49 protein-coding genes and 1 pseudogene are annotated in these 52,015 nt (G+C 73.5%); 28 read left to right on the top strand and 22 right to left on the bottom strand.

Translation table 11 applies throughout. The annotated features are described in order from the left end of the window. A partial coding sequence (locus ABZ815_RS47935; RefSeq protein ID WP_357708750.1) for a response regulator occupies positions 1 to 2,324 on the top strand: 2,324 nt, incomplete at its 5' end. A 19-nt stretch (positions 2,325 to 2,343) separates the two neighbouring features. Continuing rightward, a complete protein-coding gene (locus ABZ815_RS47930; RefSeq protein ID WP_357708748.1) occupies positions 2,344 to 4,602 on the top strand; it encodes a SpoIIE family protein phosphatase in 2,259 nt (752 codons plus the stop codon). Between the two features lie 82 nt (positions 4,603 to 4,684). Here ABZ815_RS47930 and ABZ815_RS47925 read toward each other — a convergent pair whose 3' ends face one another. Beyond that, a complete protein-coding gene (locus ABZ815_RS47925; RefSeq protein ID WP_357708746.1) occupies positions 4,685 to 5,278 on the bottom strand; it encodes a helix-turn-helix domain-containing protein in 594 nt (197 codons plus the stop codon). A 78-nt stretch (positions 5,279 to 5,356) separates the two neighbouring features. Here ABZ815_RS47925 and ABZ815_RS47920 point away from each other — a divergent pair, with 78 nt between their 5' ends. After that, positions 5,357 to 6,310, top strand: coding sequence for a zinc-binding dehydrogenase (locus tag ABZ815_RS47920; RefSeq protein WP_357708744.1), 954 nt, complete (start codon positions 5,357 to 5,359; stop codon positions 6,308 to 6,310). Between the two features lie 3 nt (positions 6,311 to 6,313). On the opposite strand, the gene ABZ815_RS47915 is transcribed toward ABZ815_RS47920, so the two are convergent. Then, positions 6,314 to 7,489: an acyltransferase gene (locus ABZ815_RS47915; protein WP_357708741.1), complete on the bottom strand. Its 1,176-nt coding sequence runs from the start codon at positions 7,487 to 7,489 to the stop codon at positions 6,314 to 6,316. 118 nt (positions 7,490 to 7,607) lie between these two features. Then, the gene (locus tag ABZ815_RS47910) at positions 7,608 to 8,453 is read right to left on the bottom strand and encodes a class I SAM-dependent methyltransferase (protein WP_357708739.1); all 846 of its coding nucleotides are present in this window, start codon (positions 8,451 to 8,453) and stop codon (positions 7,608 to 7,610) included. 47 nt (positions 8,454 to 8,500) lie between these two features. Between ABZ815_RS47910 and ABZ815_RS47905 the strand changes: the two genes are divergently transcribed. Further along, positions 8,501 to 9,070, top strand: coding sequence for a helix-turn-helix transcriptional regulator (locus tag ABZ815_RS47905; RefSeq protein WP_357708737.1), 570 nt, complete (start codon positions 8,501 to 8,503; stop codon positions 9,068 to 9,070). Positions 9,071 to 9,158: 88 nt separating this feature from the next. Here ABZ815_RS47905 and ABZ815_RS47900 read toward each other — a convergent pair whose 3' ends face one another. Beyond that, positions 9,159 to 9,503, bottom strand: a complete 345-nt coding sequence (locus ABZ815_RS47900; protein ID WP_357708735.1) for a hypothetical protein — start codon at positions 9,501 to 9,503, stop codon at positions 9,159 to 9,161. A 187-nt stretch (positions 9,504 to 9,690) separates the two neighbouring features. Here ABZ815_RS47900 and ABZ815_RS47895 point away from each other — a divergent pair, with 187 nt between their 5' ends. From ABZ815_RS47895 to ABZ815_RS47885, 3 genes are all read left to right on the top strand, one after another. Beyond that, positions 9,691 to 10,119, top strand: a complete 429-nt coding sequence (locus tag ABZ815_RS47895; RefSeq protein WP_357708733.1) for an ATP-binding protein — start codon at positions 9,691 to 9,693, stop codon at positions 10,117 to 10,119. A gap of 101 nt (positions 10,120 to 10,220) precedes the next feature. Then, positions 10,221 to 10,556, top strand: coding sequence for a YciI family protein (locus ABZ815_RS47890; RefSeq protein WP_357708731.1), 336 nt, complete (start codon positions 10,221 to 10,223; stop codon positions 10,554 to 10,556). Then, on the top strand, positions 10,553 to 11,764 hold the full coding sequence (locus tag ABZ815_RS47885; protein ID WP_357708729.1) for a sigma-70 family RNA polymerase sigma factor: 1,212 nt from the start codon (positions 10,553 to 10,555) through the stop codon (positions 11,762 to 11,764). The genes ABZ815_RS47890 and ABZ815_RS47885 overlap by 4 nt, the downstream gene beginning before the upstream one ends. 69 nt (positions 11,765 to 11,833) lie before the next feature. Here ABZ815_RS47885 and ABZ815_RS47880 read toward each other — a convergent pair whose 3' ends face one another. Further along, positions 11,834 to 12,565: an ankyrin repeat domain-containing protein gene (locus ABZ815_RS47880; RefSeq protein ID WP_357708726.1), complete on the bottom strand. Its 732-nt coding sequence runs from the start codon at positions 12,563 to 12,565 to the stop codon at positions 11,834 to 11,836. Between the two features lie 614 nt (positions 12,566 to 13,179). On the opposite strand from ABZ815_RS47880, the gene ABZ815_RS47875 reads away from it, so the two are divergent. Further along, positions 13,180 to 13,521 carry an Lsr2 family protein gene (locus ABZ815_RS47875; protein ID WP_357708723.1) on the top strand — a complete coding sequence of 114 codons (342 nt, stop codon included), beginning with the start codon at positions 13,180 to 13,182 and terminating at the stop codon, positions 13,519 to 13,521. Here ABZ815_RS47875 and ABZ815_RS47870 read toward each other — a convergent pair. Both ABZ815_RS47870 and ABZ815_RS47865 read right to left on the bottom strand, forming a co-directional pair. After that, positions 13,518 to 13,964 (bottom strand): hypothetical protein, encoded by a 447-nt coding sequence (locus ABZ815_RS47870; RefSeq protein WP_357708721.1) that lies wholly within the window; start codon positions 13,962 to 13,964, stop codon positions 13,518 to 13,520. The genes ABZ815_RS47875 and ABZ815_RS47870 overlap by 4 nt on opposite strands. Positions 13,965 to 14,134: 170 nt before the next feature. Beyond that, on the bottom strand, positions 14,135 to 17,395 hold the full coding sequence (locus tag ABZ815_RS47865; protein ID WP_357708758.1) for a S8 family serine peptidase: 3,261 nt from the start codon (positions 17,393 to 17,395) through the stop codon (positions 14,135 to 14,137). A 465-nt stretch (positions 17,396 to 17,860) separates the two neighbouring features. On the opposite strand from ABZ815_RS47865, the gene ABZ815_RS47860 reads away from it, so the two are divergent. Continuing rightward, positions 17,861 to 19,984, top strand: coding sequence for a SpoIIE family protein phosphatase (locus ABZ815_RS47860; RefSeq protein WP_357708719.1), 2,124 nt, complete (start codon positions 17,861 to 17,863; stop codon positions 19,982 to 19,984). 7 nt (positions 19,985 to 19,991) lie between these two features. On the opposite strand, the gene ABZ815_RS47855 is transcribed toward ABZ815_RS47860, so the two are convergent. Then, entirely contained in the window at positions 19,992 to 20,141 is a 150-nt protein-coding gene (locus ABZ815_RS47855) for a hypothetical protein (protein ID WP_357708716.1), read from the bottom strand. A 76-nt stretch (positions 20,142 to 20,217) separates the two neighbouring features. Here ABZ815_RS47855 and ABZ815_RS47850 point away from each other — a divergent pair, with 76 nt between their 5' ends. From ABZ815_RS47850 to ABZ815_RS47840, 3 genes are all read left to right on the top strand, one after another. Next, positions 20,218 to 21,087 carry a LysR family transcriptional regulator gene (locus ABZ815_RS47850; RefSeq protein WP_357708714.1) on the top strand — a complete coding sequence of 290 codons (870 nt, stop codon included), beginning with the start codon at positions 20,218 to 20,220 and terminating at the stop codon, positions 21,085 to 21,087. A gap of 49 nt (positions 21,088 to 21,136) precedes the next feature. Further along, positions 21,137 to 21,886, top strand: coding sequence for a methyltransferase domain-containing protein (locus ABZ815_RS47845; protein ID WP_357708711.1), 750 nt, complete (start codon positions 21,137 to 21,139; stop codon positions 21,884 to 21,886). Between the two features lie 142 nt (positions 21,887 to 22,028). Continuing rightward, on the top strand, positions 22,029 to 22,529 hold the full coding sequence (locus tag ABZ815_RS47840) for an anthrone oxygenase family protein (protein WP_357708709.1): 501 nt from the start codon (positions 22,029 to 22,031) through the stop codon (positions 22,527 to 22,529). Here ABZ815_RS47840 and ABZ815_RS47835 read toward each other — a convergent pair. Continuing rightward, positions 22,507 to 23,061 (bottom strand): AAA family ATPase, encoded by a 555-nt coding sequence (locus ABZ815_RS47835; protein ID WP_357708707.1) that lies wholly within the window; start codon positions 23,059 to 23,061, stop codon positions 22,507 to 22,509. The genes ABZ815_RS47840 and ABZ815_RS47835 overlap by 23 nt on opposite strands. A gap of 172 nt (positions 23,062 to 23,233) precedes the next feature. On the opposite strand from ABZ815_RS47835, the gene ABZ815_RS47830 reads away from it, so the two are divergent. The 7 genes from ABZ815_RS47830 (at position 23,234) to ABZ815_RS47800 (ending at position 30,557) form a co-directional block, all read left to right on the top strand. Then, positions 23,234 to 24,040, top strand: a complete 807-nt coding sequence (locus ABZ815_RS47830; protein WP_357708705.1) for a hypothetical protein — start codon at positions 23,234 to 23,236, stop codon at positions 24,038 to 24,040. Continuing rightward, positions 24,040 to 25,749 (top strand): peptidoglycan-binding protein, encoded by a 1,710-nt coding sequence (locus tag ABZ815_RS47825; RefSeq protein ID WP_357708703.1) that lies wholly within the window; start codon positions 24,040 to 24,042, stop codon positions 25,747 to 25,749. The genes ABZ815_RS47830 and ABZ815_RS47825 overlap by 1 nt, the downstream gene beginning before the upstream one ends. Then, on the top strand, positions 25,742 to 26,416 hold the full coding sequence (locus ABZ815_RS47820; RefSeq protein ID WP_357708701.1) for an ABC transporter ATP-binding protein: 675 nt from the start codon (positions 25,742 to 25,744) through the stop codon (positions 26,414 to 26,416). The genes ABZ815_RS47825 and ABZ815_RS47820 overlap by 8 nt, the downstream gene beginning before the upstream one ends. A gap of 2 nt (positions 26,417 to 26,418) precedes the next feature. After that, entirely contained in the window at positions 26,419 to 27,594 is a 1,176-nt protein-coding gene (locus ABZ815_RS47815; protein WP_357708699.1) for an ABC transporter permease, read from the top strand. 15 nt (positions 27,595 to 27,609) lie between these two features. Beyond that, positions 27,610 to 28,296 carry a two-component system response regulator CseB gene (gene cseB, locus ABZ815_RS47810; protein ID WP_357708697.1) on the top strand — a complete coding sequence of 229 codons (687 nt, stop codon included), beginning with the start codon at positions 27,610 to 27,612 and terminating at the stop codon, positions 28,294 to 28,296. Further along, on the top strand, positions 28,293 to 29,492 hold the full coding sequence (locus tag ABZ815_RS47805) for a HAMP domain-containing sensor histidine kinase (protein WP_357708695.1): 1,200 nt from the start codon (positions 28,293 to 28,295) through the stop codon (positions 29,490 to 29,492). The genes cseB and ABZ815_RS47805 overlap by 4 nt, the downstream gene beginning before the upstream one ends. A 153-nt stretch (positions 29,493 to 29,645) precedes the next feature. After that, on the top strand, positions 29,646 to 30,557 hold the full coding sequence (locus ABZ815_RS47800; protein WP_357708693.1) for a serine hydrolase: 912 nt from the start codon (positions 29,646 to 29,648) through the stop codon (positions 30,555 to 30,557). On the opposite strand, the gene ABZ815_RS47795 is transcribed toward ABZ815_RS47800, so the two are convergent. Next, the gene (locus tag ABZ815_RS47795) at positions 30,526 to 31,134 is read right to left on the bottom strand and encodes a TetR/AcrR family transcriptional regulator (RefSeq protein WP_357708690.1); all 609 of its coding nucleotides are present in this window, start codon (positions 31,132 to 31,134) and stop codon (positions 30,526 to 30,528) included. The genes ABZ815_RS47800 and ABZ815_RS47795 overlap by 32 nt on opposite strands. A 73-nt stretch (positions 31,135 to 31,207) precedes the next feature. Here ABZ815_RS47795 and ABZ815_RS47790 point away from each other — a divergent pair, with 73 nt between their 5' ends. Then, positions 31,208 to 32,395 (top strand): cytochrome P450, encoded by a 1,188-nt coding sequence (locus ABZ815_RS47790; RefSeq protein WP_357708687.1) that lies wholly within the window; start codon positions 31,208 to 31,210, stop codon positions 32,393 to 32,395. Between the two features lie 75 nt (positions 32,396 to 32,470). After that, a complete protein-coding gene (locus ABZ815_RS47785) occupies positions 32,471 to 32,908 on the top strand; it encodes a VOC family protein (RefSeq protein ID WP_357708685.1) in 438 nt (145 codons plus the stop codon). A 17-nt stretch (positions 32,909 to 32,925) separates the two neighbouring features. Here the strand turns inward: ABZ815_RS47785 and ABZ815_RS47780 are convergent, their stop codons facing one another. From ABZ815_RS47780 to ABZ815_RS47755, 6 genes are all read right to left on the bottom strand, one after another. Then, positions 32,926 to 34,149, bottom strand: a complete 1,224-nt coding sequence (locus ABZ815_RS47780; protein ID WP_357708682.1) for a beta-ketoacyl-[acyl-carrier-protein] synthase family protein — start codon at positions 34,147 to 34,149, stop codon at positions 32,926 to 32,928. Beyond that, positions 34,149 to 34,400: an acyl carrier protein gene (locus tag ABZ815_RS47775; RefSeq protein WP_357708679.1), complete on the bottom strand. Its 252-nt coding sequence runs from the start codon at positions 34,398 to 34,400 to the stop codon at positions 34,149 to 34,151. The genes ABZ815_RS47780 and ABZ815_RS47775 overlap by 1 nt, the downstream gene beginning before the upstream one ends. 90 nt (positions 34,401 to 34,490) lie before the next feature. After that, a complete protein-coding gene (locus ABZ815_RS47770; RefSeq protein WP_357708676.1) occupies positions 34,491 to 35,345 on the bottom strand; it encodes a lysophospholipid acyltransferase family protein in 855 nt (284 codons plus the stop codon). Further along, positions 35,345 to 37,672 (bottom strand): MMPL family transporter, encoded by a 2,328-nt coding sequence (locus tag ABZ815_RS47765; protein WP_357708674.1) that lies wholly within the window; start codon positions 37,670 to 37,672, stop codon positions 35,345 to 35,347. Before ABZ815_RS47765 ends, ABZ815_RS47770 begins: the two co-directional genes overlap by 1 nt. Positions 37,673 to 37,749: 77 nt before the next feature. Further along, positions 37,750 to 38,721 (bottom strand): lysophospholipid acyltransferase family protein, encoded by a 972-nt coding sequence (locus ABZ815_RS47760; protein ID WP_357708672.1) that lies wholly within the window; start codon positions 38,719 to 38,721, stop codon positions 37,750 to 37,752. A 42-nt stretch (positions 38,722 to 38,763) separates the two neighbouring features. Then, the gene (locus ABZ815_RS47755; protein WP_357708670.1) at positions 38,764 to 39,057 is read right to left on the bottom strand and encodes a hypothetical protein; all 294 of its coding nucleotides are present in this window, start codon (positions 39,055 to 39,057) and stop codon (positions 38,764 to 38,766) included. Between the two features lie 190 nt (positions 39,058 to 39,247). Between ABZ815_RS47755 and ABZ815_RS47750 the strand changes: the two genes are divergently transcribed. Continuing rightward, positions 39,248 to 40,135, top strand: coding sequence for a phosphotransferase (locus ABZ815_RS47750; RefSeq protein WP_357708668.1), 888 nt, complete (start codon positions 39,248 to 39,250; stop codon positions 40,133 to 40,135). 46 nt (positions 40,136 to 40,181) lie between these two features. Here ABZ815_RS47750 and ABZ815_RS47745 read toward each other — a convergent pair whose 3' ends face one another. Both ABZ815_RS47745 and ABZ815_RS47740 read right to left on the bottom strand, forming a co-directional pair. Continuing rightward, positions 40,182 to 41,465 carry an ArsB/NhaD family transporter gene (locus ABZ815_RS47745; protein ID WP_357708665.1) on the bottom strand — a complete coding sequence of 428 codons (1,284 nt, stop codon included), beginning with the start codon at positions 41,463 to 41,465 and terminating at the stop codon, positions 40,182 to 40,184. Between the two features lie 5 nt (positions 41,466 to 41,470). Then, a complete protein-coding gene (locus tag ABZ815_RS47740; RefSeq protein WP_357708663.1) occupies positions 41,471 to 41,929 on the bottom strand; it encodes a CBS domain-containing protein in 459 nt (152 codons plus the stop codon). A 440-nt stretch (positions 41,930 to 42,369) separates the two neighbouring features. Between ABZ815_RS47740 and ABZ815_RS47735 the strand changes: the two genes are divergently transcribed. From ABZ815_RS47735 to ABZ815_RS47725, 3 genes are all read left to right on the top strand, one after another. Then, positions 42,370 to 43,374, top strand: coding sequence for a histidine kinase (locus ABZ815_RS47735; protein ID WP_357708660.1), 1,005 nt, complete (start codon positions 42,370 to 42,372; stop codon positions 43,372 to 43,374). Continuing rightward, positions 43,371 to 44,015, top strand: coding sequence for a response regulator transcription factor (locus ABZ815_RS47730; RefSeq protein WP_357708658.1), 645 nt, complete (start codon positions 43,371 to 43,373; stop codon positions 44,013 to 44,015). Before ABZ815_RS47735 ends, ABZ815_RS47730 begins: the two co-directional genes overlap by 4 nt. Positions 44,016 to 44,220: 205 nt before the next feature. After that, positions 44,221 to 45,141 (top strand): hypothetical protein, encoded by a 921-nt coding sequence (locus tag ABZ815_RS47725; protein ID WP_357708655.1) that lies wholly within the window; start codon positions 44,221 to 44,223, stop codon positions 45,139 to 45,141. A 54-nt stretch (positions 45,142 to 45,195) separates the two neighbouring features. Here the strand turns inward: ABZ815_RS47725 and cydB are convergent, their stop codons facing one another. Both cydB and ABZ815_RS47715 read right to left on the bottom strand, forming a co-directional pair. Beyond that, on the bottom strand, positions 45,196 to 46,161 hold the full coding sequence (gene cydB / locus ABZ815_RS47720; RefSeq protein WP_357708652.1) for a cytochrome d ubiquinol oxidase subunit II: 966 nt from the start codon (positions 46,159 to 46,161) through the stop codon (positions 45,196 to 45,198). Between the two features lie 7 nt (positions 46,162 to 46,168). Then, on the bottom strand, positions 46,169 to 47,542 hold the full coding sequence (locus tag ABZ815_RS47715; protein ID WP_357708650.1) for a cytochrome ubiquinol oxidase subunit I: 1,374 nt from the start codon (positions 47,540 to 47,542) through the stop codon (positions 46,169 to 46,171). A 72-nt stretch (positions 47,543 to 47,614) separates the two neighbouring features. Between ABZ815_RS47715 and ABZ815_RS47710 the strand changes: the two genes are divergently transcribed. Further along, positions 47,615 to 48,346 carry a pyridoxamine 5'-phosphate oxidase family protein gene (locus ABZ815_RS47710; RefSeq protein WP_357708756.1) on the top strand — a complete coding sequence of 244 codons (732 nt, stop codon included), beginning with the start codon at positions 47,615 to 47,617 and terminating at the stop codon, positions 48,344 to 48,346. A gap of 2 nt (positions 48,347 to 48,348) precedes the next feature. On the opposite strand, the gene ABZ815_RS47705 is transcribed toward ABZ815_RS47710, so the two are convergent. Beyond that, a complete protein-coding gene (locus tag ABZ815_RS47705; protein ID WP_357708753.1) occupies positions 48,349 to 48,564 on the bottom strand; it encodes a respiratory nitrate reductase subunit gamma in 216 nt (71 codons plus the stop codon). Between the two features lie 55 nt (positions 48,565 to 48,619). Next, positions 48,620 to 50,584 (bottom strand): annotated as a pseudogene (locus ABZ815_RS47700) (molybdopterin-dependent oxidoreductase); the annotation flags it as partial. Positions 50,585 to 50,754: 170 nt separating this feature from the next. On the opposite strand from ABZ815_RS47700, the gene ABZ815_RS47695 reads away from it, so the two are divergent. Next, positions 50,755 to 51,396: a response regulator transcription factor gene (locus tag ABZ815_RS47695; protein ID WP_357708648.1), complete on the top strand. Its 642-nt coding sequence runs from the start codon at positions 50,755 to 50,757 to the stop codon at positions 51,394 to 51,396. Positions 51,397 to 51,461: 65 nt separating this feature from the next. Beyond that, the gene (locus tag ABZ815_RS47690) at positions 51,462 to 51,869 is read left to right on the top strand and encodes a pyridoxamine 5'-phosphate oxidase family protein (protein ID WP_357708645.1); all 408 of its coding nucleotides are present in this window, start codon (positions 51,462 to 51,464) and stop codon (positions 51,867 to 51,869) included. Positions 51,870 to 52,015: the final 146 nt, after the last annotated feature.

Raw genomic sequence — 52,015 nt, 5'->3', positions numbered from 1 at the left:
AGTCCAACCTCGCCCGTATGTCCGGCCTCATGCAGGGACACCGCGACCTGGCGGCCGTGGCCGAGCTGGTGATGAACGAGCTGGCCCCGCTGGTCGGCGCCCAGTACGGCGCGTTCTTCTCGGCCGAGGAGAACGAGCTCCAGCTCATCAGCGCCTACGGCTACCCGGCCGACCCCGGCAGGCCCACGAGGTTCCGGCTCGGCGAGGCGCTGGTCGGCCAGGCCGCCCGCAGCCGCAGGACGATCACCATGGCCGACGTCCCGCCCGGATACATCACGATCTCCTCGGGGCTCGGCCGGACCGACCCCAGTTCGGTGATCGTGCTGCCGATCGTGGTCGAGGAGCAGGTGCTCGGCGTGATCGAGCTGGCCTCGGTGCAGGCGTTCACGCCGGTCCACCGGGCCTTCCTCGACCAGCTCATGGAGACGATCGGCGTCAACCTCAACACGATCGTGGCCAACGCCCGCACCGACGAGCTGCTCAAGGAGTCGCAGCGGCTGGCCGTCGAGCTGCAGGCCCGGTCGGAGGAGCTGCAGCAGCAGCAGGAGGAGCTCCAGCGCTCGAACGCCGAGCTGGAGGAGAAGGCCACGCTGCTGGCCCGCCAGAACCAGGACATCGAGACCAAGAACCTGGAGATCGAGCAGGCCCGGCAGGAGCTGGAGGACCGCGCCCACCAGCTCACGCTGGCCTCGACGTACAAGAGCGAGTTCCTGGCGAACATGAGCCACGAGCTGCGCACCCCGCTCAACTCACTGCTCATCCTGGCCCAGCTCCTGGCCCAGAACCACACGCGCAACCTGACCCCCAAGCAGGTCGAGTACGCCGAGATCATCCACTCCGCGGGCTCGGACCTGCTCCAGCTGATCAACGACATCCTCGACCTGTCCAAGGTCGAGGCGGGCAAGATGGACATCAACCCCGAACGGGTGCCGCTGCGCCAGCTCCTCGACTACGTCGAGGCCACGTTCCGGCCGATGACCTCGCAGAAGAACCTCGGCTTCCGGATCACCACGGCGCCGGGCGTGCCCGCCGACCTGCTCACCGACGACTCGCGGCTGCGCCAGGTGCTGCGCAACCTGCTGTCGAACGCGGTCAAGTTCACCGAGACCGGAGGCGTCGACCTGCGCATCGAACCGGCCGCGCACGGCGAGCTGCCCGCCGCGGTACGCCCGCACGCCCCCGCCATCGCGCTGCGCGTCATGGACACCGGCGTCGGCATCCCCGAACAGCAGCTCGAAGCCATCTTCGGCGCGTTCCAGCAGGCCGACGGCACCACCAGCCGCAAGTACGGCGGCACCGGCCTCGGCCTGTCCATCAGCCGGGAGATCGCCTACCTGCTCGGCGGCGCGATCACCGTCCAGAGCACGCCCGGCCGGGGCAGCGTCTTCACCCTCTACCTGCCGGTCGCCCAGCCCGGCGCCGAGGGGCACGCGACGGGCGGCGCGCCCGCCGGGGCCGTCGCCCCGCCGGTGGCCGGTCAGCCGCGGCGGCTGCTGGTGATCGAGGGACGCCCGCACGGGCTGTTGTCGCTGGTGGCCGAGAGCGTGGTGAACGGCCTGGCCGGGTCGCCCGACCCGCTCGGCGGGACCGTCCAGGTGGTCGAGGCGGCGGGCGCGGAGGAGGCGGCGAGCCTGCTGGCCGCCGAGCCGTGCCACTGCGTCGTGCTCGACCTCGACCTGCCCGACCTGGCCGCCTACAGCCTGCTGGAGGCCATGGACGGCGATCCTGGGCTGCACGGCGTGCCGGTGCTGGCGTACAACAACTGGCGCTCCAGCCCCTTGCAGGAGGCGCGGATCGGCGACCGGCCGCTGGAGCTGCTGTCCAGCCTCGACGAGCTGCGCGAGCGCATCGCCCTGCACCTGACCGCCGACCAGCCCGGCGACGTGCTGCCGCTGGCCAGGTCCAGGTCGGTGGGGGCGGCGTCGGGCCGGGAGATCGACGACACGCTGTCCGGGCGCACGGTCCTGGTGGTGGACGACGACGCGCGCAACCTGTTCGCGCTGACCAGCATGCTGGAGATCCACGGCATCGACGTGCTGCACGCCGACAACGGCCGTAAGGGCATCGACACGCTCGTCGCCCACCCGGAGACGGACCTGATCCTGATGGACGTGATGATGCCCGAGATGGATGGCTACACGGCGATCGAGACGATCCGCGGGATGCCCGGCTACGCCGACCTGCCGATCATCGCGGTCACGGCCAAGGCCATGCCGGGCGATCAGGAGAAGTCGCTGGCGGCCGGGGCCAGCGACTACGTGACCAAACCGGTCGACGCCGACCAACTGATCGAACGCATCCAGCACTGGATGGATCCGGCCTGACCCGGTGAGGAGTCGCGCCATGGGGAGTTCAGCCGAGGAGACGGGCCTGGCCAAGCTGGCCGCGACCGTCGAACGCCTGCGCGCCGAGCTGCACGAGGTCCGCCGCGCGGCCGACGACCGCGCGCTGGTCGAGCTGGCGAAGGGCATCCTGGTCGAGCGCCTGCGCTGCGCCCCGGCGCAGGCCGCCGACCAGCTCGCCACGCTCGCGGCCCGGACCGGGCGGTCGCCGGCCGAGCTGGCGGCCGACGTCGTCAACCGGGCCGCCGGCGACCCCATCGCCGACGTCTCGCTGACCGGCGCCGACGAGCTCGACGGCGCTCCGGAGCCGCCCGCCGGGCAGGCGGGGGCGGCCGTGCGGCTGCGGACGGCCGAGAGCGCCGCGCTGGGCGCCACGGACGCGCAGGCGGCGGCCCACGCCGTGCTGGAGACGGCCCTGCTGCCGATCGGCGCGACGGCGGTCGCGGTGTGGGCGGCCGGGCCGGACAGCTCGCTCACGCTGGCCGGGCAGGCCGGTTTCAGCGCCGAAGAGGCCGGGCTCTGGCGGCAGGTCCCGCCGGGGCTGATCACGCCCGCCACCAGCACGCTGGTCGAGCGCCGCACGCTGTGGCACACCACGCCAGGGCCGGCGTCGATCGGCCGTCACCAGCTCACCGGCGGCCGCGTCACCGCCGTGGCCCGGCTGGGCGGGCGGGTGCTCGGCGTCCTGGAGATCTGCTGGCCGGACGATCCTCCGCAGGCCACGCCCAGGATGGAACGCCAGATCGAGGCGCTGGCCGACCTGTGCGCCCTCACCCTCAACTCCCCCGGCCCGACGGTGCGCGCCGGGGCCGAGCTGGCCGAGCTGGCCGCCCTGGCCGACTCCCTGTCCGACCCGGCGCTCGTCCTCCTGCCGCAGCTCGACCCGCAGGGCCACGTCGCCGACTTCCGCGTCCATCACGCCAACGAGCCGTCGGCGGTGCGGGCGGGCGGGTTGCTGCTGGAGGCGTACCCGTTCGCGGCCGGGGAGCTGCTGGCCAGGATCGAGCACGTGCACGCCACCGGCGAGCCGTTCCGCGCCGCCGACGTGCCCTTCACCGCGACCTCCACGGCCGAGGTGAGCATCACCCGCCACGGCGCGAGCGTGCTGCTCGTCCGGCGCGACCACGACCAGGCCCGCCTGCTGGAGCACGCCCAGCGCCTGGGCCGCATCGGCGGCTTCGAGGAGAACGCCCTCACCGGCGAGATCATGTGGAACGCCCAGATGTTCTCCCTGTACGGCCTGCCGCCGGACGCCCGGCCGGTCCCGCTGGAACGCCTGCGCGATCACGTGCACCGCGACGACGAGGTGGCCGTGGGCCTCTTCCTGCGCACGGTGCTGCATCACCGGCGTCCGGCCGCGACGGCGTTCCGGCTCGAACGCCCCGACGGGGTGGCCCGACATCTGCGCGTGGTGGCCGAGCCGGTGTTCGCCCCGGACGGCCGGCTGACGGCGCTGCGGGGGGCCTACCAGGACGTCTCGCCGCAACACTGGACGGAGGTCGCGCTGGCCGTGACCCGCGACAGGCTGGCCCGCACCGAACGCCAGTCCGCCGCCCGCAACCGGCTGGCCCTGCAGCTCCAGCACGCCATCATGCCGCCCTCGCACGGCCGCATGGACTCCTTCGGGCTGCGCATCGCGGTGCGCTACCGTCCGGCGCAGAAGGAGGACCTGGTCGGCGGCGACTGGTACGACGCGGTCGTCCTGCCGTCCGGGTGCATCCTGCTGTCGGTGGGCGACGTGGCCGGGCACGGCGTCGAGGCCGCCACGGGGATGGTGGTGCTGCGCAACGCCCTGCGCGGCCTGGCCACCACCGGCGCGGGCCCGGCCCGGCTGCTGAGCTGGCTCAACCTGGTCGCCCGCCACCTCGCCGACCGCATGACCGCGACCGCGATCTGCGGCCTGTACGACCCCGCCACCCGCGTCCTGCGCTGGGGCCGGGCCGGGCACCTGCCGCCGATCCTGCTGCGCGGTTCGCGGGGCACCGAGCTGCCGATGGTCAAGGGCCCGCTGCTGGGCGCGTTCGCCGACGCCGCCTACGAGGAGGGGCGGCTCCAGCTGGAGGCCGACGACACGCTGCTGCTCTACACCGACGGCCTGATCGAGCGCCGCGACCACAACCTGCGCCACGCCCAGGACCGGCTGCTGGCCGTCGCCTCGCGTACGGCCACGACCCTCGACCACCGGCTCGACGACCTGCTCACCCACTGCAACTCCGACACCGACGACGACACCTGCCTGATCGGCGTGCACGTGCACTGAGCGGGGCACTGAGCGGGGCTCTGAACGGGGCCCGGCGCCAGGGTCGGGGGCCGGGTCAGGGGGTGCGGGCTCAGGCGGCAGGTCAGGCGGTGGGTGGGAGGAGGCCGAGGCGGTCGAAGGCCGCGGCCACGCTCGGGGTCAGCGCCGCCGGGTCGTCGCCGGCGACCGCGCGGCCGGCGGTGTAGCAGGCCAGCGCGAGCTGCGGGGCCAGGGCCGCCGTCTCGGCGGAGGCGCCGTGCTCGCGCAGGATCTCGGCCATCGTCTCGGCGAAGCGGCGCTGCTTGCGCGCCGTACGGTCGCCGAGCTCGGGGTGGTCGGCGATCAGCCGTTCGCGCAGGACGTGGCGGCCGGGGTCGAGGGTGGCCCTGGCGCACAGGGCGAGGGTCAGCTCGCGCACCTGGGCGAGCGCCTCGGGCAGGCCGGGCGGGCCGTCGCCGCGCAGGTCGCGGTGGTGGGCGGCCAGGTCGTCGAGCCAGTCCTGTTCCCCCGCGAAGAGGACCTCCTGCTTGTCGCCGAAGTAGCGGAAGAACGTGGTGCGGCCCACCTCGGCGCGCTCGGCGATGTCGGCGACCGTCACCTCGTCGTAGCCGCGCTCGGCGAAGAGCCGGTAGGCGGCCTCGATGATCTCGTCACGGGCTCGCTGTCGCTTGCGGGCGCGCAGGGAGGGCTGGGTCACGCGCCCAGTCTAGCGCTTCTGGACTCCGTCCCTTATGGTACCGAGTACCAATTGGAACCAGATGCCATAGGAGTTGTCATGCGAGCCGTGCAGATCACCGAGTTCGGCGGTCCCGAGGTCGTGCGCGTCCGTGAGGTGGAGGAGCCGCGGCCCGGCCCGGGCCAGGTCGTCGTGGACGTCTCGCGCTGCGGCGTGAACTTCGCCGACACGCTGATGCGCGAGAACGCCTACCTGGCCGCGACCACGCTGCCGGTGATCCCGGGCGGCGAGGTCGTCGGCAGGACCGCCGACGGCCGCCGCCTGGCCGCCCTGGTGCAGCGGGGCGGGTACGCCGAGAGGGCGGCGATCCCGGAGGCGAGCGCCTTCACGGTGCCTGAGGATCTCGACGACGTCGCGGCGGTGGCCCTGCTGGCCCAGGGGCTGACCGCGTGGTGGCTGGTCCGTCACACCGGTCGCGTCCAGGCCGGGGAGAGCGTGGTCGTGCACGCGGCGGCGGGCGGCGTCGGCTCGCTGGCGGTGCAGCTCGCCAAGGCGGCGGGGGCCGGCCGGGTGATCGCCACGGCGAGCACGCCCGCCAAGCGGGAGCTGGCCCTGTCGCTGGGCGCGGACGCCGCCGTCGATCCGGCCGCCGACGACCTCACCGCGGAGCTGCGCGCGGCCAACGGCGGCGAGCCCGTGGACGTGGTCCTGGAGATGACCGGCGGCCGGGTCACCGACCAGAGCCTGGCGGCGCTGGCGCCGTTCGGCCGGCTCGCCTTCTACGGGATGGCGGGCGGTGTCGAGCCTCAGCCGGTCTCGCCGCGCGCCCTCCAGCCCCGCTCGGCGACCGTCAGCGGCTTCTGGCTGCTCAACGCCTTCGACCGGTTCGACGTCCTGGCCGGGGCGTACGCGGAGCTGGCGGCGCGGGTGACCGCGGGCGAGCTGCGGGTGGTCTCCGGCGGGGACCGTCCGATGTCGGAGGTGCGGCAGGTGCACGCGGAGCTGCGGGAGCGGCGCACGACCGGCAAGCTCGTCCTGGACCCGCGCCGGTAGGGCCTATTGAGCGGTCAGGCGGCGGCCGAGCCGCTGCATCGGGCGTTCGAGGAAGCGGTAGGTCAGCCGGCTGCCCGGCAGCACGACGGCCAGGAAGAGCACGCTGACGCCGATCTGGAGGGGGAGCGGCGACCAGCGCATCTCCCCCGCCACCTCCATCAGCACGATGAGCACCGGCAGGTGCACCAGGTAGAGGGAGTAGCTCATCAGCCCGAGCCAGGTGAGCACGGCGGGCACCCGACGGCCCCGCCAGGCCAGACCGGCCGCGAACGTGAGCCCCGCCAGGGCGAGGGTCGTGCCCCACACGTCCGGCTGCACCCACCACCATCCGGCGCTGAGCGCCCAGAAGGGGGCGACCGTCACCAGCGACCCGGCCAGGGCCACCGGCCACAGGGAGCCCTGGCCGCCTTCCCAGCGGCGGATCGCCGTGCCGGTGAACATGACCGCGAGGATCGCCGCCCCGAACCAGGGGACGCGGCTGCTCAGCAGCAGCAGGACCAGGGCCATGACGCCGAGCGCGCACGCCGCCGTGTTGCGCAGCCGTCCGGAGAGGAGACACGCCAGCCCGGCGGCGAACACCGCGAACGACACCCAAGCCAGCCAGCCGCCGGTCAGCGGCGCCGCGCTCAGCGCCAGGCCGGCCACGACCGCGGTCACGCCGAAGGCGACGGCGACCAGGCCGCGCCGGTCGCGTACGCCGGTCACGAACAGGGCGGTGACCATCAGGTAGAAGACCATCTCGTAGGAGAGCGTCCACATCGTGTTCATGACCCCGGCGACGCCGACGACGTCCAGCAGCATCGTGGCGTGCGCCGCGGCCGAGGAGGCGTCCCTGGGCACTTCCGCGCGTACCGGGATCCACCAGGACAGGGCCAGGACCACGGCGATGACGGCGAGGTAGAGCGGGTAGAGGCGGAAGGCGCGGCCGATCCAGAAGGCGCGCACGTCGCCGTGCCGTTCCAGTGACGACGGGATGATGTAGCCGCTGACCAGGAAGAACACCAGGACGCCGTACACGCCCAGGTTGAAGAAGGTCGGGCGCAGCCAGGGCATCGCCCAGGTCGTCAGGTGTTCGCCGACGACGGCGAGCGCGCCGATGCCGCGCAGGGCGTCCAGCCAGGCGAGCCTGGACGCCCCCGAACGAACGACCTGGGGGGTGCCAAACGGAACAGTCGTCACGCACCCCAACGTATCGGCCTGACGGGCAGGACCTGGGCACCTCACCCTCATTCGGGCGGGGCGGCGGCTCAGAAGGGCGGCCGTCGGATCAGGGCCCGCGGGCCAGGTGGGCGGTGGGTCAGGGGCGGCGGGCGGCCCAGGCGGTCCGGGTGCCGCGTACGACGAGGTCGCGGCGCCCGAGGGACTCCGGGGAGTCGGCGGAGAGCAGCCGGTCGAGGGCCGCGAGGTCGGCGGCGGCCAGCTCCCCGTCGAGCCGCGACCGGTAACCGCCCAGCACGGCCTGCGCGTAGCGGACGGCGTTCGGCGGCGCCGGACTCACCTCGATCGGGAAGTCACGCCGCGCGGCCACCTCGAACCCGGCCTCCTCCAGGAACGGCCCCCAGTCGGGGTACGGGTCCGGGCCCGTGGCCGCCACCGCCGCCCGGCAGCGCGCCTCCAGCGCCGCCCCGGCCTCGTCGGGCAGGAAGCGCGGCATGCCGTCCATCTCGACGACCGCCAGCGTCCCGCCGGGGTCCAGCGCGGCGTGGATCTCGCCGAGCAGCCGCGCCGGGTCCTTGACGTGGTGCAGCGACGCGGCCGCCCACACCAGGTCGGCCGCGCCGATCGGGGGCAGGGCCTCGTCCAGGTCGGCCCGGACGAGGCGCACCCGCTCCCCCAGCCCCTGGCCGAGCGCCGCCGAGCGCAGCCGGTCGAGCATCACCGGCGACTGGTCGACCGCGACGATCTCGGCGTCGGGGAACCGGCGGGCGAGGGCCAGCGTGCCGGTGCCGGTGCCGGCGCCCAGGTCGGCGACCGTCCGCGGCGTCCGTACGGCCTGTTCGGCGATCCAGGCGGTCAGCTCGTCCAGGTACGTCCCGAGCACGTCGGCGTCCAGGTCGAGCAGGTCCGCCAGCCGGGACTCGTCGCCGAGATGAGGTCCGTGGTGATGGTGTCCATGGTGAGAGTGGTGGGAGTGTCCTTGCATGCCTTCACCGTAAGGCTCTCCTGCGCATGAGACATACACTCTTGCTCATGACGCAAGAAGTCGACCTGGACGCCGTGGTCCGCCGGCGCATCCGCGGCCTGCGGCTGGCCCGCGGCTGGTCCCTCGACGCCCTGGCCGCGCGGTGCCGGCTGAGCCCGTCCAACCTGAGCCGCATCGAGACCGGCCACCGCCGGATCGCCCTCGACCAGCTCGTCCCCATCGCGCGGGCCCTCGGCACGACGCTCGACCAGCTCGTCGAGTCCACCGAGGACGAGGACGTGGTGATCCGGCCGCTCCCCTGCGACCATCCGGGGATGACCGTGTGGCTGCTGTCCCGGGAGCGTTCGCTGCACGGTGTCACGGTCGCCAAGATGCGCATCACCCCCGACCGTCCGCTCGACCTCCAGGTGCATCCGGGGCGCGAGTGGTTCACCGTCCTGTCCGGGACGGCCCGCCTGCTGCTGGGCGAGCGGACCGTCCTGGTGCCGGCGGGCGACGCGGCCGAGTTCTCGACCATGACCCCGCACGCCATCGGCGCCCACGAGGGGCCGGTGGAGCTCCTCACCATCTTCGACCACGACGGCGAGCGCTCCCACCTGCACGCGGGCCAGGCGTAGCCGCAGCTGACGCGCTCCAGGCGATCGCCGAGACCGCCCGCCGCACCGCGGCCGCCCCCGGGGAGCCGGGATGACCCGGGCCGCTGGGTCAGCCGCCGCCGGTGCCGGCCGGGCCCATGCGGCCGCCGGGCCATGAGGTCTCCGGATGGGCCTGGCGCCAGGTCAGGAGTTGCCGGTCCAGCCGCTCCCGGTCGGTGAGGCGCGGCCTGGCGGGGCGCACGCCCGTACGTTCGAGCAGCTCGTGCGCGGCCTCCGCCAGCCGCAGCCGGGCCGGTGTGAACCGGCGTCGCAGCAGGTCGGCGGTCACCGCCGCGGTCAGCACCGAGGCCGGCCACAGCGCGGCCCTGCCCAGGCCGCCCCCGCTTCCCGTGATCTGCCCGTTCCCCTTGCGAAGGTCGATACCCGTGCTCTGGTCGCCGTCGCCATGCCGCATTCGTCAGCCTCCGGGTTCGTCTCGGGACCGTGGGCGTGCCGGAAGATTCTGCACTTATGGCGCTACCCGGTCCTGCGTCCGTCATGCCGCCGACTTGCGAACCGCGACGGTACACGTTTGAGTGACCGCCGACGGGAAAGCTGGAGGAAGGCCCGCCACCCCACCCGACCCCGTACACGAGACGATCATGACCCTTCAGTTCGAGTTGCAGTGCCCCATCAGCACTGACCTTGCCCTCATCAGGGATCTGATCCGCGCGCACGGCCACCACTGCGGACTGTCCGGCGACCGGCTCGAAGACCTGGTGGTGGCGGTCAACGAGGCCGTCACCAACGTGCTGGACCACGGCGGCAGCACGGGCATGGTGACCTCCCGCGCCGGCGCCGACGGCATGATCGTCGAGGTCCTCGACCTCGCCGGCCGGCTCACCCACGAGCACCTGGCCGCGGCCCGCCTCGACCCGACCGCCTCCCACGGGTACGGCCTGTGGGTCATCCAGCAGCTCTGCGACGAGGTCGTCCTGGAGCAGACCGCGCTCGGCTCGCTGCTGACCCTGGACCTGCGCAGCCACCCCCGTCCCGCTTTCCAGGACGCGCGCCGCGTCATGTCCGCCTGACGCTTCTCCCGCCGCCCGGAAAGAATTTCCCGGGACGTTGTCCGGTTCCGTCGGTCCCGTTCGTCACCATGGTGAAACGCCGTCCGACCGAGGAGCGCAAGATGAAGTACATGATGTTCGTCTGCACCGACACCGAGCCCGACACCGACCAGGAGAACCTGCCCGACGTCGAGGCGTGGGTGGCCGAGAACGACGCCCGCGGGCGGCGGGTGCGCGGCGCGGTGCTGGCGCCGCAGTCGGCCGCGACCACCGTGCGCGTGCGGCGCGGCGAGCTGGTCCTGTCCGACGGGCCGTTCGCCGAGACCAAAGAGGTGATCGTGGGCTTCGACCTGCTCGAATGCGCCGACCTGGACGAGGCCGTCGAGGTCGCCCGCACCCACCCGATGGCCAGGCACGGACGGCTGGAGCTGCGGCCGTTCGCCGATTTCGAGCAGTGAGGCGACACCTGGAGGAGGCGGCGGCGGAGGCGTACCCGCGGATCGTCGCCGCCCTGATCCGGGTCACCGGCGACTGGACGCTGGCCGAGGACTGCGCGCAGGAGGCGCTGGCGCTGGCCGTGCGGCGGTGGCCGCAGGAAGGGGTGCCGTCCAACCCGGGCGGCTGGCTCATGACGGTGGCGCGCAACCGCGCCGTCGACGCGCTGCGCCGCGTCTCGGTGGAGCGCCGCAAGCTGGCCGAGCTGGCGGCGCTCGCCCTGACCGTCCAGGACGGGCCCGGCGACGGGCGGGAGGAGGAGGTCGTGGACGACCGGCTGCGGCTCGTCTTCACGTGCTGCCATCCGGCGCTGGCGCTGGAGTCGCGGGTGGCGCTGACCCTGCGGACGATCTGCGGGGTGCCGACCGCCGATCTCGCCCGCGCCTTCCTGGTCACCGAGTCGGCGATGACCCGGCGGCTGACCAGGGCCAAGCGGAAGATCGCCGAGGCGGGCATCCCGTACCGGGTGCCGCGGGGGCCGGCGCTGGCCGAGCGGCTGCCGGGGGTGCTGGCCGTGCTCTACGTGCTGTTCACACAGGGGTACGACGCCGGCGGCGAGCCCGCGTTCGCCGAGGAGGCGATCCGGCTGGCGCGGCTGCTCCGGCGGCTCATGCCGGAGCAGGAGGAGGTGACGGCGCTGCTGGCGCTGTTCCTCCTGCAGCACTCCCGCCGGGACGCCCGCCGCGACGCCGCCGGCGACCTGGTCCCCCTCGACCGGCAGGACCGCTCCCGCTGGGACCGGGCCGCGATCGGCGAAGGGCTCGCCCTGCTGGCCGCGATCGAGGGCGACGGCCCGTACGGGCTCCAGGCCCGCATCGCCGCCTGCCACGCCACGGCGTCCTCGCTGCCCGGCACGGACTGGTCGCGGATCGCCCGCTGCTACGACGAGCTGGCCCGGCTCCACCCCACACCGGTGGTGGAGCTGAACCGAGCGGTCGCGCACGGGTACGCCCACGGGCCGCGGGCCGGGCTCGCGCTGCTGGAGCGCTCCCGCGCCGAGCTCGACGGCCATCCGCTGGCCCTGGCCGCCGAGGCCGACCTCGTCGCCCGTGACGGCGACCGGGCCCGCGCGGCGGCGCTGTTCCGCCAGGCCGCCGCCGTCGCCCACAGCGCCCCGGAACGCCGCGCCCTCCTCACCCGCGCCACCGAAACCGCCGCCGACGACGCCTAGGCCGTCACTCGGGCACCCCACTGGAGACCGTGAACCGGACTGGGGCGCGGCGCGGGGGCCCGCGCGAAATCAGTCGGCGGGGTGGCGGGGGCCGGGTTTGGCGCCGCGGGACGTGAGCCAGGATGCCAACTCGTCGGCTCCGGCGCGGCGGGCGGCGTCCAGCGGGGTGAGATCGTCGTAGCCCACCCAGGTGAGGTCGCCGCCGCGCTCCAGGAGGAACGCGGCGGCCTCCGGCTGCCCGCCGTGGCAGGCCGCCCACAACCCCTGCGTCACCTCCGCGCGTGACGGCGTCCCGGCCGCGAACGCCGCCGCGACCCGGTCCATCAGCCCGAGGACGGCGGCCTCCCACAGTTCGGCGGACGCGCCGCGCTCGACGAGGCGGCGGGCGGCGTGCCATTGGGCGAACGCGCACGCGTCCGACAGCGCCGTGCCGCCGCCGATCACCGCGCCGGTGGCCTCGACGTCGGCTCCGGCGTCCAGCAGGGCGTCGAGCACGGGGACGTCGTCGCAGCTCGCGGCCCACATCAGCGGCGTCTCGGCGTGCGGGCCGGCGAAGCGGGCGTCCACCTCGGCCCCGGCCGCCACCATCTCGCGTACGAGCGCCGGACCGCTCGGCACATGACCGGGCCAGTCGGTGAGGACGTGCAGCAGGGTGCGGGACACCCCGCCCGCCTCGCCCAGCCGTACGCGGGCCAGCTCGGGATGCCCGGCCAGCAGACGCCGTACGCCGTCGAGGTCGCCGAGCCGCACGGCCTCCGCCGCGCGCACCGCCAGCGGGTCCGCCGCGTCGAGGTAGTCCATCGGCTCATTGTCGCGGGACCCGGTCGGTCCCGCCAGGAACTCCCGGCGGGTCGCCGGAGTGGTTCGGCCGCCGCCGCCGATAAATCCGCCGGAAATAAAGGGACAGAACGCGGCGGGGCCCGTCCCATTCGCACTTGCACTTCTGCGGCCCGCCCGGAGTTGACGCCATAGGGCCCGGCCGGACCACTGCTGCCGTGGCGCCGGAAAACCGTGTGCCGCCGCCGGGAAGCGACGGCGGCGCGCACCCGGGACCCGCGCGCACACATTGAAGCACACCTTTGAATTCATCTTCGATAAGATGTGCGCCGCCGCGGCGTCCGCCTTCCCGCCCCTCCCCCGTCCGCGTGCGCACGCCCGGCGGCACGCCGCGCACCCTGCCCGTCCGCCCGTGCCGCGACCAGGAACGTGACATGGTCATTCCCAGGTGAGAAACGCAAGGCGGCCTCCGTGACAGCCCGGGCACACGCGGTGCGGGCCGCGTTTGAAATGCCTTTGACAGTCGGTGCGCCCGGCGAGTTCTCCTCGTTCACCGGCGCCGGGCCGAGGTAAGTTGCCCGCACGCTACTGAAGAGCGCTACAGTACGCAACAACCGTATCGAGCATGGAGTGCCACCATGGCTAAGCAGATTCAAGAGATTCTCATCGACGATGTAGACGGTGGGGAGGCTCATGAGACCGTCGTCTTTGCACTCGATGGCAGCAGCTACGAGATTGACCTTCATGAGGAGAAGGCGGACTCGCTGCGGAAAGCACTGGCGCCCTTCATCGTGAAGGCGCGTCCTGTTCGCGTGGATCGCGGTGGGCGCGGGCGCCGGGCGGCCGTCGGCGGCAGCCGCGCGTTGAGCCGGGAGAAGTCTTCGGAGATCCGGCAGTGGGCCAAGTCCAACGGTCTGCCGGTCAGCGAGCGCGGCCGGATCGCGGCCTCCGTGGTCGAGAAGTACGAGGCGGCCCACTAGGAGTGACGTGAGGCGCGCGCGGGCCGGCGGAGCAGTCCGGCGAGCCTGAGCGCCGCCATGACGGCCACCGCGAGGTGCGCCGAGACCAGGGCGATCTGGTAGATCCGCTGCCCGGCCGTGAGCTCGGCGGCGTAACCGCCGTCGTAGAACCCCGACACGAAGGCCAGCACCCCCGCGACCGCCAGCAGCACGGCGGACGGGACCGCGACGCCACGGCGGCTCCGGGTCGCCCCCACAGCCAGCACGACCTGCGCGACCATCATCGGGATCGGCGCGGACAACCGCGCCTGGGGGCCGAGGGCGTCCAGGAACGTCGGGTTCAGCCCGGCGGCGACCGCCATGAGGGCGCCGATCACGTCCATGGCGAGCAGTACGCCGACCCCGCCGAGCAGCGCCGAGTTGAGCGCCCGGCCGGCGGGGACCGCGGTGGTGGATGACGACATGTCCGTCTCCTGTCAGAGTCGTCCGAGATCGGGTGGTGTCTTCGATACTCGGCGAACGCCCTTGGCGACGACCTGGGAACGACTTGGCGCCGACCTGGACCACCGCGGCCGTCCCGCGGTGAGGCCCCTGTGGCCGCGGATGACCTACGCCCCCCGCGGCCACCGGCGGATCACTGGACGGTGATCTTGTCCACTTCGACGGTGATGCCCTTCACCTGCGGGGTCGAGGTGGCGGTCGTGATCCTGCCGACCCCCGCGCTGACCCCCTTGACCTTCATCGAGTACGTCAGGCTGCCGCCGGGCGCCCCCGGCGTGCTGCTGACGACCAGGTCCTGGGTGGGGGGCCCGGAGATCTGGGCGCCCGCGGTGCCCTCGGCGTTCTCGGCGCCGACCGTCAGGCCGTAGACGGCGGGCGGCGCGCCGGGCAGGTTGCCCGGGTCATAGGCGTAGCTGATGTCCTCCACGCCGTTGAGGCCGATCCACTGCTGGAACACCTTCAGGTCGGTGGTGCCGTAGAGGTTCAGCCGCCACTCCACCACCAGCCAGTCGTTGACCCCGTCGGTGAGGATCGTGGCCAGGACGCCCGGCGCGGCGGTGCCGTCGAGGTCGGTCCAGTAGGGGGCGAGCACGCCGTTGGGCCGAGCCGGGTCGGGCAGCGTCTGCGGCGTCGGTGAGACGTCGCCCCCGGTGGCCCCGCCCGCGACGCTGTAGCCGTCGGAGGTCACGCCGAGCCTGGTGTAGGCGCGTCCGGCGAACTGGAAGGCGGGCACGGTGAAGTTGAGCGCCTGCTCGTCGCCGATCGGGGTGGGCGTGACGCCGAAGGCGTCCAGCGGGATGTAGCCGGCCGGTCCGGCGCCGGGCGCGATCGCCGGGCGGGCGGGCTGGGTGGCGGCCAGCGTCGCCTTGGTGGTGGCGATCTGGGTGCCGACCTTGGTCGCGCCCGTGACGCTGTTCAGGCGCAGGCGGGCGTCGAGGGTGCTGAGCGCGGTGACCTCGGCGTCCTCGAAGGTGGTGTTGCGTACGGTGACCGTGCAGGTGGACTCGCCGGTGTTCCTGGCGATCGTGTCCGGGGCGCAGGTCTGGTCGACCGGCACCGAGCCCTGCTTGCGGTAGAAGGCCACCGGCAGGTGCAGCGCGCGGGAGCCGCCGGCCTGCTTCAGGTCGACCTGGCCGAAGTACTGGCCCTCGGGCAGTTCCGGCGCGGTGATGACGATGCTCAGCTTGACGCTCTTGCCGGCCGCGACGGTGAACACCGGCGGCAGCACGGTGACACTGGCCCCGTTCACGGTCGTGCCGGAGGCGGTGAAGGTGAGCGACGAGCCGGTGGTGTTGGTGACGGTGCGCTTGGCGGTGATGACGCCGGGCATGGTGGGCGCGTTCACCGAGGGCAGGTTGAGGTCGAGCCGGTTGAGCGGGTCGGTGGCCGAGGCGACGAAGCCGGCGGCGTCCTGGTCCAGGGTCAGTCCGGGGTCACCGGCCTTGGTCAGGTCGATGCGCCCGCCGCCCATGTCGAACGGGTCGGCCTGGGTGGTCCTGTCCTGCTTGGTGACCGCGGTCTTGGCCGTGGTCTCCAGGGCCGACTTGACCTGGCCGGGCGTCCAGGTGGGGTGCAGGGCGAAGACCAGCGCGGCCGAGCCCGTCACGTGCGGCGCCGACATCGAGGTGCCGGAGATGACCTGGTAGAGGTTGCCGGGCGGGCCTTCCAGCGGCGACTCGGGGGTCGGCGTCATGCCCGCCAGGATGTGCTGGCCGGGTGCGGTGACGTCCGGCTTGAGGAAGTCGCCGCCGGGGCCGCGCGAGGAGAAGTGCGCCATCGCGTCGCCCTGCCAGGTGGACTTGGCGCCCTGCGTGAAGGAGGCGGTGGCGCCGGGGTGGGCGGCGACGAAGGCCAGCAGGGTGTCGGCCTCGGGCTTGTCGACGTGCACGGACGGCAGCCAGTGGGCGTCGGTGAAGACGTCGAACGGGACGGTGTTGTAGAGGATCATCCCGGCCGCGCCGCCCTGCCGGACGTTGAAGCTCTTCAGCACGCGGTTGGGGGTGCGCTCACAGGCGACGATCTTCCCGGTGAAGATCCCGGGAGGCGCCGGGACGTCGCACGCGGCGCGCGAGTACGGCGGCGCCGAGGCCAGGACGACGGGCAGCGGCGAGGCCAGGCCCGCGGTGATGGAGGCGCCCTTGATCGTCGCCGTGGCGCCGCCGCCGGACAGCGTGACTGTGGACTGGTAGGTCCGGGACTGCGAGGAGGCGGCCACGGTGGTCACCCAGGGGCCGCGGTGGTCGGTGGTGCCGGCGCCGGGCCCGGAGTTGCCGGCCGAGGCCGAGACCAGCACGCCGGCGGCGTAGGCGTCGAGGAAGGCCAGCTCGACCGGGTCGCTGTAGGGGTCGCTGCCGCCGGAGACGGAGAAGTTGATCACGCGTACGCCGTCCAGGACGGCCCGCGCCACGGCCTGCGCCGAGTCGGAGGGGAAGCAGCCCTGCGCGCCGCACACCTTGTAGACCGAGACCTCGGCGGCCGGGGCGATGCCGTGGATGGGGCCGCGGCTGATGCCCAGCGGGTCGGCGTCGGCGACCGGGCCGCCGGCGGAGGTGCCGGCGGTGTGGGTGCCGTGGCCGTTGGAGTCGCGGGCGCTGTCGCCGTAGACCTCGCCGCCGTAGACGGCGTTGTAGGTCTCCATGAACGGCTGCCCGCCGATCAGCTTGTTGTTGCAGGCGAACGGGTCGCTGGCCGGGGTCAGCGGGTTGTCGCCGAAGTTGCACACGCGGGGCGTGCCGTCCTTGGTGGGCCCGGGGGCGGGCAGGCCGGGAGCGGCGGCGAAGGAGGGGTGCTCGGGCCAGGCGCCGGTGTCGAGCACGCCGACGATCACGCCCTTGCCCGAGGAGGAGCTGCCGCCGAGCTTGCCGTAGATCGTGTCGGCGCCGATGAACGCGGGACTGGAGTCGGTCAGCAGCTGCTGCGGCTTGTCCTCCTGGACGGCGACCGCGCCGGGCAGCCGCAGCACGTCGGCCACCTGGTCACCCGGGACGCGCAGCGCGATGCCCCCGTAGACGGTCCGGACGCGCTGGCCGACGACGGCTCCGGGGACCTTCTTGGCCAGCTCGCCCAGGAAGGCGTTCTCGACGTCCTGGATGTGGGTGCCGTACTTCTTGGCCTCGGCGCTTCTGGTGTCGAGGGACTTGCCGGTGACGGCGGGGCTGGTGGCCGGGAGCCCGGTCAGCCCGCCCTGGTAGGCGGCCAGGGAGTCGTAGTCCAGTTTGACCATGATGTTGACGGGCGCCGGCGAGGTGACCTTCAGCAGCGCCGCGTCGCTCTTGGCGAGCTTGCCTGTGGGGGACTTGGCGCCCTCGACCACCTCGGCGCCGGTGAGCGGCACGGACCGCCATTTCGCGGGCGGGGTCGGCGTGGCCTTCGCCATGGCCGGGCTCAGGGCCATCACGACACCGAGCCCGACGGCTACCGATGTCAACCGGCGTAAACGGGATGAGAACGAACGGGACAACACAAGACCTCCTGGCCGCTGAGCTGCACGAACCCGCCAGACCGGCCGAAGACGTCATGTCACCCCCACGCGCGCATGCCGGAGAGATCAATGACCCTCCCCGGTGGGTGACGAGCTGGACGCCTCCCCTCCCCGACGGCGGGGCGGCTTGGCATCCGAACCGGAGTGTAGACAGCGATCAACGGACCGAGAACCCCGCCGCTTTGTCACAATCCGGCCATCTGCCTCAGCGGCACCGCCGCCCGCATCCGGCCGTCGCAAAGCTCATATTCCTCCCACCACTTCGCCAGAATCCAGCAACGGTGACCTTCACCCCCAATACGGATATCTACAGTTGTCCCTATGGGCGATCAACGGGACACGGCGCCGACGTCAGCGCGGGACGGAGCGAGGTAGTCCGTGGGGGGCCACGCCGACGAGGGGACCCTGCCGTACATCTCGGCGCTGGACGAGGAGCTCGCCCAGGCCGCCCGTGACACCGGCGCGCACATCGGCGCGCTGTACCTGCTGACGGGCTCCCCGCAGGTCCTGGTGATGGAGGCGGAGATCGGGCTGCCCACGCAGCTCGTCAAGCCGTGGACCACCGTCAGGCTGGACGCCGGGGCGCCCGTGGCCGCGGCCGTGCGGCAGGGGCGGCTGGTCTGGGTGCCGACCGCGCAGGAGCTGGCCGGCCGCTTCCCGGGCACGGCCCTGGCCTTCCCGTACGTCTTCGCCTCGGCCTCCGCGCCTTTGCACAGCGACTCGCGCATGTGGGGCTCGTGGATCCTGCTCTGGCCGGAGGGGCGGCCGTCCGAGCTGAGCGGGCCGGAGCTGGAGGTGATCGAGGCCACGAGCGAACGCATGACCGCCGTCCTGGAGCAGGCCGCCGACAGCGGGTACCCGGTGTGTCCGGGGGGCGAGCCGCGCGTGCTGACCCCGGTGCCGCCGCCGATGCCCGACCCGTACGAGGCCGTGGCCGCGGCCGGCTACCTGGAGCGGCTGCGTGACGGCTCCGTCGCGCTCGACCTGGACGGCGTCGTCACCTTCGCCAGCCCCGCCGCCGCCGACCTGCTCGGCACCACCGTCTCCGAGCTGCTGGGCACGCCGCTGTGGGAGACGGCGACGTGGCTGAAGGACCCGGCGTTCCAGGACCGCTGCCGCGCGGCGGTGGTGGGCCAGCAGGTCGCCTCCTGCACCGCGCGCCGGCCGGACGGGCACGAGCTGGAGTTCGTCCTGCACCCGGACCCGACCGGCCTGAGCCTGCGCATCACGCCCTCGGAGGCCGACCTGCCCGCGCGGCGGCCCTCGCGCGCCAGGGCGCCGGGCCAGTCCGGGCTGCCGAGGACCGACGTCTTCTACAACTTCCTGCACATGGCCTCGGCGATGACCCGGGCCCTGAACGTCCGGGAGGTCGTCGATCTCATCGCCGACCACGTCATGCCGGTGTTCAAGGCGCGGGCGATGACGATCATGAGGGCGGAGAGCGGCCGGATGAGGATCGTCGGCTCGCACGGCTACGTCCCGGAGATCCTGGACCGGTTCGACGGTCAGACGCTGGCCGCGCCCAGCCCTGCCGAGCAGGTCGTCCGCACGGGCGAGCCGGCCTTCTTCGCCGACCGGGCCGAGCTGCGCCGGGCCTTTCCCGACACCGCCCAGGACGACGGCATGTCCGCCTGGGCCTTCCTGCCGCTGACCGTCGCCGACGACACCTTCGGCGTCTGCCTGCTGGCCTTCGACCATCCGCGGCCGTTCACCGACGAGCAGCGCGCGACGCTGACCACGCTGGCCGGGCTGATGGGCCAGGCCCTGGACCGCGCGCTCCTCTACGACACCAAGGACCGGCTGGCCCACAGCCTGCAGACCTCGCTGCTGCCCGGCAGCCTGCCCGACATGCCGGGCCTGGAGGTGGCCGCCCGGTACGTGCCCGCCACCCGCGGCGTCGGCATCGGGGGCGACTTCTACGACCTGATCCGCCTCAACGAGACCACCGCCGCCGCCGTCATCGGGGACGTCCAGGGACACAACATGACGGCCGCCGCGCTCATGGGCCAGGTGCGCACCGCCATCCACGCCCACGCCGCCGTCGGCGCCAGCCCCGGCGACGTCCTCCAGCACACCAACCGGCTGCTCATGGACCTGGACACCGACCTGTTCACGAGCTGCCTGCTCATCTACTTCGACCTGCGCCTGCGCACGCTGCGCGCGGCCAACGCCGGGCATCCCCTGCCGCTGCTGCGCCCGCCCAACATGCCGGCCGAGATCATCGACATCCCCGCGGGCCTGCTGCTCGGCATCGACGCCGACGCCGAGTACGCCACGGTGGAGGTGCCGTTCCCGCCGGGCGCCGTCCTGGCCCTCTACACCGACGGGCTGGTCGAGGCGCCGGGCGTGGACCTGGACGAGGCCATCGGGGGGCTGGCGGCGTACCTGACCAGCGCCCCGCGCGAGCAGCTCCAGCAGGTCGCCGGGACCCTGCTCGACCACGCCCCGCACACCGACGACATCGCGCTGCTCCTCCTGCGGCACCGCGAGAACGCGGGCTGACGGCCCGTCAGTGCGAGACGAACGTCCGGTGGTCGGCCAGGGCGAGCATCCGGACGAAGTCGAGCACCTTCAGCAGCCCGAGCCCCGCGAGCCGGACCGGGACGGGCCGGCGCGAGCCATAGGCGGCCGACCACAGGGCGGGTACGTGTCGTTCCATGCCGACCAGGATGTCCCCGCGCGCACCGATCCATCCAACACATCGTCTCGCTGGCTGCCATCGCTAATGTAGATGGATGGAACTGCGCCAGCTCCGCCACTTCGTCGCCGTCACCACGCACGGCAGCTTCACCGCCGCCGCCAGGGCCGAGCTGATCGTCCAGTCGGCGCTCAGCACGTCCGTCCGCAAGCTCGAACGCGAGCTCGGCGCCGACCTGTTCGAGCGCACCGGGCGGCGGCCGGTCCTCACCCCGGCCGGTCACGCCTTCCTGCCGGCCGCGCGGGCGCTGCTGGCCGACGCCGCGGCGGCCACCGACGCCGTGTCCGCCGTGTCCGGGCTGACCACCGGCCGGGTGGCGATCGGCACCATCCAGACGCTCACCAGCGTCGACCTGCCCGCCGAGCTGGCCGCCTTCCACCGCCTGTGGCCCGGCATCCAGATCTCGGTCCGCGACGCCCCGGTGGCCGGGCTGCTCGACGCCCTGCTCGCCCGCGAGCTCGACCTCGCCTATCTGGCGCTCGACGGCGCCGACCTGCCGGCGGGCCTGGCCGTGTTCTCCTCCTGGGAGGAGGAGCTGGTGCTGATGACCTCGCCCGGCCACCGGCTGGCCGGGGCCGAGCGGGCGCTGCTGTCGGAGCTGACGGAGGAGCCGTTCGTCGACTTCAAGGCCGGCACCGGGCTGGAGACCGCGGTGCGCCGGCTGGCCGCCGGGTGCGGGCTGCACCGGCAGATCACCTGCGAGGTCACCCAGATCCGGATGCTGGTCGACCTGGTGCGCGCCGGGATCGGCGTGGCGATCGTCCCGCGGCGGGTGGCCGAAGGGGAGGGGCTGCCCACCGTGCGGATCCGCCAGCCCGATCCGGCCAGGACGGTCGTGCTGGCCGGCCGCGCCCCCGTCCCCGCCAACCCGGCCGCTGGAGCCCTGCTGTCGCACCTCACCAGGTGACGCAATAACCGGTTGAACGGGTGGAGCCTTCGTGGTGGGATGACCCGCTGTGTCAGCGATCCAGGACCTCGTACGTCCCGACGTCTATCCGCTCTCCTCGAAGTACGACCCGGAATGGGTGCTCGGGCTGGACATGGGCCCCCATCCGCTGTGGCTGCTGGAGGACCTCGCCCGCGACCTCGACCTGAGACCCGGCATGCGGGTGCTCGACCTGGGCTCGGGCCTGGGCGCCACCTCGGTCTTCCTGGCCCGCGAGTTCGGGGTGGAGGTCGTGGCCGCCGACCTGTGGGTCGCGCCCGAGCGGGCGGCGGCCGTCTTCGCCGAGGCGGGCGTCGCCGGCCGCGTCCGGGCCGTACGGGCGGAGGCGCACGCGCTGCCGTTCGAGAAGGAGTCCTTCGACGCGATCGTGAGCGTGGACGCCTTCGAGTACTTCGGCACCGCCGACTCCTACCTGCCCTACCTCGTCCGGTTCGTGAAGCCCGGCGGGCAGCTCGGCGTCGCCACGCCCGGCATGACCCGCGAGGTCCGCGACCTCGGGCACATCCCCGCCCACGTCAAGGCCCTGGTCGGCTGGGAGGCGATCGCCTGGCACACCGCCGAGTGGTGGCGCTTCCAGTGGGAGGTCACCGAGCTGGTCACGGTGACGTCCGCGCGCCTGCAGGACGGCGGCTGGCACGACTGGCTGCTGTGGGCGCGCGCCCGGCGGGAGACGGCGACGATCGCCATGCTGGAGGCCGATCAGGGCGCGTATCTGTCCTTCGCTATGATCACCGCGCGCCGGAATGCGTCCGCGTCGTGACCGCGCGCCCGCGCCCGGGACGGCCTGGATCCTGGCGTATGGGCGGGAGAGTCTCGGCCATGGCCGCGCTCCCCCGCTCTGGCGTTGACTTGTCCTCGCGCGTCCGGGAGGTCGGGCGCGGGACGAGTAGGGGGAAACACTGATGTCGGTTCTGCGCACCGTCGTGCTCATCGTGGCGACCATGGCGATGGGGCTCGCGGCGGGCGTCTTCGGGCTCTACACGCACACCATCATGCGTGGCCTCGGCGCGACGGACGACCGCACGTTCGTCGGGGCGTTCCAGGCCATCGACCGGGCGATCCTCAATCCCTGGTTCATGCTCAGCTTCATCGGCGCGCTGTTCTTCACGGGCCTGGCGGCGGCGCTGCACCTCGGCCAGGGCGTGCGCGCGGTGCTGCCGTGGATCATCGTCGCGCTGGTGCTCTACCTGATCGCCTTCGTGCTCACGGTGGCCGTGAACGTGCCGCTCAACGACGCCATCAAGGCGGCCGGCGACCCGGACCGGATCGCCGACCTGGCCGCCGTGCGCCGCGCGTTCGACGAGGCCAAGTGGTCGGCCTACAACCTGGTCCGCACGATCACCAGCACCGGGGCGTTCGCCTCGCTGTGCTGGGCGCTGGTCAAGAGCGGCCGGGTGGGCTGACCCCCGCGTCGCGCTCGACCAGCGCGACCCGGTCGGCCAGCGGCGCGGCGGGGATCTCGACGAGGTCGAACCCGAGGTCGCAGTAGGTCCGCTCGTGCAGGCGCTCGAAGTCCAGCGAGTCCGCGTAGCTGATCCGCCTGGCGGAGGTGGCGCGGACGAACCCCTGGTTGCGGACGAAGAACACCTTCCCGTCGTACGTGCCCCGCGCCACCACCCGCTCGACCTCGCGGGCGAGCAGCGGCGACGTGGGGAACCCTAGGTAGCGGCTCAGCGCCAGCGTGCAGACCGGCGAGCGGTCGAAGAAGACGGCCGCCTCGCCCGCGGGCACGGATTCCTGGCGTCGCCGCTGGAGCGTGACGACCTCGTCGACGAAGGCGGGCTCGCGCCAGGGCTCCTCACGGCCGAGCGCTTCGCCGAGGGCTATGACGTCCGTCGCCGCCTCCTCGACGACGGTGTGCCCGTTGACCTCCAGCAGGCGCAGGACGGCCGTCTTCCCGGCGCCCGGGGCGCCGGTGAGAACGTGTCGTGGCACGACTTCTCTCCGATCTCGTGGGGGTTGATGTCAACCTAGGGGCGTTGATACGCGGCCGATACACGGCCGAGCGCCCGGTGATACCCGGCCAAGGCCGGGCGGACGGATAAGGGCTCCAAAGTGGCCGAGGCGTCGCGAAGGGCGGCGCGTCCCCACCTCGAAGGAGCCCTTGATGCGTGTGCTGGTGTGCGGTCGGCTCGGTCTGCTCGGTCTGGCGGTGCTGACCGGCTGCGGAGGGGCTCCGGCGGGAGAGGCGGCCCCGGCGCCCGGCGGGGGCGGCGCCGGGGCGGACAAGGTCCGTGAGCGGGAGACCGTCCTCGCCACCTGCATGAAGCAGAAGGGGTTCGCGTACACGCCCTCGGTCAGCCGGCCGAAGGCGCCCGACGCCGAACCCGCCGATTACGACGCGATCAAGGCCGAGCGTAGCAGGAACGGCTTCGGCGTCTTCTCCGCCATCGTCTATCCCAAGCCGCGCGAGACGCGGGCGCCGGACCCCAACCAGGCGACGATCGACGGGCTCTCCGGCGCCCGCCGGGACGCCTACCTCAAGACCATGAACGAGTGCCGCGTCGACGCCCTGCGGCAGGTGAACGGCCTGAAGGTCACCTCGCTCGCCGACTACCAGGACCAGATGAGCACCGAGATCGAGAACATCGACAAGATGCTCGACGGCGATCAGAAGCTGGTGGAGCTGGCCGGGCCGTTCGCCGAGTGCCTGAAGTCGAAGGGCGAGCGGGTGGCCTCCGCCCGGCCGCTGGCGCTGAGCGCGCGCGGGATGATGCTGTGGGCCGAGCAGGCCGACCGGCTCGGAAAGGCGGGCAAGGTCACGGCCGCAGTGGCCCGGCCTTACCTGGCCAAGGAGATCAGGTCGGCGCTGGTCGACCTGGAGTGCGGCAAGGACTTCTACGCGGCCTTCGTCCCCCTGCAACGGCGGCTCACCAACGAGGCCCGGGTGAAGTACGGGTTCCAAGAGCGGTGATGCGCACTCCTCGCGGCAAGCTGCTGCTCGTGCTGAGCGGAGTCCTGGTGGTCGCCGGGACCGGCTGGGGGGTGGGCACCCTGCTGCGCTCCCCGGCCGACGAGGCGGCGGCGCGCAGACCGCCCGTGCCGTCGCTGGTCACCGTCGAGGTCGAGCGGCGGGAACTGGTCGCCACCGTCGTCGTCAGCGGCACGCTGGAGTATGGCTCTCCCCGTCCGGTGACGCTGGCCGGGGTGGTGGGCGGGAGCGAGACCGTCCAGCGCGCCACCCGAGCCCCGCGGCGGGGGACGCTCGTGGAGGGCACGGTGCTGATGGAGGTGAACGGCCGGCCGGTGTTCGTCTTCGCCGGGCGGGTGCCGATGCACCGCGGCCTCGTCCCCGGCGCCGAGGGGGACGACGTCCGGCAGTTGCAGAAGGCGCTGCGCCGGCTCGGTCACCGCGTGCCCGTGACCGGCGTGTTCGACGCGGCGACCGTCGCCGCCGTGTCGCGCCTCTACGCCGGGCGCGGCTACGAGGCCCAGCAGCCCACCCTGGAACTGCGGCAGCGGCGCGACGAGCTGACGCGGGCCGTACGGACCGCGCGGGAAGTGCTCGTGACCGAGACCAAGGCCCTCGACCAGGGCAGGGACGTGCTCCCGCTGAAGCTGCGGGTGACCGGCGCCCGCCGCGACCTGCGGGAGGCGGAACAGGCGCTGAAGAGCGCGCGGGCGCAGGAGCACACCGCCGAGGACGAGGCCAGGGTGGAGGCCGCCGAGAGCGCCGTGCGGGCCGCCGAGGAGAAACTGCTGGCGGCGCAGCAGGAGCTCACCCAGGCCGGGGCGACACCCACGGCGGCGCCCACGGCGACGCCGACGACAACCGCCGTCGGAACACCCCCGGCCCCGGCCGACACCCGTCTGCTCGAACTCCGGGTCGCCAACGCCCGCGCGGACCTGGCCGCCGCCCGGTCGGCGCTGGACCGCGTACGGGAGGAGGCCGGCGCGGCGCGCGCGAAGCGGCTGACCGACCTGGAGAAGGCCGTACGGACGGCGCGAGAGGCCCTGGCCACCGCCGAGCAGGCGCTCAGGCAGGCCAGGCAGCTCTCCCCCGCCGAGCTGAAGGTCGCCAACGCGCGCAGCGACCTGGCGGCGGCCCAAGCGCTGCTGGCCGAGTTCTCCCGGACCTACGGCACCACCGTGCCGCCGGGAGAGGTCGTCTTCCTGCCCAGGCTGCCCGCCCGCCTGCACAAGCCGTCCGTCAAGGCGGGCGAGCCGGTGGACCAGGCGGTCGCCACGGTCACCGACTCCGCCTTCGTGGTGTCCGGCTCGGTGGACGCGGCCGAGGCCGAGCGGGTGAAGGCGGGTCTGGAGGCGAGCATCGAGACCGAGTCCGGCGCGACCGTCCCGGGCACGGTGACAGCCGTCGCGGGGCGCGACACGCAGGGGGCCGTGCCGGTGACGGTCACGCCCGACTCGATGAAGGGGCTGCGCAAGCTGGCCGGCGGGCCCGTCACGGTCCGCGTCACCATCGGCGCCACCGGCCGGAAGGTGCTCGTGGTCCCCGTCGCGGCGGTCGTCACGGCGGCGGACGGCAGGGCCAGGGTGCAGGTGGAGACCGCGCCCGGCCGGACCAAGGAGGTCGAGGTGCGCACCGGCCTGTCCGCCGACGGCGCCGTGGAGGTGACCGGCGACCTCGGGCCGGGCGAGCGGGTGGTGGTCAACAGTGGCTGAGCCCGTCATCCTGCTCCAGGAGCTGACCAAGGAGTTCCCCGCCGATCCGCCCGTCCGGGCGCTGGCCGCCGTCGACCTGCGGGTCGAGCGGTCGGACTACGTGGCCGTCGTCGGCCCGTCCGGGTCGGGGAAGTCGACCCTGCTCAACACCCTGGGTTTGCTCGACCGGCCGACCCGCGGCAGCTACCGGCTCGACGGCATCGAGACCACCACGCTCAAGGACGGCGCGCGGACCGCCGTCCGGGGCAGCCGGATCGGTTTCGTCTTCCAGTCCTTCCACCTGCTGCCGCACCGCAGCGTCCTGGAGAACGTCATGCTGGCCGAGGTCTACGGCAGGACCCCGCGCGCCGGACGGCGGGAGCGCGCGACGCGGGCCCTGGAGCGGGTGGGCCTGTCGCACCGGGTGGGCTTCCTGCCCGGCCGGCTGTCCGGCGGCGAACGGCAGCGCGCCGCCATCGCCCGCGCCCTGCTGGGCGAACCGTCGCTGCTGCTGTGCGACGAGCCCACCGGCAACCTCGACAGCAGGAACACCGGCGCCGTGCTCGACCTGTTCGACGACCTGCGCGCCCAAGGGATGACCATCGTCGTCATCACCCACGAGACCGAGGTGAGCGACCGGGCCGGACGCCGGGTGCGCATCACCGACGGCGTCCTCACGGAGGAGTAGACGTGCACCCGCGCGACCTGCTGAACGAGGCCCTGGCGGGCCTGCTGGCCCGCCCGGTGCGCTCGGCCCTGACCACGCTGGGCACCGTGCTCGGCATCACCACGCTCGTGGTCACCCTGGGCGTCGCCGCGACGGCCGGCAACCAGATCGTCGGCCGCTTCGACGAGCTGACCGCCACCTCCGTCACCGTCGAGGTCCCGGCGCACACGTTCCCGCTGGTCGAGTGGGCCGACGTGAGCCGGGTGACCCGGCTGCGCGGGGTGGTCGCCGCCGCCGCGCTGGCCGAGTCGGACCTGGGCGCCAACCTCGTCGTCCGCTCCAACGACGTCGTGGACCCGGCCCGCCTCACCGACCAGACGCTGACCGTGGTCTCCAGCAGTCCCGGCCTGCCCGCGGCGGTCAGGGGACGGATGGTCGAGGGCCGCTACTTCGACGCCGGGCACGTCGCCCGCGGTGACCGGGTCGTCGTGCTGGGCCAGCAGGCGGCCCGGCTGCTGGGCATCACCGGGCTGGCCCGGGCCCCGGCGGTCTTCATCGGCACCCGGGCGTACACGGTGATCGGGGTGCTCGGGGATCTGCGGCGGGAGAAGAGCCTGGCGAGCGCGGTCATCCTGCCGCCGACGGCCGGTCGGCCCTACGGCCTGGGCACCGTGACCCGCGTCCTGGTCGACACCGCCCTCGGGGCCGCCGACCTGATCGCGCGGCAGGCGCCGGCCGCGCTCAGCCCCGGCAACGAGGCGCTCCTCCAGGTCCTCTCGCCGCCCAGCCCCACCAGGGCCCGCGACGCGGTGCAGAGCGACGTCAACGCGCTCTTCCTGATCCTCGGGCTGGTCTCCCTGGTCGTCGGCGCGGTCGGCATCGCCAACGTCACGCTGGTGACCGTGATGGAACGCGTCGCCGAGATCGGGCTGCGCCGGGCGCTGGGCGCGGCGCGCCGCCACATCGCCGGGCAGTTCCTGGTGGAGTCCACCCTGACGGGGCTGATCGGCGGGGTGCTGGGCGCTTCCGTGGGGATTTTGGTGATCGTCGGGGTCTGCGCCGTCAAGCAGTGGACGCCCGTCCTCGACGTACGGCTGGCCTTCATGGCCCCCGCGGCCGGGGCCGTCGTCGGGCTGCTCGCGGGCCTCTATCCGGCGCTGCGCGCCGCCCGCATGGAACCAGTCAATGCACTTCGCTAGGTATGGTGCGATTTCATGACATCCCTGCTGCTCGTCGAGGACGACACCGTGATCCGCACGTCGCTGGGCATGGCCCTGGAACGTTACGGCTATCAGGTGACCACGGCCGCCGACGGGCTCGACGGGCTGGAGGCAGCCCGCACCGGCGACCACGACCTGCTGCTGCTGGACGTGATGCTGCCCGGCCTGGACGGCATCAGCGTGTGCCGCAGCATCAGAGAGACCAGCCAGGTGCCGATCCTGATGATGTCGGCCCGCGGCGACGGGCTGGACATCGTCGCCGGGCTGGAGGGCGGCGCCGACGACTATGTGGTCAAACCGGTCGACCTGCCGGTGCTGGTGGCCCGGATCCGGTCGCTGCTGCGCCGGACCACCTTCGCCCGTACGCCGGCCGCCGAGGCGGGGGCGGGCCAGGCCGTGCTGGAGTTCGGCGAGCTGAGCGTCGACACCGGCGCGCTGGAGGTGCGGCGGTCCGGCCGGCGCGTCGAGCTGTCGCCGACCGAGCTGCGGCTGCTGCTGGAGTTCGCCGCCCATCCCGGCATCGTCCTGGAACGGGCGACGCTGCTGCGCAACGTGTGGGACTACGGATGGGACGGCGACAGCCGCGTGGTCGACCTGTGCGTGCAGCGGCTGCGCAGGAAGATCGGCACCGAGCGCATCGAGACCGTGCGCGGGTTCGGCTACAAGCTGGCCGTCACGTGAACCCGGCCTCGCTGCGCTGGAAGATCGCCGCTCTCGTCACGCTCGCCGCGACCGTCGTCGCCGCCGTGGTCGGGCTGCTGGTGCACCGGGCGACCTGGCAGCAGGCGCTCGACATGGGCCGGGCGCGGGCCGAGGTGGCCCTGGACGAGACGCTGGCCTCCGGGAGCGCCGAGGACGTGGTGCCCGTCGACGAGCTCCCCGACGAGCTGGCCGGCCTGCTGCGGCCCGGCCGCCGGGTGGTCTGGTACGGGCTCGACCACCGGGACGAGCCGTGGGTGTGGGCGGTCCAGCCGTACGGCGGCGACGGCGCCGAGGTGGTGAGCGTGCAGATCTCGATGGGCTCCGACGTGCGCGGCCTCCAGGCGCTCGACCGGAACATGGCCAAGGCCGGGCTGCTCGCCCTGGCCGGGGTGGTGCCGGTGTCGATGCTGGCGGCCGAGCTCCCCAACCGGCGGCTGCGGCGGGTCGCGCGCACCGCCCGCCGGATCGCCGGGGGCGACCTCGCGGCCCGTACGGGCGCGCGCGGCCGGGACGAGATCGCCCGCATCTCCGCCGCCGTGGACTCCATGGCGGCGAGCCTCCAGCACCGGCTGCTGGCCGAGCAGCGCTTCACCGCCGACGTCGCGCACGACCTGCGCACCCCGCTGATGGGCCTGGTCGCCGTGGTCGAGCTGCTGGACGAGGGCGAGGTCACCGACCTGGTACGCGACCGGGTGCGGGTGCTGCGGACGCTGGTGGAGGACCTGCTGGAGGTGTCCCGGCTGGACGCGGGCGCCGAGGTCGCCGAGCGGGTCCGGGTTCCCCTCGCCGCGCTGGCCGGGGAGTCGGCGGCCCGGGTGGGGGTCGAGGCGCGGGTGCTGGCCGACGGTGACCCGGTGGCCGGGACCGACCCGCGGCGCCTGGACCGGATCCTCGCCAACCTCGTGCTCAACGCCGACCGGCACGGCGCGGCGCCGGTGGAGATCACGGTCGGCGACCGCGTGATCGAGGTGCGCGACCGGGGGCCCGGGTTCCCGCCGGAGCTGCTGGCCGACGGGCCGCGCCGGTTCCGTACGGGGGCCGCCGAGCGGGGCCGCGGTCACGGCCTGGGGCTGACGATCGCGCTGGGCCAGGCGCGGGTCATCGGCGCCGAGCTGACCCTGGCCAACGCCCCGGACGGCGGCGCGGTCGCCGTCGTCCGCCTCCCGGCGGATTGACGCCGGACACGGATCATCGACGCCGGGCCGACGCGCGCATCGATGACGCCGGGCCGATGCGCGGATCTTTGATGCCGGGCTGATACACGGCCGAGCGCGGGTGGATGCGCGGCCACGGCCGGACGGACACGCGCGCCGCGCACGCTGTCCGGTATGCGACGTTCCTTGATGTTTCTGCTGCTGGCGGGCGTGCTGTCGGGCTGTTCCGGCGCCCCCTCGGTCACCGGGGACGCGTCCCTGCCGTGGCCGTCCGAGGGGCAGGCGGCGGTCGAGGTGGAGGACGTGGGCAGCCTCGGCGTCAGCGGCGACCCGCGGCCGGTGCCGATCGCCAGCGTGACGAAGGTGATGACCGCGTACGTGATCCTGCGCCGCCACCCGCTCCGGCCCGGCGACGACGGCCCCCTGATCACCGTGGACCGCACGGCGGCCGAGGAGTCGTTCTCCCGGCTGGAGTCCACCGTGCCGCTCACGCAGGGCCGGACCGTGCCGCTGCGGCGGCTGCTGGAGCTGATGATGGTGCCCTCGGGCAACAACGTGGCCCGGCTGCTGGCCCGCTGGGACTCCGGCTCCCAGGAGCGCTTCGTGGCCCGGATGAACGCCGCGGCACGGCGTCTGGGCATGACGGGCAGCACGTACACGGGGGCCAGCGGCAACGAGGACACCACCGTCAGCACCGCCGCCGACCAGCTCAGGCTGGCCAGGGAGGCGATGCGCGACCCGGTGCTGCGGGCGGTGGTGGCGCAGACCGACACCTCCGTCCCGGGTGACGCCAGGCGGCTGCACAACACCAACACGCTGCTGAACAGGCACGGCGTCATCGGCATCAAGACCGGCTCGGGCACGGCCGCGGGCGGCAACCTGATGTGGGCCTCCCGCGTACGGGGTCACCTGGTGCTGGGCGTGATCCTCGGCCAGGCCGCGCACACCGACCCGGCCTCCGCCAAGGCCGCGGCGCTGGAGGCGGGCGGCCGGATGAGCGCGGCGGTCGAGCGGTGGCTGCTCGACCGGCCCGCGACCGGCGGGCAGGCTCAGGTCACGGACGGTCCAGGCTCGACAGGCCGTTGACGGCGACCTCGATCCCGCGCCGCCCGGCGGCCAGGACGTCGTCGTCGGAGCCGCCCTGCTGCTGGGCGACCAGCCCGGCCACGGCCAGCGCCCCCATGAAGCCGCCGACCGCCGCCCCCGCCTCCACCGGGTCCAGCTCCGGGCAGACCTCGCACAACGCCCAGGCCAGCCGGGGCTGGGTCTCCATCATGAGCGTCAGCCCGCGGGCGCGCAGCGCGGGCTCGGTGACCATCAGCCGCGCCCGCAGCGGCGACAGCGCGAAGTCGAGCTCGTCGTCGGCGGCCAGGCTGCGCACCAGGGCCTCGAACATCCGGCTCAGCAGCTCCCCCAGCGGCTCCCCCGGCCGCCGGCCGGCGATCACCTCCAGCATGGCCCGCTCGCGATCCTCGGCCTGGAGGAAGAGCACGTCCTCCTTGCTCGCGAAGTACGCGAAGAAGGTGCGGGGCGCCACGTCGGCGGCGGCGGCGATGTCGGCGACGGTGGTCTGCTCGTACCCCCGCTCGGCGAACAGCCGGACGGCGGCCTCCAGCAGCGCGCGGCGGGTGCGGGCCTTCTTGCGTTCGCGATGACCTTCCACGGCGCCACCCTACTGCATGCCCTGCTTTTATGCACAGGTTGCAATTTCGCAGCCTCTGCGCTTTTCTGGGGACATGGACATCCTTCAGAGCCTGCCGCTCGAACGCGAGGACCCGTTCGAGCCGCCCGCCGAACTGCCCCGGCTGCACGGCCCGCTGCACCCGATGATCTACGCCGACGGCCGCCCCGGCTGGCTGGTCACCGGCCACGCCGAGGCCCGCGCGGTGCTCGACGACCCGCGCTTCAGCAACACCTCCCAGGGCGCCGCGCCGCCGATCAAGGAGCTGGCGCCGCCCGAGGGCCTGGCCGACCTGGTGATCCCGCCGGGCTTCTTCATCGCCATGGACGACCCCGAGCACGCCCGCTACCGCAAGCTGCTCACGGGCCGGTTCAGCATGCGCAGGATGCGGCTGCTGGAGCCCAGGATCCAGGAGATCATCGACGGCCGGCTCGACGAGATGGACCGCGCGGGAGCGCCGGCGGACCTGGTGAGCGCGTTCGCGCTGCCGATCCCGTCGCTGGTGATCTGCGAGCTGCTCGGCGTCCCGTACGGGGAGCGCTCGCGCTTCCAGGACACCACCGCGCGGGCGGTGAACCTGGACAACACCGCCGAGGAGCGCGGCGCGGCGGGCGCCGAGCTGATGGGCTACCTGTCGGAGCTGGTCTCCCGCAAGCGGGCCGAGCCCGGCCAGGATCTGCTCAGCGAGCTGGTCTCCGGCGGCGAGCTGAACCACGAGGAGCTGACCGGGGTGGCCACCCTGCTGCTGACCGCCGGTCACGAGACCACCGCGAACATGCTGGGCCTGGGCACGTTCCTGCTCCTGTGCCGTCCCGAGCAGGCCGAGCTGGTGCGCACCGACCCCGGCGTCGCGGCGACCGCCGTCGAGGAGCTGATGCGCTACCTCAGCATCGTGCACATCGGCCCGATCCGGGTCGCCAGGGCCGACGTGCCGCTCGCCGGACGGACGATCAGGGCCGGGGAGACCGTGACCCTCTCCCTCCCGGCCGTCAACCGCGACCCGGCCCGCTTCCCCGACCCCCACCGCTTCGACGTCACCCGCGAGGCCGGGCAGCAGCTCGGCTTCGGCCACGGCATCCACCAGTGCCTGGGCCAGCAGCTCGCCCGGCTGGAGATGCGGCTGGCCTACCCGGCGCTGCTGCGCCGCTTCCCCGGTCTGCGGCTGGCCGTGCCCGCCGGGGAGGTGCCGATGCGGCCGCGCGCCACCATCTACGGTGTGGCCGCCCTGCCGGTCACCTGGTGAACCCGCCGCCGCGTTTGAGCCGCCGCCGTCCCGTGCAGAGAGCATGACGACGAGACGATCACGGGAGGCGCGCGCATGGCCGGTCAGGACGGCGGGATCAGGTTGTGTCAGGTGGTGCTCGACTGCACCGACGCCAGGGCGCTGGCGGAGTTCTACCGGTCCCTGCTGGACCTGGTCTACCGGCCCGGCGACGAGCCGCCCGAGGCGGGGGCCGACGACGAGCGCGGCCGCGACTGGCTCGTGCTGAGAACCGCGGACGGCGCCCCACGACTCGCCTTCCAGCAGGTCGAGACGTTCCCGGAGGCGACCTGGCCGGACCCGCGGGTGCCCCAGCAGCTCCACCTGGACCTGACCGTGTCGTCCGTCGAGAGCCTGCTGGAGCAGCACGAACGCGTCCTGCGCCTGGGCGGCCGACTGCTGCTGGACCGGATCGACGACGACGAGGAGCCCCTGCGGGTCTACGCCGACCCGGCCGGCCATCCGTTCTGCGTGTTCGTCTCCGCGCGGGGATGACCGTCCGGCGGGAGCGGTCAGGGCGCGGGTGAGAAGACCAGCGTGGCGTTGTGGCCGCCGAAGCCGAACGAGTTCGACATCACCGGCCCCCTCGCGATCGGGCGGGGCACGGGTGAGGCGTCGATGTCGCAGCGCGGGTCGAGCCGCTCCAGGTTGGCGGTCGGCGGCGCGGTGCACTCGGCGATCGCCAGCACGCACGCCACCGCCTCGATCGCCCCGGACGCGCCGAGGGCGTGGCCGGTCACCCCCTTGGTCGCGCTCACCGGCACGGCGGCGGGCCCGAAGACGCGGCCGATCGCCTGCGCCTCGGCCAGGTCGTTCAGCTCGGTCCCGGTGCCGTGGGCGTTGACGTGCACGATGTCCTCGGGCGCGACACCGGCGTCGGCGAGCGCGGCGTCCATGCACCTGCGGGCGCCCTCGCCGCCGGGCGCGGGGGCCGTCAGGTCGTGGGCGTCGCTGGTGCGGCCGTAGCCGGACACCTCGGCGTGGACGCGGGCCCCGCGGCGCACGGCCTCGTCGAGGCGTTCCAGCACGACGAAGGCGGCCCCCTCGGCCAGCACGAACCCGTCGCGGTCGGCCTCGAACGGGCGGCAGGCGGCCTCGGGGTCGTCGTTGCGGGCGGACAGGGCGCGGCACCGGCTGAAGCCGTGCAGCATGCCCGGGGTGACGTTGGCGTCCCCCGCGCCGGCCACGACCAGGTCGGCCGAGCCGTCGCGGATCAGCCGGACGCCCTCGCCGATCGCGTGCGCCCCGGAGGCACAGGCGGTGACCACGGACATGCTCGGCCCGCGGATCTCGTACCGCATGCCGATGGCGGCGGCGCCGGCGTTGGGCATGATCTTCGGGATGAAGATCGGCGACAGGCGCAACGCCCCGGCGCCCGGCGTGTCGAGCAGCGCCGACTCGTACGTCTCGGTGCCGCAGAAGGAGCTGCCCGCCACCACCGCGCGCCGCTCGGGCGGGACCCTCGGATGGCCGGCGTCGGCCAGCGCGTCGCCCGCCGCGCACACCGCCAGCAGCGACGCCCGGTCCAGCCGCCGCGCCTGCCGGTCCGTCAGGTACGCCGACACGTCCAGGTCCGGGACCTGGCAGGCGAAGCGCACCGCCAGCGTGGACACGTCGAACGACGTGATGGTCCGTGCCGTCGAACGTCCGGCCAGCAGCGCGTTCCACAGCTCCTTGGGGCCGGCTCCGGCAGGCGTGCGCAGGCCGAGCCCGGTCACCGCGACCCGGGGTCGCATCAGCCGCCCACCGCCGTCAGGTGGCGGCGGATGACGGCGGCCATGTCGGCGACGGTCCTTACCCGCTGGAGGGTCTCGTCGGCGAAGGTGCCCCATTCGTCCTCGACGGCGGCGTACAGCTCGGCGAAGTCCAGGCTGTCGGCGTCCAGCTCCTCGCGCAGGTCGGTGTGCGGGTTGATCTGGGCCGTGCTGACGCCCAGGACCCGGGCGCAGTGGCCGCGGAGCACGTCTGTTATCTGGTCGTCGGTCATGGTGCCGTCCGTTCTCTCGGCGGATGGGTGGCGTGTCCGAGTGTGCTGCAGGAGGGCGGGCGGGTCCGGGTATGACACCTCAAATGTCGATCAAGCCGGGCCGAGGGCGTCCCTGACCCGCGACTCGGTCAGCGCGGCGAGGGCAGCCCGGTCCTCGCGCGGGCGTCCGGTGAGCTCGGGGCGTACGGGGGGCAGGAACGTCACCTCGGCCACCAGGTGCCGGGTCGCGACCACCCGCAGCAGCGAGGCCGGCAGGGAGTCCTCCCCGATCCAGGCGGCGCGGGTGGAGGGCGCGCCGCCTTCGCGGTAGCGCAGCGCCACCGGCCGCACGGTCGCGCCCGCCTCGACGGCGGCCTGGAACAGGGCCGGGTGGAAGGCCCCCATGGCCCGTCCGCACCAGGTCGTGCCCTCGGGGTAGGCGAGCACGGCGTCCCCGTCGCGCAGGGCGCCGGCGACGGCCATGATCGCGGCGGGCAGCGCGGCCGGCCGGTCCTTGTCGATGAACAGGGTGCGATGGGCCGCGGCCAGCGACCGGACGAGCGGCCAGCGCCCGATCTCCCGCTTGGCGAGCTGGCGGACCGGGGTGACGGCCGCCATGATCAGCGGGTCGGCCCACGAGATGTGGTTGCTCACCAGCAGGGTGCCGTGCCCGGCCAGGACGGGGACGCCGTCCGGCACCCGCACCGTGATGCCGAGGGCGCGCACGATCAGCCTCATGGCCCCCCGCGCCAGGCGCCCGCGCAGGGGTCCGGGGCGACGGCGGAGCATCGGCGACAGCGTCAGGGCCGCCGCCAGGGCCAGCGCGCAGCCCAGCAGGCGGGCGGCCCGGCGGACCGGCCCGGCGGCGGTGACCGGCGGCCGGACGCAGGTCTCCGGCGTGCACGGCGACACCCCCGGCCGGGACGGCGGCCGTCCGTGGCGGTGGTCCTGGGCGCGGACGGTCATCACGGTGTGCCCGCCGGCGGTCCCACGGGCTCGGCCCCCTCCGGGCCGCCCGCGGCGGTGCCCGAACCCATGCCCGGCCCCATGCCCGGACCCATGCCCGTGCCCGCGCCGACGGGGACGCGCGGCGGGTCCCCCGCCGTGCCGTCGCCGGTCCTCCGCCTGCCGAGCAGGAGCCGGGGAGCCCACCAGTTGGCGGGCCCGACCAGGCGCATCACGGCGGGCACGAGCAGCGTGCGGATCAGCGTGCAGTCGACCAGGACGGCCACCGCGATCCCCACCCCGATCATCTTCAGCACGGCCAGCCCGGACGTCGCCACGGCGGCCATGACGACGGCGAAGATGACGGCGGCCGAGGTGAACAGCCGCCCGGTGTGCTGGAGCCCGGTGGCGACCGCGGTGACGGTGTCGCCGCGGTCGCGGTACTCCTCGGTGATGCGGGACAGCAGGAAGATCTCGTAGTCCATGGACAGGCCGAACGCGACGCAGAAGATCAGCGTGGGCATGAGGGCGTCGATGCTGCCGGTGGCGGTGAAGTCGCCGACCAGCCCGCGCAGGTGGCCGTTCTGGAAGACGTGGACCAGGGCGCCGAAGGTGGCGGTGAGGCTGAGCACGTTCATCACCAGGGCCTTGACGGCCAGCACGACGCTGCGGGTCAGCAGCGTCACCATCGCCAGGGTGGTCAGCGCGATCAGCGTCAGGGCCAGGGGCAGCGTGCCGGCGATGCTCTGCCTGACGTCGTCCAGCTCGGCGCCCGGCCCGGCGAAGAGCGCCTGGCCGGGGGCCGGGATCGCGCGCAGGCGCCGGACGAGCTCGCTGTTGGCCACCGAGTACGGCTCGTGCGCGGTGGTGACGAGCAGCCAGCTGCCCGCCTCGCCGGTGAACCGGCGGTTCGTCCCGGGGACGACGGCGGCCCCGCTGTAGGAGCCGCCGGCCGTGTCCACGCGCAGCACGCCGTCGGTGGCGGCCAGGCGCCTGGCGTAGCCGTCCAGCGGGCCGGCGGCGCCCTGGCCGGTCGGGCGCAGGTCCGGCAGCAGGATCATGGTGCCGCCGACGACCTGCTGGCCGCCGAAGTCCGCGCGCAGCGTCTGGGCCGCCAGCGCGGCGGGCGCCTGCGGCGGCAGGATGCGGTCGTCCAGGGTGCCGAAGCTGGCGCCCAGGAACGGCGCGCCCATGGCCAGCAGCAGCGCGGTGGTGGGCACGGCCACCGCCAGCGGGCGGCGCATGACGGCGACCGCCAGGCGGTACCAGGGCCCGTGCTCCACCGGCGGCGCGGACCGGCGGGCGGCGTTCCACGGGCCGGGCACGGGAAGCCGGTTGACCCGGTCGCCGAGCAGGGTCAGCACGGCCGGGAGCACCACGAGGCTGGCCACCGCCGCCATCAGGCTGATCGTCATCCCGCCCACGGCCAGCGAGCGCAGGATGGTGAACGGGAACAGCAGCAGCGCGGACATGGACAGCGCCACGGTCGCCGCCGAGCAGGCCATGGCCCGGCCGGTGGTGCGCATGGTGACGGCGATGGCCTGCGGGGCCTCCTGGCCCTGGGCGAGCTGCTCGCGGAAGCGGGTGACGATGAACAGGCTGAAGTCGACGGCCAGGGCGAAGCCCAGCGCGCTGGAGATGCTCAGCGCGAACACCGAGATCTCCATGACCTCGGTCATCAGCCGCAGCACGGCCATCGTGGCGACCACCGCCAGCGCGCCGATCAGCACCGGCAGCAGGGCGGCGACCAGGCTGCCGAACACCAGGCACAGGATGGCCAGGGTCAGCGGCGCGGCGATCAGCTCGGCGGTGCGCAGGTCGGCCTCGCTGCGGTCCTGGGCCTCGACGCGTACCTGGGCCTCGCCCGTGGCGGTCAGCGACAGGGGGCCGTAGCGGCCGTTCAGCGATTCCATGATCCGGCGGGCGGCGGCGTTGCGGGCGGCGTTGTCGCCGCTCAGGTTCGCCAGGACGACCGCCGCGCGCCCGTCGCCGCTGCGCAGCCTGGACGCGTGGCCGCGCCAGTACGAGGTGACCCGCCACACCCCCGGGTCGGCCGAGATCCGTTCGGTCAGGCGCGTCCCGGCGGCGTCGATCTCGGGGTCGTCGACCGGCCGCGCGGCGCGGGCGATCACGACCAGGTCGGCGTTGCCCACGCGGAAGGCGTCCTGCAGGATGTCGTCCGCCCGCACGGACTGTGACCCGAGCGGCACGATGTCGCCCAGCACGAGCCGATCGTGCACGTCCAGGCCGGCCACGAGCGACACGGCGAACGTCACGGCCGCGCCCCAGAGCACGACCCGTCGCGGCCACCTCCGCCCATGGCCGGACGGCGGCGAATTGCCCCACATCGGTAGTTCCTTACGTCGAGTATCGGTCGGTCGGGGCCGGTGCGCACGCGCTCCTCCGCGGCGCGGGCCCTGGATGGTCAGTCGAGGCCGGTGCGCACGCGTTCCTCGGCGGCACGGGCCAGGGCGGCCCGTCCGCGCTGCCCGCGGTCGGGCGCGGCGGGCCGCAGGGGCGCGGTGAGCCGGACCGCGGCCCGCAGCCGCCGCGTCCCGGCCACCCGGACGACGGACCCGATCACCGAGTCCTCGCCCACCCAGCTCCCGCGGCTCGACGGGCTCTCGTCCTCGTAGTAGCGCAGGACGGCCGGGCACACCGCCGCCCCGGCGTCGATCGCCGCCTGGAAGACCGCGGGCCGGAACGTGCCGACCTCGCGCCCGCAGGACGTGGTGCCCTCGGGGAAGGCGGTCACCGCCTCCCCGGCCAGCAGGGCGTCGCGGATCAGGCCCACCGCGGCGGGCAGCGTGGACAGGCGTTCCCGGTCGATGAACAGCGCCCCGCAGGCCGCGCCGAGCGTCCCGATGAGCGGCCACCGGCGCACCTCGTGCTTGGCCAGCAGGCGGCAGGGCAGCGCGGCCAGCATGACCACCGGGTCGAGCAGCGAGACGTGGTTGGCCACGACGAGCACCCCGGCCGCCGCCCGCACGGATTCCACCGGACCGGCGACCTCGACCCGGACGCCGAGCGCGCGCAACAGCAGCCTGGCCAGCGCCTGGACCGTCCTGGCCCGCAACGGCCGCGGCGCGGCGCCCATGACGAGGAAGGCCGGCACGGCGGTCAGCAGGACCAGCAGCGCGGCGCACAGCCGGGCCGCGCGGCGGGCCCGTCCGGCGGCGACGGCCTCCTCGGGCAGGCACGCGCGCACCGAGCACGGCGCCCGCACCAGCCACGGGTTGATCTCCACACGCCGGCCCACGCCGGCGAAGTGCCGCCACGTCGCGGACGCCCGCACAGACGTGACGGACGTCCCGGCGGACGGCCCGGTGGTAGGCAGGGCGGGTGGTGTGACGAGTGGTACGGCGGGCGGCGTGGCGGGCGGAGTCGGACAGGACACGCGGGACTCCCAGACGGTGATCGGCGGGCGGCCCGAGCGGCGCTAACGGCAGCGCAGGACGACGGCGGGCGGCAGGTTGCGCCGGATCGGCCCCGGAATGTGGACCGTTCCAAACATCTCGTGCACCTGGCGCGGAAGGGCCCGGCACGGCGGCGTGGGCCAGGCCGCGAGCATGGTGAGCGCGTCGAGCCGGGCGTCGGGCGCCGGGCGGGTCCGCGCGGCGGGCCGCGGATCGAGCTGCGCGGCGGGCAGCGGCGTTCGGATGTCCCGGTGCCGGGACGGGCGTGTATGCGGCGGATGTGAGCTTTCCGGGATTTCCTGCGACTGCACGATCATGAGCGTCCCGACTTCGGAGCGGGCTCGGCACCGGTGGGCCTGACGGCGGGGTGACAAGCGGATGATGATCCTGTTAGTGCAGGTTAAGCGCTATGCGGCCGAGAGCGCCGAATTTGCGGCACGTGTCGCCCGACCTTGCCCGACCTTGGCCGAATGCTCGACAACCCGTCCGAGCCCATAGCCTGGCGAGGTGATCTACGTGAAGACGCCCCTCACCCCCGAGATCCGCGCGGCCGCCTCCCGGGCCTGGGGCGCCGAGGGAGAGGGCGAGCGGCTGCACGGCGGGGAGGAGTCGGCCGCCTACCGCCTCGGCGGCCACGTCCTGCGGGTCGGCCCGGCCGGGCGCGGGGTGGCCGAGGCGGAGTGGTGCCACGCCGTCGCCCGGCACGCCGCCGTCACGCTGCCCGAGGCGGTGGCCCCGCTGGCGACCGACGGCGGGGCGACCGTGGTCGTCGTGGACGGGCGGCCGATCTCCTGCTGGCCCTATGTCGAGGGCTCCTGGCCGGACTCCGACGTCCCGGCGCAGCGTGAGGCCGGCGCGCGGCTGCTGGCCCGGCTCCACCGCGCCCTGGCCGGTCTGCGTCCCGGCCCGCGTCCCGTGCCCGCCTTCCAGGAGTCCGGCCTGTACGGCGACCCGCACCCGGACGCCGCCGACCTGGCCGACCCCGTCCTGGACCGCTGGCTGGCCGGCTTCCACGCCGGTCATCCCGTGCGCCACCCGCTGCACGGCGACTACTACACCGGCAACACCCTGGCCAGGGACGACGGCCGGATCGTCGCGGTCCTCGACTGGGACGAGACCTTCGTCGGCGCCCCCGAACTGGAACTGGCCGCCGCCGCGCTGGAGTGGGGCGACGACCTGATCGGGCCGAGCAAGGAGTTCGTGGCCGCCTACCACGAGGAGGGCGGCACGGCGGCCCCGCTCGACGAGGAGTCGCTCGCCCAGCTCGTCCGGCACAAGCTGCGCAGGGAGTACGCCTACTTCCGCAAGGCCGCCGCGTCGGGTGTGCGGCACGACGAGGAGGACCTCGAATATCACCGGGCCCGGGTCGAGCTGTTCCACCGGCTGCGGCCCTGACGCCGGCGTCCCGGGGGCGGGACCGGCCCGCCCCCGGAGCGTCGGGTCAGAAGTAGCGCAGCCACACGTACACCCAGGCCAGGGCCGTGCTGCCCAGGGTGACGACGATGCCGTACCGGGTGAACTGCCAGAACGAGATCGGGTTGCCCGTGCGGGCGGCGATCCCGAGGGCCACCACGTTGGCGCTGGCGGCGACCGCGGTGCCGTTGCCGCCGAAGTCGGCGCCGAAGGCGAAGGCCCACCACAGCGCCTGCCCGGTGGACGCGTCCGGTGCGGCGGCGGCCAGTTCCTCCACCACCGGCGCCATCGTCGCCACGTACGGGATGTTGTCGAAGAAGGCCCCCAGCACGCTGGAGCCGAACAGCAGCGAGGTGGCCGCGGCGAAGTAGTTGTCGCCGAACAGGTCGATGGTGGCCCGTCCGATGGTCTCCATGGTCCCGGTGTGCACCAGGCCCGCGACCATGACGAACAGCCCGGCGAAGAACACCAGCGTGGGCCATTCGACCTCGCGCAGCACGTCCCCGAGCTCGACCCGGCACACCAGCAGCATGACCCCCGCGCCGACCAGGGCGATGATCGAGGGCGCCAGGTGCAGGACGGAGTGCAGCGCGAACGCCGTCACCACCCCGGCCAGCACCGTCAGCGACCGCGCCAGCAGCGCGGGGTCGGTGATGGCCCGCCGCTCCTGCAACGCCATCACCTTGGCCACGTGGTCGGCGTTGTAGTGGAACGAGCGGCGGAACAGCGGGTAGGTGAGCAGCACGAACACCCCGAAGATCACCACGACCGCCGGAGCCATGTGCACGAGGAAGTCGTTGAACGTCAGCCCCGCCCGGCTGCCGATGATGATGTTCGGCGGGTCGCCGATCAGCGTCGCGGCCCCGCCGATGTTGGAGGCCAGCACCTCGGCGATCAGGTACGGCGCCGCCGGGATGCGCAGCCGCCCGCACACCATCACCGTCACCGGCGCGACCAGCATGATCGTCGTGACGTTGTCCAGGAAGGGCGAGGCCACTGCGGTGATGGCCATCAGCATGACCATCAGCCGGTACGGCCGTCCCCGTGAACGTTTGGCCGCCCAGATCGCCAGGTAGTCGAACAGCCCGGTCTGTTTGATCACGCCCACGATGATCATCATGCCGAGCAGCAGGAAGATGACGTTCCAGTCGATGCCCGCGTGCCCTGAGGAGAACACCTCCTCCCCCGGCGTCAGCCCGAGCACGGTCATCAGCCCGGCCGCCACGAGGACGACCTTGACCTTGTCGGCCTTCTCGGTGGCGATGAAGAAGAACGCCACCACGAAAATGGCCATGGCCAGGATCGCGCTCATCCGGATCAGTCCGGAAGGCTCGTGATGGCCAGGCTGGTCAGCAGGCGTTCCAGTGTGATCGCCCCGCTGAGGGTGCCGTCGGCGCCGAGCATGGCGACGAGCGGGCTGCGGGTGCGGGCCATCAGCGCCGCCACCTCCAGCAGCGTCGCCTCCGGCGGCACGGTGACGGGCCGCGCGGGCGGCTTGGGCAGGCAGTCGCCGACCGTCAGGTGGGCGAGCTCCTGCCAGAACACCTCGGCGTCGCTCTCGTCGAGGGTGCGGACCAGGGCCGGGTCCTCCTGGTAGGTGCCGGGGATGGCCAGCCGCAGCACCTGCGTGCCCGGCAGCACGGTCGCGGGCCTGCCGTGCTCGTCCACCACGATGAGCCCGGGGAGCCGGTTGACGACCATCAGGCGCACCGCGCGGACCACGGAGTCGCGGGCGGTCACGGTCGGCAGGGTGACGGCGATATCGTGTGCTCGCATGGCACCGTCCACGGTGGTCGGAGTGGTCTGGGAACGGCGTGCCGCGCCGGTTCCGGGCGCGGCCGCATGGCGGATCTTGATGGGGTACCTCCAGCGGGGGCGAACGTCAGAAGGGCGGCCAGGGGGCTCAGACGCCCTGCCCCGGCCACGGGACGGCGGCCGGCCCCCGGCGCGGCCCGCCCGTCAGATGGCCCCGGGGGACGGACCGCGACCCGCGGGCGGGCAGGAGGAGAAGCGGTCCTGCCGCCGCGGCCCAGAGAAGGTCCGTGCCACGCATCGCCCACCTCCTTACGGTCCGTCCCTGTTTTCCGGGGAGACCCATGTCATCACCGGGCGGGGGGCCGCGCCCATCGGGTCCGGCCCCCATATCGGGTGGGGGCGGAGCCGTATCCGGGCGAGGTAAGTGGACAGCGCGGGCGGAATACGCCCAGGCTGGAGGCATGAGAGACGCCGTCGCCACCGCGCCGGAGCCGCCAGGCCGCACCCCGGCCCAGGCGTTGTTCCGCCGCCTGTTCGTCATCAACGCGCTGGTCTTCGCCGCGGGCACGTTCGTGCTGGCGCTGTCTCCGGCGACGGTCTCCTCACCGGTGCTCCTGACCGAGGTCCCGGTGCTGCTGATCGGCCTGGCGCTGATCCTGGCGGCGAACGCGTTCCTGGTGCGGGCCAGCCTCGCCCCGCTGACCTCGTTGACCGCCCTGATGCGGCGCGTGGACCTGCTGCACACCCACGACCGGCTGCCCGCCGGCAACCGGGACCTCAGGAGCGTCACCGACACCTTCAACCAGATGCTCGACCGCCTGGAGGAGGAGCGCAGCGTGGCCAGCGCCCAGGCCCTGGCCGCCCAGGAGGCCGAACGCGGCCGCATCGCCCGCGAGCTGCACGACGAGATCGGCCAGAGCCTGACCGTCGCGCTGCTGGCCCTCAAGCGGGTGCGCGACCGGGCGCCCGCGGAGCTGGCCGAGGAGCTGGGACACGCCCAGGAGGCGATCAGGACCAGCCTGGACGAGGTGCGCCAGGTCGCCCATCGGCTGCGTCCCGGCGTCCTGGAGGACCTGGGGCTGATCAGCGCCCTCACGGCGCTGGCCACCGATCTGTCGCAGACCGGCACGGTCGAGGTCGGCCGCCGGCTGGCCCCGGGGCTGCCGCCGCTGACCTCCGAGGTCGAGCTCGTCCTCTACCGCATCGCCCAGGAGAGCCTGACCAACGTCGCCCGCCACGCCGAGGCCACCCGGGCGACGCTCACGCTGACGCCCGACGGCGGCGACCTGGTCCTGCGCGTCGCCGACAACGGCCGGGGCGGCATCGGCGAGCCGGGCGCCGGCATCCGCGGCATGCACGAGCGCGCCCTGCTCATCGGGGCCCGCCTGAGCGTGCACTCGCCGCCCGGTGGCGGCACCGAGATCGTCCTCACCGTCCCCGGCGCGGCCAAGGAGAACGCCCGATGACCCGCATCCTGCTCGCCGACGACCACGCGCTCGTCCGCCAGGGCGTCCGTCTCATCCTCGACGCGGAGCCCGACCTGACCGTGGTCGCCGAGGCCGCCGACGGGGCCGAGGCGGTCGAGGCCGTCCGCACCCACGACATCGACCTGGTCATCCTGGACATCGCCATGCCGCGCATGACCGGGTTGCAGGCCGCGCGCGAGATCGCCCGCCGCCGGCCGGGCGTGCGCATGCTGATGTTGTCCATGTACGACAACGAGCAGTACTTCTTCGCCGCGCTGAAGGCCGGGGCCTGCGGCTACGTGCTGAAGTCGGTGGCCGACCGCGACCTCATCGAGGCGTGCCGGGCGGCGATGCGCGGCGAGCCGTTCCTCTACCCCGGGGCGGTCACCGCGCTGATCCGCGACTACCTCCACCGCCACCGGCACGGCGACCCGCTGCCCAACAGCCTGCTGACGGCCCGCGAGGAGGAGATCGTCAAGCTCATCGCCGAGGGCCACTCCACCAAGGCCATCGCCGACACCCTGGTCATCAGCCCCAAGACCGTCGACCGCCACCGCAGCAACATCCTGGCCAAGCTCGGCCTCAACGACCGCCTCGACCTGACCCGCTACGCCATCCGCGCCGGCCTGATCGAACCCTGACCTCGGCGGACGGCCTCGCCGCCGGGTCCCGTGGGCCCCGCGGCCCGTCCGGATGGAGCCCGCGGGCGCAGTTCCATGAGACGATCGAGATCATGATGGGTCCGTTGGGCGCGAGCAGTCACGTCCTCCACGCCTCGCTTTCGTCCTGCCATGCCCCGGCACGGGCCGCCGCCGGTCCCGTCGCCGTGCCGGTCGCGTGCTGAGCATGGCCGAAGACACCGTCGCGTCCTGGGACGCGCTCACCGGTCAGGAGGCCCGCGGCCTCGTCGCCCGCATCGAGGGGCTGCGCCCGCGGCGCGGTCCCGGCGACGGGGGCGAGGTGCCGTCGGCCGACGTCGACGTCGTCGAAGGGCTCGTTCCGGCGGCGGCCGGCGTGGCGGCGGCCTGGCTGCGCGAGCGGCCGTCCCCGGCCCTGCGGCGTACCCGGCTGCGGGTCCTGGCCTCCTACCTGCGGTGGCTGCGGGCGCAGGATCTCGCCGGCGACGTGCTGGGCAGCGGGTCGCAGGTCGACGCCTACTGCCTGGCCGCCCTCACCACCGGGCTGGCGCCGTCCGGCCGGCCGCTGGCCAAGGCGACGGTGGTCCGCAGGCGGGCCGTCCTGGCCTCGTTCTACGCCTTCGCCGGGCGCCACGGGCGGGCTCTGCCCGCGCCGGCCGCCCATCCGCCCACCCCGGCCGAGCGGCGGCTGCTGCGCGGCGGGATCGCCACGCTGGCCGAGGAAGGGCGCTTAGCCGAGGCCGTGGCGGTCGGGCTGCTGGAGTCCACCGGTGCGTCCGTCGACGCGCTGGCCCGGCTGACCGCGTGCGACGTGCACCTGGTGGGCGGCGGCGACCCCGTGCTGATCACCCTGCACGACGGCCGGGGCGACATCGTCGCCTTCCCGCTCGCGCCCTACCTGCGCCGCCCGCTGCGCCGCCTGTGCGGCGACCGGCCCGCCGACCATCCGCTGCTCAGCGGCGACGCGGGCCGGCGTGTCGACCTGGCGTGGACGCGGGCCGCGCTCATCGACGCCGCGCTCGCCGCCGGTCTGCCCCGGTGGCGGGCCGAGGGCCTGCACCCGCACCTGATGCGCGCCCTGACCGTGACCGAACTCGGCGGGTCCCCGGCGGACGTCCGGGCGCGCTGAGCCCCTGACTCTCGGCGGCCGGGACGAGCCCCCTGCCGCCGGGAGCGGGCCGGTTCAGACGGCGCCGGTGAGCCGGCGGCGGAACACCCAGTACGTCCACGCCTGGTAGCCCAGCACCAGCGGCGTGAAGATGGCCGCGACCCAGGTCATCACCGTCAGCGTGTACGGGCTGGAGGCCGCGTTGGTCACGGTGAGGCTGTTGGCCGGGTCCAGGGCGGGCATGACGTTCGGGAACAGGCCGCTGAAGATCGCGCAGACCAGCGCGACCACGGCGACCGCGCTGGCGGTGAAGGCCCACCCGTCACGGCCGCGCACGGTCGCGGCCACCGCGCCGATCAGGCCGAGCGCGACCAGCGTCACAGCGGCCCACCGGACGGGCCCGGCGCCGTCGTTCGAGAGCAGCAGGAACGCCATCACCGCCAGGAACGCCGCCGGGGAGATGCTCTTGGCCATCCGGGCGGCGGCCAGGCGCAGGTCGCCGGTGGTGCGCAGGGCCAGGAAGACCGCGCCGTGCAGGGTGAACAGCAGCAGCGTGGCCAGCCCGCCGAGCAGCGCGAACGGGTTGAGCAGGGTCAGCAGCGTGCCGGTGTACTCGTGCTCGGCGTTCAGCGGGACACCGCGCACGATGTTGGCGAACGCGACCCCCCAAAGGAAGGCGGGGACGAGGGACCCCCAGAACAGCGCCCGGTCCCAGCCGCGCGTGCTGTCGCTCTTGCTGCGGTACTCCAGGGCCACGCCGCGGGCGATGAGCGCCAGCAGGATGAGGAACAGCGGCAGGTAGAAGCCGCTGAACAGGGTGGCGTACCACTCGGGGAAGGCGGCGAACGTCGCGCCGCCGGCCACCAGCAGCCACACCTCGTTGCCGTCCCAGACCGGGCCGATCGTCTTGAGCACGGCTCGCCGGTCGGCCTCCTCGCGGCTCAGGACGGGCATCAGGACGCCGACGCCGAAGTCGAAGCCCTCCAGCAGGAAGTAGCCGGTCCAAAGCACGGCGATCAGTACGAACCAGACGTTTTCCATGATTTCCTCAGTAGCTCAGCGCGGGGACGGCGGTCTCGGGCTCGTCCTGCTCGTTCGGCCCGATCCGGATGAACTTGACCAGCAGCCGGATCTCGATGATCGCGAGCACGGCGTAGGCGAGGGTGAAGCCGACCAGCGTGATGGCCACCGAGGGCACGTCCGCCGTGGGCGAGACGGCGTAGGCGGTGCGCATCAGCCCGAAGACGGTCCACGGCTGGCGGCCCATCTCGGTGAAGATCCAGCCCATGCTGTTGGCCAGGAACGGCAGGCCGATGCCGGCGACGGCCAGCCGGTAGGCCCAGCGGCCCGCGGGCAGCCGGCCGCGCCTGGTCAGCCAGAGCCCGGCCAGGGCGAGCAGCGCCGACAGCATGCCGAACCCGATCATGAGCCGGAAGGACCAGTAGGCCAGGCCGACGACCGGCCGGTAGTCGCCGGGGCCGTACAGGGCCTCGTAGCGGGCCTGGATGTCGTTGATGCCCTCGACCTCGCCGTCCAGGGTGTTGGTGGACAGCAGGCTCAGGCCGTACGGGATCTGCAGGTTGACGTGGTTGCGGCCGTTCTCGACGTCGCCGATGGCGAACAGGGAGAAGCCGGCGGAGGTCTCGTCCTCCCACAGGGCCTCGGCGGCGGCCATCTTCATCGGCTGCTGCTCGGTCATGATCTGGGCCTGCCAGTGGCCGGAGAACGACACCCCGACCGCCGAGACCAGGCTGACGACCAGCGCCAGCCGGGCCGAGGTGCGGAAAAGGGAGACGTCCCGCTTGCGCAGCAGGAACCAGGCGCTGACGCCCAGCACGAACGCGGCCGCCGTCAGGAACGCCCCGAACAGGACGTGCGGGAAGGTGACCAGCGTGGTCGAGTTGGTCAGGACGGCCCAGATGTCGGTCAGCTCGGCGCGGCCGTTGTTGATCCGGTAGCCGACGGGGTGCTGCATCCAGGAGTTGGCCGCCAGGATGAAGTAGGCCGAGATGTTGGTGCCGATGGCGGCCAGCCAGATCGTGGCCAGGTGCAGCCGGGGCGACAGCCGGTCCCATCCGAAGATCCACAGGCCGAGGAACGTGGACTCCAGGAAGAAGGCCATCAGCCCCTCCATGGCCAGGGGCGCCCCGAACACGTCACCGACGAACCGGGAATAGTCACTCCAGTTCATCCCGAACTGGAACTCCTGCACGATTCCCGTCACGACGCCCATGGCGAAGTTGATCAGGAACAGCCGGCCCCAGAACCGGGTCAGCCGCAGGTACTCCGGCTTCTTCGTCCGGTGCCACGCCGTCTGCAACCCGGCCACGATGATCGACAGGCCGATCGTGAGCGGCACGAAGAGGAAGTGGTAGACGGTCGTGATGCCGAACTGCCACCGGGAGAGATCCAGGACATCCATGCAGGCCAGGCTCCTCTTCCCGACCGTCGCGCCGTAGGGCCGTGCGTCCCTGGGACGAGGGACGTTGGTCCCATGGAGGGGCGAAGGACCCTGTCCGGGGTACGGGGTGCCTGGACGGCTTCACCACGCATGGGGACGCAGAGGCAGGAGGAGACAGTGACACGGACCGGCGACTTCGGCCACCGCATCCAGTACCACCGGCAACGGCTCGGGCTCACCGTCGAGCAGGTGGCGGAACGGGCGGACATGTCCGCCGGCTACCTCCGGTACATGGAGGAGCACGTGGACATCCCGGACAGGGGCACCCTGAACCGCCTGGCCGACGCGCTGGGGACCACCGGCGAGGACCTGCTGGGCGGCGGGCGCGACCGGCCGCCGGGCGTGGGGCCGGCGATGGCCGAACCCGTCCTGGAGGTGCTCGAACGTGACGAATGCCTGAGCCTGATCGCGCCCGGCGGCATCGGCCGGATCGCGTTCAACGGCTCGCACGGGCCGACGGTGCTGCCCGTCAACTACCGCGTGCACGACGGCGCCATCGTCTTCCGCACCGCCTCGGGCGGCCCCATGGACCAGGACCTGCGGACCGGGCTGGAGGGTGTCGAGGTCATGGTGGGCTTCGAGGTGGACCGCATCGACGAGGCCCGGCGGCAGGGCTGGAGCGTGCTCGTCCAGGGGCCCGCCCACCACGTGACGCCGGACGAGCAGGCCGACGACGACGTCACCCCGTGGGCGGGCGGCGACCGGTCGCTGCACATCCGGATCGTCCCCCACCACGTCACCGGCCGCCGCATCCACGCGATGTAGGGTCAGCGCGACCGGACGGGCACCCGTCGCCGGTAGACCACGTAGGGCCGCCACAGGTACGCCACCGGCGCCGACCACACGTGCACCAGCCGGGTGAACGGCCAGATCGCGGCCAGCAGCCAGGCCGACATCGCGTGCAGCTGGAACAGCAGCGGCACGTCGGCCATCAGGCGGGGGTCGGGACGGAAGGTCAGGACGCCCCGGAACCAGACCGCGATCGTGGCGCGGTAGTCGTAGCCGCCGCCGAGCAGGTTGCTGCCGACGGTCGCGGCCGAGCGGGTTGCGGTCGAACGTCGGGTGCGAGGGCAGCCAGCCCAGCCGGGCCGCCTGGGCGTTGCAGTCGGCGAACGAGCGGCCCGCGAACCTGCCCTCGCCCAGCGGGCTGGCCAGCTCGCCGGCCCCGATGCGTTCGTAACGCCACTGGTCGGTGGCCAGGTACCAGAACGCGGTGCCGGCCATGTGCCGGGTCGGGCGCTGCCAGTCGAAGCCGAAGGCCAGGTGCTGGAAGCCGGTGACCGGGCGGACCTTCTCCTGGCCCACGTAGTGCGCCCAGCCGCCGCCGTTGACGCCCTGGCAGCCGGTCAGCAGCACCAGGGTCAGGAACGAGCGGTAGATCTGGTCGGAGTGGAACCAGTGGTTGGTGCCCGCGCCCATCGCGATCATCGACCGGCCCTTGGTGCGCTCGGCGTTGCGGGCGAACTCGCGGGCGATCCTGGCGATCGTGGCGGCCGGGACCGAGGTGATCTCCTCCGCCCAGGCCGGGGTGTAGGGCCGGCCGGCGTCCTCGTAGCTCTCCGGCCAGTCGCCGGGCAGGTCGCGCTTGACGCCGTACTGGGCCATGAGCAGGTCGAACACCGTCGTCACGAGCTTGCCGGCCATCTCGGTCACCGGGACGCCGCGGCGCATGACCGTGCCGCCCTCGGTGGGCCCCTCGTCGAAGCGCGGCAGGTCCACCTCGACCGCCCGCCCGGACCGGCCGAGCAGGGTCAGCGCGGGGACGGCGCCGTCCAGGTCGAGGTTCCAGCGGCCCTCGCCCTCCTGGCCCCAGCGGTGGCCGAGCGTGCCGTTCGGCACCTGCGCCGCGCCGGTCGTCTCGTCCAGGAAGGCGGTCTTGAACTCGGCGTTCTCGCTCTCCTGGCCCAGGTCGGCGGCGGTCAGGAAGCGGCGCGGCACGTACGCGTCGCCGCGCGGCTCCAGTGTCACCAGGAACGGCAGGTCGGTGTACTTGCGCACGTAGTCGGTGAAGTACGGGACCTGGCGGTCGCGGAAGAACTCGGTCAGCGTGACGTGGCCCATCGCCATGGCCAGGGCGCCGTCGGTGCCCGGGTGCGGCGCGAGCCAGTCGTCGGCGAACTTGACGTTGTCGGCGTAGTCGGGGCTGACCGCGACGACCTTGGTGCCCTGGTAGCGGGCCTCGGTCATGAAGTGGGCGTCCGGGGTGCGGGTGACCGGGATGTTGGAGCCCCACATGATCAGGTAGCGGGAGTTCCACCAGTCGGCCGCCTCGGGCACGTCGGTCTGGTCGCCCCACACCTGCGGCGAGGCGATCGGCAGGTCGGCGTACCAGTCGTAGAACGACAGCAGCGTGCCGCCGATCATCGACAAAAAGCGGGTGCCGGCCGCGAACGAGGCCATCGACATCGCCGGGATCGGCGAGAAGCCCACCACCCGGTCGGGGCCGTGCTCCTTGATGGTGTGCACGTGGGCGGCGGCCATCAGTTCGAGGACCTCCTCCCAGCTCGACCGGACGAACCCGCCCTTGCCGCGCGCCCGCTTGTAGGCCCGCGCGCGCTCCGGGTCGCCGGTCAGCTCGGCCCACGCCAGCACGGGGTCGCCCAGCCTGGCCTTGGCCTCGCGCCACATCTCCAGCAGCACGCCGCGCACGTACGGGTAGCGCACCCGCGAGGGAGAGTAGGTGTACCAGGAGAAGGAGGCGCCACGGGGACAGCCGCGCGGCTCGTACTCGGGCGACTCCGGGCCGACCGACGGGTAGTCGGTGGCCTGGTGCTCCCAGGCGATCAGGCCGTCCTTGACGAACACCTGCCAGGAGCACGAGCCCGTGCAGTTCACGCCGTGAGTCGAGCGCACCACCTTGTCGTGCGCCCACCGGTCCCGGTAGAAGCGGTCCCAGGCGCCGGGGTCGACCTGGTGCAGGGTGCGGCCGTCCGCCGACACCTCCGCCCTGGTGAAGAACTTCCTGGCGGCCAGCAACGGCCCCATGCCCGGGATCGCGTCCATGTCGCTCACAACTCTTCCCCTGCCACAACGGTCATGGCCCCAGGCTGGCGGGTGGGCGCCCGGTCCCGGCAGGGACCAAAGTCCCCTCGTACGGGCCCGATGGGCCCGCCGCCGGCGCCCGGGACCTTGGTCCCTACTGCCGGGTGACGGGAGGCGGTAGCGTCGAGGACATGATTCGTGTGTTCCTTCTCGACGATCACGAGGTCGTGCGGCGCGGCGTCGCCGCCCTGCTCGACTCCGAGGACGACATCGAGGTGATCGGCGAGGCCGGGACCGCCGAGTCGGCGATCGCCCGCATCCAGGCCCTGAAGCCGGACGTCGCCGTGCTCGACGTGCGCCTGCCCGACGGCAACGGCGTCGACGTGTGCCGCGAGGTGCGCTCGAAGCTGCCGGGGCTGGCCTGCCTCATGCTGACGTCGTTCGCCGACGACGACGCCCTGTTCGACGCGGTGATGGCCGGCGCCTCGGGCTACGTGCTCAAGCAGATCCACGGCTCCGACCTGGTCGGCGCGGTGCGCACGGTGGCCTCCGGGCAGTCGCTGCTCGACCCGCAGACCACCGCCGCCATGTTGCAGCGGCTGCGCGACCAGGCGGTCCGGCAGGACCCGCTGGCGGCGCTGTCGGAGCAGGAGCGGCACATCCTCGACCTGATCGGCGAGGGGCTGACCAACCGGCAGATCGGCGAGCGCATGTTCCTGGCCGAGAAGACGGTCAAGAACTACGTGTCCAACCTGCTGGCCAAGCTCAACATGCAGCGCCGTACGCAGGCGGCGGCGCTGTCGGCGCGGTTGCGGGCCGACCGGCGCGACTGAACGTCCCCCGAGATGGGACTTTCGCCTCTGACATCGGGAACGGTCCTGGTGGGAGGCTGAGAGGCATGCAACTCGATTCGTCCGGGCTCCAGGTGCTCTCCCGTGAGGAGTGCCTGCGCCTGTTGTCGTCCACGCCGATCGGGCGGATCGTCTTCACCGATCGCGCCCTGCCGGCGGTGCAGCCGGTCAACTTCTGCCTCGACGGCGAGAGCGTCGTCATCCGCACCTCGATCGGGTCGAAGCTGGCCGCGGCCACCCGGCACGCCGTGGTGGCGTTCGAGGCCGACGAGTTCGACCCGTCGATGCGCACCGGCTGGTCGGTGACGGCGGTCGGGCACGCGCGGGCGGTGACCGATCCCACCGAGATGGCCCGGTTGTCCGCGCTGCCCCTGTCCCCGTGGGCTCCGGGGAGCCGCGACCACTACATCGTGGTGGACGCCGAGGAGGTGTCCGGCCGCCGGATCGCTGAGTGACGTACCGTTCAGACGCTTTCGTGCGGGGGCCCGCCGCCCCCCGCGCCCCCCCCGGTGGGGGGGGGCGGGCGGCGGGGGGGGCCCCGCCCCCCCCCCCCCGGCGCGCGACCGGCGACCCCCCCGCGGGAAACCCCGCCACACGAGGG

Origin of the sequence: Nonomuraea sp. NPDC047529 (assembly GCF_040642995.1) — a bacterium.
Taxonomy (GTDB): domain Bacteria; phylum Actinomycetota; class Actinomycetes; order Streptosporangiales; family Streptosporangiaceae; genus Nonomuraea.
The sequence above is the reverse complement of the archived record's forward strand: the minus strand, read 5'-3'. Positions and strand labels throughout refer to the sequence as shown.

What these genes read in the sequence shown, in the direction of transcription:
- ABZ815_RS47715 (WP_357708650.1), bottom strand. Translation starts at nt 47,542, where the DNA reads ATGGATGTCCTGGATCTCTCCCGGTGGCAGTTCGGCATCACGACCGTC.
- ABZ815_RS47755 (WP_357708670.1), bottom strand. Translation starts at nt 39,057, where the DNA reads ATGATCGTGCAGTCGCAGGAAATCCCGGAAAGCTCACATCCGCCGCAT.
- ABZ815_RS47725 (WP_357708655.1), top strand. Translation starts at nt 44,221, where the DNA reads ATGGCCGAAGACACCGTCGCGTCCTGGGACGCGCTCACCGGTCAGGAG.
- ABZ815_RS47905 (WP_357708737.1), top strand. Translation starts at nt 8,501, where the DNA reads ATGACGCAAGAAGTCGACCTGGACGCCGTGGTCCGCCGGCGCATCCGC.
- ABZ815_RS47765 (WP_357708674.1), bottom strand. Translation starts at nt 37,672, where the DNA reads ATGTGGGGCAATTCGCCGCCGTCCGGCCATGGGCGGAGGTGGCCGCGA.
- ABZ815_RS47775 (WP_357708679.1), bottom strand. Translation starts at nt 34,400, where the DNA reads ATGACCGACGACCAGATAACAGACGTGCTCCGCGGCCACTGCGCCCGG.
- ABZ815_RS47875 (WP_357708723.1), top strand. Translation starts at nt 13,180, where the DNA reads ATGGCTAAGCAGATTCAAGAGATTCTCATCGACGATGTAGACGGTGGG.
- ABZ815_RS47735 (WP_357708660.1), top strand. Translation starts at nt 42,370, where the DNA reads ATGAGAGACGCCGTCGCCACCGCGCCGGAGCCGCCAGGCCGCACCCCG.
- ABZ815_RS47840 (WP_357708709.1), top strand. Translation starts at nt 22,029, where the DNA reads ATGTCGGTTCTGCGCACCGTCGTGCTCATCGTGGCGACCATGGCGATG.
- ABZ815_RS47825 (WP_357708703.1), top strand. Translation starts at nt 24,040, where the DNA reads ATGCGCACTCCTCGCGGCAAGCTGCTGCTCGTGCTGAGCGGAGTCCTG.
- ABZ815_RS47930 (WP_357708748.1), top strand. Translation starts at nt 2,344, where the DNA reads ATGGGGAGTTCAGCCGAGGAGACGGGCCTGGCCAAGCTGGCCGCGACC.
- cseB (WP_357708697.1), top strand. Translation starts at nt 27,610, where the DNA reads ATGACATCCCTGCTGCTCGTCGAGGACGACACCGTGATCCGCACGTCG.
- ABZ815_RS47850 (WP_357708714.1), top strand. Translation starts at nt 20,218, where the DNA reads ATGGAACTGCGCCAGCTCCGCCACTTCGTCGCCGTCACCACGCACGGC.
- ABZ815_RS47865 (WP_357708758.1), bottom strand. Translation starts at nt 17,395, where the DNA reads ATGGCCCTGAGCCCGGCCATGGCGAAGGCCACGCCGACCCCGCCCGCG.
- ABZ815_RS47855 (WP_357708716.1), bottom strand. Translation starts at nt 20,141, where the DNA reads ATGGAACGACACGTACCCGCCCTGTGGTCGGCCGCCTATGGCTCGCGC.
- ABZ815_RS47900 (WP_357708735.1), bottom strand. Translation starts at nt 9,503, where the DNA reads ATGCGGCATGGCGACGGCGACCAGAGCACGGGTATCGACCTTCGCAAG.
- ABZ815_RS47740 (WP_357708663.1), bottom strand. Translation starts at nt 41,929, where the DNA reads ATGCGAGCACACGATATCGCCGTCACCCTGCCGACCGTGACCGCCCGC.
- ABZ815_RS47745 (WP_357708665.1), bottom strand. Translation starts at nt 41,465, where the DNA reads ATGAGCGCGATCCTGGCCATGGCCATTTTCGTGGTGGCGTTCTTCTTC.
- cydB (WP_357708652.1), bottom strand. Translation starts at nt 46,161, where the DNA reads ATGGAAAACGTCTGGTTCGTACTGATCGCCGTGCTTTGGACCGGCTAC.
- ABZ815_RS47730 (WP_357708658.1), top strand. Translation starts at nt 43,371, where the DNA reads ATGACCCGCATCCTGCTCGCCGACGACCACGCGCTCGTCCGCCAGGGC.
- ABZ815_RS47790 (WP_357708687.1), top strand. Translation starts at nt 31,208, where the DNA reads ATGGACATCCTTCAGAGCCTGCCGCTCGAACGCGAGGACCCGTTCGAG.
- ABZ815_RS47690 (WP_357708645.1), top strand. Translation starts at nt 51,462, where the DNA reads ATGCAACTCGATTCGTCCGGGCTCCAGGTGCTCTCCCGTGAGGAGTGC.
- ABZ815_RS47785 (WP_357708685.1), top strand. Translation starts at nt 32,471, where the DNA reads ATGGCCGGTCAGGACGGCGGGATCAGGTTGTGTCAGGTGGTGCTCGAC.
- ABZ815_RS47870 (WP_357708721.1), bottom strand. Translation starts at nt 13,964, where the DNA reads ATGTCGTCATCCACCACCGCGGTCCCCGCCGGCCGGGCGCTCAACTCG.
- ABZ815_RS47895 (WP_357708733.1), top strand. Translation starts at nt 9,691, where the DNA reads ATGACCCTTCAGTTCGAGTTGCAGTGCCCCATCAGCACTGACCTTGCC.
- ABZ815_RS47880 (WP_357708726.1), bottom strand. Translation starts at nt 12,565, where the DNA reads ATGGACTACCTCGACGCGGCGGACCCGCTGGCGGTGCGCGCGGCGGAG.
- ABZ815_RS47800 (WP_357708693.1), top strand. Translation starts at nt 29,646, where the DNA reads ATGCGACGTTCCTTGATGTTTCTGCTGCTGGCGGGCGTGCTGTCGGGC.
- ABZ815_RS47890 (WP_357708731.1), top strand. Translation starts at nt 10,221, where the DNA reads ATGAAGTACATGATGTTCGTCTGCACCGACACCGAGCCCGACACCGAC.
- ABZ815_RS47830 (WP_357708705.1), top strand. Translation starts at nt 23,234, where the DNA reads ATGCGTGTGCTGGTGTGCGGTCGGCTCGGTCTGCTCGGTCTGGCGGTG.
- ABZ815_RS47770 (WP_357708676.1), bottom strand. Translation starts at nt 35,345, where the DNA reads ATGACCGTCCGCGCCCAGGACCACCGCCACGGACGGCCGCCGTCCCGG.
- ABZ815_RS47780 (WP_357708682.1), bottom strand. Translation starts at nt 34,149, where the DNA reads ATGCGACCCCGGGTCGCGGTGACCGGGCTCGGCCTGCGCACGCCTGCC.
- ABZ815_RS47695 (WP_357708648.1), top strand. Translation starts at nt 50,755, where the DNA reads ATGATTCGTGTGTTCCTTCTCGACGATCACGAGGTCGTGCGGCGCGGC.
- ABZ815_RS47710 (WP_357708756.1), top strand. Translation starts at nt 47,615, where the DNA reads ATGGAGGGGCGAAGGACCCTGTCCGGGGTACGGGGTGCCTGGACGGCT.
- ABZ815_RS47920 (WP_357708744.1), top strand. Translation starts at nt 5,357, where the DNA reads ATGCGAGCCGTGCAGATCACCGAGTTCGGCGGTCCCGAGGTCGTGCGC.
- ABZ815_RS47910 (WP_357708739.1), bottom strand. Translation starts at nt 8,453, where the DNA reads ATGCAAGGACACTCCCACCACTCTCACCATGGACACCATCACCACGGA.